A 57,671-nucleotide genomic window follows, 5' to 3' on the forward strand; every position below is an offset into this window, starting at 1 on the left:
AAATCGTCCGGCGATGAAGCCTGTACTGTAGCGAGTAACGCGTGCATATCACGCTCAGCGGCAGCATTAAAACCAATCTTCATCAGCTTCCAGGCAAAATTCTGCGCCACCAGGCCGGAAGCGCCAATGCCGGTCAGAATAATCCGCCGTGCAGAACGAAGCATCGCTACGCATTCATGTAGCTTCTCCTCACTATTGACGTTCAGTGTTGCGTACATGGCAGCAGTATTTTCTTTAATCAGTTTTTCGCCCACCAGCCGTAACGGATCATCACCACGAATTTGGTTATGAATGGGTACGGAGGGAGATTCCGGTTGGCTTGCCAGAGCTTCACTCAATGCCAGCTTTAAGGCCGGAAAACCTTTATAGCCGAGTTTTTGCGCGAACTTCACTACGCTGGACTGACTGACTCCGGCTTCGTTGGCCAGTTGTTGGGAGCTAAGGTGGCGGGCAGTGTCAGGTTGTAGCAGGAGATAGTCCGCCAGCTTTTTATCGCTCTGGGCAAGTCCCTGGTAACGCTGACGAATACGAAGTAAGCCGTTCATATCTTTCCTCGCGATGAATTAATGGCGACAACAGGCAATATGAGACACAAGCGAGCGAATATTATATTCCATCACAGTCAATTACCATGAATTAAAAATTCCAGTCAGCCATTATGCGATAGATTGATGCCGGAAAAGTGATGATCTATCTGTTAGGCTATGTAGTAGCAAAAATTAATCAGGATGTATCAGTCCAGAGGGGTATGGTTTGGCAACTCACGAGCGTCGTGTGGTGTTTTTTGACTTAGATGGAACATTGCATCAACAGGATATGTTTGGCTGTTTTCTGCGCTACTTACTGCGCCGCCAGCCGCAGAATGCGCTACTTGTTCTGCCGCTGTTGCCGATCATTGTCATTGCATTATTAATCAAGGGCCGAGCGGCACGCTGGCCGATGAGCCTGCTGCTATGGGGTTGTACCTTTGGTCATAGCGAAGCGCGTATACAGGCGTTGCAGGCCGATTTTGTGCATTGGTTTCGCGACAATGTTACAGTCTTTCCGCTAGTGCAGGAACGTCTGACCAGCTATCTGTTAAGTTCCGATGCCGACATTTGGTTGATTACCGGTTCCCCTCAGCCGTTGGTCGAAGCGGTTTATTTCGATACGCCCTGGTTACCACGCGTTAATCTTATCGCCAGTCAGATCCAGCGCGGCTATGGCGGCTGGGTGCTGACCATGCGCTGTCTCGGCCATGAAAAGGTCGCGCAACTGGAACGCAAAATCGGCACGCCGCTGCGACTTTACAGTGGCTATAGTGATAGTAACCAGGACAACCCGCTACTCTATTTCTGTCAGCATCGCTGGCGGGTAACGCCTCGCGGCGAACTCCAGCAACTGGAATAGAGTAACGCATAGCGTCCGTGTATAATGCGCCGCGCTTTTATAACCGGAGTTTTCCTTTTGTCTGAAGTCGAATTTAGTCACGAATACTGGATGCGTCATGCGCTGACGCTGGCGAAACGTGCCTGGGACGAGCGGGAAGTGCCGGTCGGCGCGGTATTGGTGCATAACAACCGGGTAATCGGTGAAGGCTGGAACCGACCTATTGGTCGCCATGATCCTACAGCTCATGCAGAAATCATGGCGCTGCGGCAGGGAGGGCTGGTGCTGCAAAACTATCGCCTGATCGACGCGACATTATATGTCACGCTGGAACCGTGCGTGATGTGCGCCGGAGCGATGATCCACAGCCGTATTGGTCGCGTGGTCTTTGGCGCGCGTGATGCGAAAACTGGCGCCGCCGGATCATTAATGGATGTACTTCACCACCCGGGCATGAATCATCGAGTGGAAATTACGGAAGGAATACTGGCGGATGAGTGCGCGGCGCTACTCAGCGATTTTTTCCGAATGCGCCGTCAGGAAATCAAAGCGCAGAAAAAAGCGCAATCCGCGACAGATTAATTTCGTTTCTCTTCACTTCCCTTCCTGGAAAACAGTAGAGAAGGGGAGTGCGTCAGATAATTAGATGACGACTGCGAAAGAAATGAGAGAAAGGGAAATTTTTCTTTACCCAATTCCGCTGGCGATACCGCCGGATAATCCTGAGCCAACTGCATCGCCGCTTCTGTTGCCTGCTTTTCTTTTTCTTGCAAGTAACCCACCAGGCTAATCTGGTACTTACGAATATTTTCTACATAAGCATAGGCTTCATGCCCACGTGCATAGCCGTAAGTCAGCTTGCTGTAATAGGGTTTCTGGCTAAGCAAAGGCAGACGTTGTTTAACATCGGCCCAGCTATCAGGATTACCTTTAGTTTTTGCCGTCAGGGCACGGGCATCCAGCATGTGTGCATAGCCCATATTATAGGCGGCGAGCGCAAACCAGATCCGCTCATTTTCTGGCACGCTTTCTGGCACTTTACTCATCATATTATGCAGGTAACGCGCGCCGCCGCTGATGCTTTGTTCGGCATCAGTACGGTCGGTAATGCCCAGGCTTTGCGCGGTATTTTTGGTTAACATCATCATGCCGCGCACGCCAGTCGGAGAAGTCGCCTGCGCGTCCCAGTGCGATTCCTGATAAGCTATCGCTGCCAGCAAACGCCAGTCAATTTCCTCGGCGTATTTCTCAAATAGCGGTTTTAACTGTGGCAGAACAGCATCAACGGCGCGTAAAAACGTGCGCGTATCGACATAATCAAAATCATTGCCATGCCCGAGATATTTCTCTTCAATACGCGCCAGTGTGCCGTCCTCATTCATTTCATTGAAGAAATCGAGCAGGGCAGCAGAAAGCGTATTATCGTTATCTAATTGACTAAACCAGGTCACGGGTTGTTCATCGGTAATATCCAGCGCCACGGCGAGTTCCGGGTGAACGCGCTGGAACAAGCTGATAGCGACAGAATCGGCAATGGTGTAATCCAGCTTACCTTCGATAACATCTTCCATTAACTCCGCAGACCCTTTTCTGTCGTCCACTTTCCAGCCTAATTCCGGGAACTTAGTCTCTTTCAGTTTTTGCAGATCATTAATGACAACATGCCCAGGTGCGACGGCCAACTTTTCCGCCGTCAGATTACCCAGCGTACGTGGTCGATACTGACCCACTTTATAGACCAGTTGTTGTGAAACGGAATAATAGGTTGGGCCGGGTTGATAATTTTTAACCCTTTCGCTGTTATAGACCAGCCCTGCAGCCAGCAGATCGGCATCACCGTTATCGAGATCGTCAAATAACTGGCTGATGTTCTGCCGCACGGTGACTTTCAGTTTAACGCCAAGATAGTCAGCAAACTGTTTGGCCAGTTCATAATCCAGCCCGAAGGGTTTGCCGTTGATTTCGTTCCAGGTGAGAGGTGTGTGAATAGTACTCACGCGCAACTCTCCCCGCGCTTGTATGGCGGCGATACGGTTGTCGGCTTTACCAAACCAGGGAATGGATGGCCAGAGAGCGACCGCGAGAAGCAGTGCCAGAATACCGATGAACAGATAATTAATCTTTAATTTTTTCAATTAGTTAATTCTCTGCGTCGTGCTTTTCCCTGCCTGAAAAATCGTAATAATGTAGAAAGGTTTCATCATAAATGAGCGGCATTTTGCGTAAACCCGCGCCAGTTGGCAACTTATTACAGATATTGGCGGCACGCGTTGCTAATCCACGGCGGCGATTTTATTTCCACGCAAACGGTTTCGTCAGCACGCCAGATTCTTTATAATGACGCCCGTTTCCCCCCTTTGGGTACACCGAAAGCTTAGAAGACGAGAGACTTATGATGGAAATTCTGCGTGGTTCGCCTGCACTGTCGGCATTCCGAATCAATAAACTGCTGGCACGTTTTCAGGCTGCCAGGCTCCAGGTTCACAACATTTACGCCGAGTATGTCCATTTTGCTGACCTCAATGCACCGTTAAACGATGATGAGCACGCGCAACTTGAACGCCTGCTGAAATATGGCCCGGCACTCGCCAGCCATGCCCCGCAAGGCAAACTACTGCTGGTGACCCCGCGTCCTGGCACCATCTCTCCCTGGTCTTCGAAAGCGACCGATATTGCCCATAACTGCGGGCTGCAACAGGTAAACCGTCTTGAACGTGGCGTTGCTTACTATGTTGAAGCCGGTACGCTGACTCACGAACAATGGCAGCAGATTACCGCTGAACTACACGACCGCATGATGGAAACGGTCTTTTTTGCGTTAGATGATGCAAAGCAGTTGTTTGCTCATCATCAACCGGCTCCGGTTACCAGCGTTGATTTGCTGGGACAGGGTCGTCAGGCCCTGATCGACGCTAACCTGCGTCTTGGCCTGGCATTGGCAGAAGATGAGATTGACTATCTGCAAGACGCTTTCACAAAGCTTGGTCGTAACCCGAACGACATCGAGCTTTATATGTTCGCCCAGGCGAACTCTGAGCACTGCCGTCACAAGATTTTTAACGCCGACTGGATTATCGACGGTGAACAACAGCCAAAATCGCTGTTCAAGATGATTAAAAACACCTTCGAAACCACACCAGATCACGTTCTCTCTGCATATAAAGATAACGCCGCCGTGATGGAAGGTTCCGAAGTAGGCCGCTATTTTGCCGACCATGAAACGGGGCGCTACGATTATCATCAGGAACCGGCTCACATCCTGATGAAAGTGGAAACCCACAACCACCCGACGGCAATTTCTCCGTGGCCGGGTGCGGCGACCGGTTCCGGTGGTGAAATCCGTGATGAAGGCGCAACTGGACGCGGCGCGAAGCCGAAAGCCGGCCTGGTTGGATTCTCCGTTTCCAACCTGCGTATTCCAGGCTTTGAACAGCCGTGGGAAGAAGATTTTGGTAAACCGGAACGTATTGTTACCGCACTGGACATTATGACCGAAGGCCCGCTGGGCGGCGCGGCGTTTAACAACGAATTTGGCCGTCCGGCACTGAACGGTTACTTCCGTACTTATGAAGAAAAAGTGAACAGCCACAATGGCGAAGAGCTGCGTGGTTATCACAAGCCGATCATGCTGGCGGGCGGGATCGGCAACATCCGCGCCGATCATGTGCAGAAAGGCGAAATCAACGTTGGTGCTAAGCTCGTCGTCCTCGGTGGTCCGGCAATGAACATCGGTCTTGGCGGCGGAGCAGCGTCTTCTATGGCTTCCGGTCAGTCTGATGCCGACCTCGATTTCGCTTCTGTACAGCGCGACAACCCCGAAATGGAACGTCGTTGCCAGGAAGTGATCGACCGCTGCTGGCAGTTGGGTGATGCAAACCCAATCCTGTTTATCCATGACGTTGGTGCAGGTGGTCTTTCTAACGCTATGCCGGAACTGGTGAGTGACGGCGGGCGTGGCGGTAAATTCGAATTGCGCGATATTCTTAGCGACGAACCGGGGATGAGTCCGCTGGAAATCTGGTGTAACGAATCCCAGGAACGCTACGTGCTGGCTGTTGCCGCCGATCAGTTGCCGTTGTTTGACGAACTGTGTAAGCGTGAACGCGCGCCATATGCGGTGATTGGTGAAGCAACCGAAGAACTGCACCTTTCTCTGCACGATAGTCATTTTGATAATCAGCCGATCGATCTGCCGCTGGACGTGTTGCTTGGTAAAACGCCGAAGATGACCCGCGATGTACAAACGCTGAAAGCGAAAGGCGACGCGCTGGTTCGTGAAGGGATTACTATTGCTGACGCGGTGAAACGCGTGCTGCATCTGCCGACCGTGGCAGAGAAAACCTTCCTCGTTACCATTGGCGACCGTAGCGTAACCGGCATGGTGGCGCGCGATCAGATGGTCGGTCCGTGGCAAGTACCGGTAGCTAACTGTGCGGTTACTACCGCCAGCCTCGACAGCTACTACGGTGAAGCAATGGCAATTGGTGAACGTGCGCCGGTTGCGCTGCTGGATTTTGCCGCCTCTGCTCGTCTGGCGGTCGGTGAAGCGTTAACCAACATTGCTGCTACGCAGATTGGCGATATTAAACGCATCAAACTTTCCGCCAACTGGATGGCGGCGGCAGGTCACCCTGGTGAAGATGCGGGCCTGTATGAAGCAGTGAAAGCGGTGGGCGAAGAACTTTGTCCGGCGCTCGGCCTGACGATCCCGGTCGGTAAAGACTCTATGTCGATGAAAACCCGCTGGCAGGAAGGTAATGAAGAGCGCGAAATGACCTCCCCGCTGTCGCTGGTAATCTCTGCATTTGCCCGTGTGGAAGATGTGCGTCACACCATTACGCCGCAGCTTTCTACCGAAGATAACGCACTGCTGCTGATTGACCTCGGCAAAGGCAATAACGCGCTGGGCGCAACGGCGCTGGCGCAGGTATATCGTCAGCTTGGCGATATACCGGCAGATGTGCGCGATGTTGCTCAACTGAAAGGTTTCTACGACGCCATTCAGGCGCTGGTCGCCCAACGTAAGCTGCTCGCCTACCACGATCGTTCTGACGGTGGCCTGTTGGTGACGCTGGCGGAAATGGCGTTTGCCGGTCATTGCGGCATTGAAGCAGATATCGCAATTCTGGGTGAAGATCGCCTGGCCGCGTTGTTTAACGAAGAGCTGGGGGCGGTGATTCAGGTACGCGCTGCAGACCGTGAAGCCGTAGAAGGCGTACTGGCACAGCACGGACTTGCTGATTGTGTCCATTATGTCGGTCAGGCTGTTTCTGGTGACCGTTTTGTGATTACGGCCAACGGGCAGGCTGTATTCAGCGAAAGTCGCACCACGTTGCGTGTCTGGTGGGCAGAAACCACCTGGCAGATGCAGCGTCTGCGTGACAATCCGGAGTGTGCCGATCAGGAACACCAGGCGAAATCTAACGATGCCGATCCGGGTCTGAATGTGAAATTGTCGTTCGATATCAACGAAGATGTGGCGGCACCGTTTATTGCCACTGGCGCGCGCCCGAAAGTTGCTGTGCTGCGTGAGCAGGGTGTGAACTCGCATGTTGAAATGGCGGCAGCGTTCCACCGTGCGGGCTTCGATGCTATCGACGTGCATATGAGCGACCTGCTGGCTGGACGCACTGGCCTGGAGGATTTCCACGCCCTGGTCGCGTGCGGTGGTTTCTCCTACGGTGACGTGCTGGGCGCAGGTGAAGGTTGGGCGAAGTCTATCCTGTTCAACGACCGTGTGCGCGATGAGTTTGCAACCTTCTTCCATCGTCCGCAAACGCTGGCGCTGGGGGTATGTAACGGTTGCCAGATGATGTCTAATCTGCGTGAATTGATCCCTGGTAGCGACCTGTGGCCACGTTTTGTGCGTAACACCTCCGATCGCTTTGAAGCGCGTTTCAGTCTGGTTGAAGTGACCCAAAGCCCGTCGCTGCTGTTGCAGGGGATGGTGGGTTCACAGATGCCGATAGCTGTTTCTCACGGTGAAGGGCGCGTGGAAGTGCGTGACGCTGCGCATCTGGCGGCACTGGAAAGCAAAGGGCTGGTGGCGCTGCGCTATGTTGATAACTTTGGTAAAGTCACTGAAACTTATCCGGCTAACCCGAACGGTTCCCCGAACGGCATTACGGCGGTCACGACTGAAAGCGGTCGTGTCACCATCATGATGCCGCACCCGGAACGTGTTTTCCGCACTGTCAGCAACTCCTGGCACCCGGAAAACTGGGGTGAGGATAGCCCGTGGATGCGTATTTTCCGCAATGCGCGTAAGCAGTTGGGGTAAGACTGCGGGTATTTTACGCAACGCATTGGTTTTACAGGCCGGATAAGGCGTTTACGCCGCATCCGGCATTAAACACCAACCACTATCATATGCTCCCAACTCCGGGAGCTTTTTTGTGTCTGTAAATCACGACAATGGGTGGTTTACCGTGTCGCTCATTGGCGACATTTAACCTGTTGATTTTATTTAAGACTAATAATTTTATCTTTGACCGTCTCTTTTAGGCGACACAACGGCTGATTTATAGTCAAATCGTGAAGCACTCATAAACCTATCAAAACAACGTACAATCAGTACGTTATCAAACTATTTTGTTTATTGGCACAGTTAATGCATAATAGTAACCAGTGGCTCATTCACCCACTTATGTCAGCCCCTTCGGGACGTGCTACATAAAAACCGAATGACGCACAACAAGGTGCCTGCCGTCCAACTTCTGATATCAGCGTAGCTATATCAACCATCGGGCGAAACGTCGAGTTAGGCACCGCCTTATTCCACAACAAAGCCGGGTAATTCCCGGCTTTGTTGTATCTGAACAGCCCCTCGGTTAGCATCACGTTATTCGCGTCTGACGAGAGTAATGCCTTGAAACGCTGGCCCGTTTTTCCCCATTCATTACGACAACTGGTAACGCTGGCATTCCTGCTGATCCTGCTGCCCTTGTTAGTGTTGGCATGGCAAGCCTGGCAAAGCCTGAATGTACTTAGCGATCAGGCGGCGCTGGTCAACCGCACGACGCTTATCGATGCCCGGCGCAGTGAAGCGATGACCAACGCGGCGCTGGAGATGGAGCGTAGCTACCGTCAGTATTGCGTGTTGGACGATCCCACCCTGGCGAAGGTCTACCAAAGCCAGCGCAAGCGTTACAGCGAAATGCTCGACGCCCACGCAGGCGTGCTGCCGGACGATAAACTCTACCAGGCATTGCGTCAGGATTTGAACAATCTCGCCCAACTTCAGTGCAACAACAGCGGCCCCGATGCCGCCGCTGCTGCGCGTCTGGAAGCCTTCGCCAACGCGAATACTGAAATGGTACAGGCCACGCGCACCGTGGTGTTCTCTCGTGGGCAGCAACTGCAACGAGAAATTGCCGAACGTGGGCAATATTTCGGCTGGCAATCGCTGGTACTGTTTCTGGTAAGCCTGGTAATGGTGCTGCTTTTCACACGGATGATTATCGGTCCGGTAAAAAATATTGAACGGATGATCAACCGATTGGGGGAAGGGCGTTCTCTGGGTAATAGCGTTTCGTTCAGCGGCCCTCGTGAATTACGTTCGGTCGGGCAACGAATTATCTGGTTAAGCGAGCGCCTGTCATGGCTGGAATCTCAACGCCATCAGTTTTTAAGACATCTATCTCATGAATTAAAAACGCCGCTGGCGAGTATGCGCGAAGGTACTGAATTACTTGCTGATCAGGTTGTTGGGCCGCTCACGGCAGAGCAGAAAGAGGTGGTGAGCATTCTCGATAACAGCAGTCGCAATCTGCAAAAGCTGATCGAACAACTGCTTGATTACAACCGTAAACAGGCGGACGGCGCGGTGGCACTGGAGAACGTCGAGCTTGCACCACTGGTGGAGATGGTAGTTTCCGCTCACAGCTTGCCTGCACGGGCTAAAATGATGCATACCGACGTCGATCTGCAGGCAACAGTTTGCCAGGCAGAGCCAATGTTGTTGATGAGCGTGCTGGATAATCTTTACTCCAATGCGGTGCACTACGGGGCTGAATCCGGTAACATTTGCCTTCACAGCAGCTTACATGGTGCGCGGGTTTACATTGATGTCATCAATACAGGTACGCCCATTCCGCAAGAGGAACGCGCCATGATCTTCGAACCCTTTTTTCAGGGAAGTCACCAGCGAAAAGGGGCGGTGAAGGGCAGCGGTCTGGGATTAAGCATTGCCAGGGATTGTATTCGCCGTATGCAAGGGGAACTGTATCTGGTCGATGAGAGCGGGCAAGACGTTTGTTTCCGTATTGAATTGCCTGCGTCAAAAAACACGAAATAATGCTAAGAGCCTATCCCATTAGGCTATTTTATTTGCCAGTTTGGCCCCGGGCAGTGCTCGAAATCCTCACGTACTACGTGTACGCTCCGGTTTCTCCGCGCTGTCCATGTCCAAACTTCCTGCAACAATTACGCCCACTGGGAAAGGCTCTAAGTCTGGTGAATATGCGACACATTTTTCAACAAATTTTGCCCCGGCGGCTATGGCTGGCGGGGTTGCCTTGTCTGGCATTGCTGGGCTGTGTGCAGAGTTACAATAAACCAGCTCTTAATACGCCAGCAGAAGAAAAAATTCCGGTTTATCAACTGGCTGATTATCTTCCTACTGAATGTAGTGACATCTGGGCGCTGCAAGGGAAATCAACCGAAACTAACCCGCTTTACTGGCTACGGGCGATGGATTGTGCCAACCGCTTAATGCCAGCGCAATCGCGTCAGGAAGCCCGCAAGTATGGCGACGGTAGCTGGCAAAATACCTTTAAACAGGGAATTTTGCTGGCCGACGCTAAAATTACGCCTTTTGAGCGCCGCCAGTTAGTTGCGCGCATTGACGCGTTAAGTACAGAGATCCCGGCGCAGGTTCGCCCGCTGTATCAGCTCTGGCGCGATGGTCAGGCGTTACAATTGCAACTGGCGGAAGAGCGTCAACGCTACAGTAAACTCCAGCAGTCCAGCGATAGCGAGCTGGATGCTTTGCGCCAGCAACATCACGTTCTACAGCAGCAACTGGAGCTTACCACCCGTAAGCTGGAAAATCTGACCGATATTGAACGTCAGCTCTCGACCCGTAAACCTGCCGGAAATTTCGCGCCGGACGCGACGCACGAGAGTGAAAAGCCCGCGCCATCTACCAATGAGGTCACCCCTGATGAGCCATAAACCTGCGCATTTATTATTGGTCGATGATGATCCCGGATTGTTGAAATTACTTGGTCTGCGCCTGACCAGCGAAGGCTACAGCGTGGTCACGGCGGAAAGTGGCGCTGAAGGGTTGCGGGTACTGAATCGCGAAAAAATAGATTTAGTCATCAGCGACCTGCGGATGGATGAAATGGACGGTATGCAACTGTTTGCCGAAATCCAGAAAGTGCAGCCGGGGATGCCGGTTATCATCCTCACCGCGCATGGTTCCATTCCCGATGCCGTTTCCGCGACACAGCAAGGCGTGTTTAGTTTCCTCACCAAACCCGTCGATAAAGACGCGTTGTATCAGGCAATTGACGATGCGCTGGAGCAATCCGCGCCAGCCACCGACGGACGCTGGAGCGAGGCTATTGTCACCCGCAGTCCGCTGATGCTGCGTTTGCTGGAACAGGCGAGGCTGGTAGCGCAGTCTGACGTTAGTGTGCTGATTAACGGCCAGAGCGGCACGGGGAAAGAGATTTTCGCCCAGGCGATCCACAACGCCAGCCCACGCAACAACAAACCGTTTATTGCCATTAACTGTGGCGCATTGCCTGAACAGTTGCTGGAGTCAGAACTGTTTGGTCATGCACGCGGCGCGTTTACTGGTGCCGTCAGCAATCGCGAAGGTTTATTCCAGGCGGCGGAAGGCGGTACGCTGTTTCTCGATGAGATTGGCGATATGCCCGCGCCGTTACAGGTAAAATTGCTGCGCGTGTTGCAGGAGCGCAAAGTCCGTCCGCTGGGCAGCAACCGCGATATTGATATCGACGTGCGGATTATTTCCGCCACTCATCGCGACCTGCCAAAAGCGATGGCGCGAGGTGAGTTCCGCGAAGATCTCTATTACCGCCTCAACGTTGTTAGTCTGAAGATCCCCGCACTGGCGGAGCGCACGGAAGATATTCCGTTGTTAGCAAACCATTTATTGCGTCAGGCGGCAGAGCGACATAAACCGTTTGTCCGTGCGTTCTCCACCGATGCGATGAAGCGCCTGATGACCGCCACCTGGCCGGGCAATGTGCGCCAGTTGGTGAATGTGATTGAACAGTGCGTGGCGCTGACGTCATCTCCGGTGATTAGTGATGCGCTGGTGGAGCAGGCGCTGGAAGGAGAAAACACGGCGCTACCCACCTTTGTTGAGGCGCGTAATCAGTTTGAACTCAACTACTTGCGCAAGCTGCTGCAAATCACCAAAGGCAATGTCACCCACGCGGCGAGAATGGCGGGGCGCAACCGGACAGAATTTTATAAACTGCTTTCCCGACACGAACTGGATGCAAACGATTTCAAGGAATGAATTGGCGTAATGTGTTACGTTTAGCAGATCAAAAGACAGGCGACCTTTTCAAGGAATAGCATGAAAAAGATTGATGCGATTATTAAACCCTTCAAGCTGGACGATGTCCGCGAAGCACTGGCTGAAGTCGGCATTACCGGTATGACGGTAACCGAAGTGAAAGGTTTTGGCCGCCAGAAAGGCCATACCGAGCTGTATCGCGGCGCGGAGTATATGGTGGATTTTCTGCCGAAGGTGAAAATTGAGATCGTCGTACCCGACGACATTGTGGATACCTGTGTAGACACCATTATTCGCACAGCGCAAACCGGTAAAATTGGTGACGGTAAAATCTTCGTCTTTGACGTGGCACGGGTCATTCGTATCCGTACCGGTGAAGAGGACGACGCGGCAATTTAAACCGCGCCGGGGTTGCCGGATGTCTCCATCCGGCAATATCAAATCACAGCACCTTATGTGGGCCAAAGCATTCGTAATGAATGTTTTCCTGCTTCACGCCCAGATCCACTAACTGTTTTGCGGCAAACTGCATGAAGCCAACCGGGCCGCAGAGATAGAACTGCATTGCCGGATTGCTGAACGCACCTTCGAGTTTGCTCAGATCCATCAGACCTTCGCTATCAAACTGACCTTTCGCGCGATCGGCTTCACTCGGCTGACGATACCAGGTATGCGCGGTAAAGCGCGGCAGCGATTGCCCCAGTTCCTTAACTTCATCGGCAAAGGCGTGAACATCGCCATTTTCTGCAGCATGGAACCAGTTCACCTGGGCGCTATGGCCTGTTTTTGCCAACGTGTCGAGCATCGCCAGCATTGGCGTCTGACCGACACCCGCAGAGATTAAGGTCACTGGCGTGTCATTCGCTACATCCATAAAGAAATCACCAGCCGGAGCCACCAGCTTCACGACATCGCCAACGTTAGCGTGATTGTGCAGCCAGTTGGATACCTGTCCGCCATCTTCGCGTTTCACTGCAATACGATAGCCTTTGCCATCCGGTTTACGGGTCAAAGAGTACTGACGAATTTCCTGATGCGGGAAACCTTCCGGCTTCAGCCAAATGCCGAGATATTGTCCCGGACGGTATTCTGCCACTGCGCCACCGTCGACCGGTTCCAGTTCGAAACTGGTGATCAATGCGCTGCGTGGTGTTTTAGCCACAATGCGGAAATCGCGCGTACCTTCCCAGCCACCGGCTTTGCTGGCGTTTTCGTTATAAATTTCTGCTTCGCGATTGATAAACACATTTGCCAGTACGCCATACGCTTTGCCCCATGCGTCCAGCACTTCCTGACCCGGGCTGAACATTTCGTCGAGGGTGGCCAGCAGGTGTTCGCCTACGATGTTGTACTGCTCCGGTTTGATCTGGAAGCTGGTGTGTTTCTGCGCGATTTTCTCCACTGCTGGCAGCAGCGCAGGCAGGTTTTCAATATTACTGGCGTAGGCGGCAATGGCGTTAAACAGGGCTTCACGTTGATCGCCATTACGCTGGTTACTCATATTGAAAATGTCTTTGAGTTCTGGGTTATGAGTAAACATACGGTCGTAGAAATGGGCGGTTAATTTCGGCCCTGTTTCCACCAGCAAAGGGATAGTGGCTTTTACTGTAGCGATGGTTTGAGCGTCAAGCATAGAGTCTTCCTTTTTTTTGCATCTTAATTGATGTATCTCAAATGCATCTTATAAAAAATAACCCTGTCCTGTAAATGGTTCCTTGGTGTTTTTCATTAGGAATGTGATGAAGTGAAAAATTTGCATCACAAACCTGAAAAGAAATCCGTTTCCGGTAGTAAGTCCTTTATTCACCAAAGCCTTGACGTGCTTGAAGGTAATCGTTTGCGTAAATTCCTTTGTCAAGACCTGTTATCGCAGAATGATTCGGTTATACTGTTCGCCGTTGTCCATCAGGACCGCCAAAATTAGGCGAAAAAATTTTATTGTTAGCTGAGTCAGGAGATGCGGATGTTAAAGCGTGAAATGAACATTGCCGATTATGATGCCGAACTGTGGCAGGCTATGGAGCAGGAAAAAGTACGTCAGGAAGAGCACATCGAACTGATCGCCTCCGAAAACTACACCAGCCCGCGCGTAATGCAAGCACAGGGCTCTCAGCTAACCAACAAATATGCTGAAGGTTATCCGGGTAAACGTTACTACGGCGGTTGCGAGTATGTTGATATCGTCGAACAACTGGCGATCGATCGCGCGAAAGAGCTGTTCGGCGCTGACTACGCTAACGTTCAGCCGCACTCCGGTTCCCAGGCTAACTTTGCGGTCTACACCGCGCTGCTGGAACCAGGCGATACCGTTCTGGGTATGAACCTGGCACACGGCGGTCACCTGACTCACGGTTCTCCGGTTAACTTCTCCGGTAAACTGTACAACATCGTTCCTTACGGTATCGATGCAACAGGTCATATCGACTACGCAGATCTGGAAAAACAAGCGAAAGAACACAAACCGAAAATGATCATCGGCGGCTTCTCAGCATATTCCGGCGTGGTTGACTGGGCGAAAATGCGTGAAATCGCTGACAGCATCGGTGCTTACTTGTTCGTTGATATGGCGCACGTTGCGGGCCTGGTTGCTGCTGGCGTCTATCCGAACCCGGTTCCTCATGCTCACGTTGTCACTACTACCACTCACAAAACCCTGGCGGGTCCGCGCGGCGGCCTGATCCTGGCGAAAGGTGGTAGCGAAGAGCTGTACAAAAAACTGAACTCTGCAGTCTTTCCGGGTGGGCAGGGCGGTCCGCTGATGCACGTAATCGCCGGTAAAGCAGTAGCGCTGAAAGAAGCGATGGAGCCGGAGTTCAAAACTTACCAGCAGCAGGTCGCGAAAAACGCCAAAGCGATGGTAGAAGTGTTCCTCGAGCGCGGCTACAAAGTGGTTTCCGGCGGTACTGATAACCACCTGTTCCTGGTTGATCTGGTTGATAAAAACCTGACCGGTAAAGAAGCTGACGCCGCTCTGGGCCGTGCTAACATCACCGTGAACAAAAACAGTGTACCGAACGATCCGAAGAGCCCGTTTGTGACCTCCGGTATTCGTGTGGGTACTCCGGCGATTACCCGTCGCGGCTTTAAAGAAGCAGAAGCGAAAGAACTGGCTGGCTGGATGTGTGACGTGCTGGACAGCATCAATGATGAAGCGGTTATCGAGCGCATCAAAGGTAAAGTTCTCGACATCTGCGCTCGCTACCCGGTTTACGCATAAGCGAAACGGTGGTTTGCTGACAATGTGCTCGTTGTTCATGCCGGATGCGGCATGAACGCCTTATCCGGCCTACAAAACTTTGCAAATTCAATACATTGCAATATCCGTGTAGGCCTGATAAGCGTAGCGCATCAGGCAATCTTACGTTTGTGATCATCGCGAGGTTTCCTTCGGGAAGCCTTGTTACGTTATCGCGGCATTAAATTTGCCGTAACTGCGCTTCAACATACAAATAGCCAATCCCCAGCACCTGTTGCGCGCGGCTTAATTGCCCGAAGCCAATTTGCGTCGCTTTCACGCCAGGCCCTTCATCGCGGTCGAACGGATTAAACCCTGTCTGGCGAATAATGGTATTAAGCCAGTTCTCGCCAAAGGCGCAACTACGACCATACAGCCAAATCTGATTAATATTGAGGATGTTGAGGAAGTTATACAGACTTAAACCAATGGCGTTAGCACTGCAGTCAACCCAACTGGTGACCCACGGTTCTCCACTTTGCCAGGCAGCGATTAATTGCGCGGTAGTCAGTTTTTCGGGATCAAGTTGAGTATTGTCCGGCTGTGATTTTAGCCATACCCGCGCCTGCCTTTTTAATGCGCTTAACGAGGCGACGGTTTCCAGGCAGCCGTAACGTCCACAATCACAGGCGACGCCATCGGGGTTAACGATGGTGTGACCAATCTGTCCGCTGCCATACAAACTGCCGCGATAAATTTGCTCGTTAATCACGAACGACGAGCCAATGCCGTAATCAACGTTGATCACGCAGAAATCACGCCCCTGCGAATTTTTTTGCCATTTCTCCGCCAGCGCCAGCATCACGCAGTCATTATCGACCATTACCCGAATGCCGAGCTTTTCTTCCAGCAGATATTTCACCTCAACCGGCGCTGTCCACGGCGCTTGCGGCATGGTTTGCGATACGCCGGTGACCGGATCAACCTGGCCGTGAATTGCCAGCGCCAGATTGATAGTGCGCTCTGGCCACAGTTTGCGATGGCGATGCCAGCATTTTTCGATCTCCGCCAATAGCGCCTGCGGTGTCGGAGCGTCAATCTGAAAGCGTTCAAATTCACCTTTCGGACTTAAACAGGCATTAGCGACCTGACACTCAATGCTGGTGGGCGTAACGTTCAGACACAGCGTCCAGGCACCCTCCGGTGCAATGAGCCATGTGCCGCTGCTATGCCCGCGCGTCTGGCTTTCATCGTCGATATTCACCACCCGCTTTTCGTTTTCCAGCTCCTGCAAAATATTACTGACTGCCGGAATCGAAATTTGCGCCAGTCGGGCCAGCGTCGATTTATTGGCACGTTTTTGCCGGTACAGCAGCTCCAGAATCACGCATTTGTTATGGTGGCGGATCTGTTGATTGTTAATGCAGGCTCTCATCTTCACTAAACCTTGTTTAGTTAATTGCGTGATTATTCCGCGAAAACATTGCCAGATTGTTCAATACACTGCCACAAATCTTTTAATTCAGTATGTCTTGTTAATATTGAGGGCACCATGACTCCAGTAAAAGTGTGGCAAGAGCGCGTTGAGATCCCGACCTATGAAACCGGGCCGCAGGATATACATCCCATGTTTCTGGAAAATCGCGTTTATCAGGGATCGTCCGGCGCGGTTTATCCCTATGGCGTGACGGATACGCTGAGCGAGCAGAAAACCCTGAAATCGTGGCAGGCGGTATGGCTGGAAAACGACTACATCAAAGTGATGATCCTGCCGGAACTGGGCGGTCGTGTGCATCGCGCGTGGGATAAAGTAAAACAGCGCGATTTTGTCTATCACAATGAGGTGATAAAACCGGCGCTGGTAGGGCTGCTGGGGCCGTGGATCTCGGGCGGGATTGAGTTTAACTGGCCGCAACACCATCGCCCGACCACCTTTATGCCCGTTGATTTCGCCATCGAAGCACATGAAGATGGCGCACAGACTGTATGGGCTGGCGAAACGGAACCGATGCACGGTTTACAGGTGATGACCGGTTTCACGCTGCGCCCTGACCGTGCCGCACTGGAAATCGCCAGCCGCGTCTATAACGGCAATGCTACGCCGCGTCATTTTTTGTGGTGGGCCAATCCGGCGGTGAAAGGTGGTGAAGGGCATCAGAGTGTTTTCCCACCGGATGTGACTGCGGTATTCGATCATGGCAAACGGGCCGTTTCAGCTTTCCCCATTGCCACCGGAACCTATTACAAAGTGGACTACTCCGCCGGGGTGGACATTTCTCGTTATAAAAATGTACCCGTTCCAACATCATATATGGCCGAAAAATCACAGTACGATTTTGTTGGCGCGTGGTGTCACGATGAAGATGGCGGTTTGCTTCACGTTGCCAACCACCATATTGCACCAGGTAAAAAACAGTGGAGCTGGGGACACAGTGAATTTGGTCAGGCGTGGGATAAGAGCCTGACCGACAATAACGGCCCGTATATCGAACTGATGACTGGCATTTTTGCTGACAACCAGCCCGATTTTACCTGGCTTGATGCTTACGAAGAGAAGCGTTTCGAGCAGTATTTCCTGCCTTATCATTCTCTGGGCATGGTGCAAAACGCCTCCCGCGACGCGGTGATTAAATTAGAGCGTAGCGAGCGGGGGATTGAGTGGGGGCTGTATGCCATCTCCCCGTTGAGTGGATATCGTCTGGCGATCCGCGAAATCGGCAAATGCAACGTGTTACTTGACGATGCCGTAGCCCTGACACCAGCGACCGCCATCCAGGGCGTGTTACACGGTATTGATCCGGGCAGATTGACTATCGAACTTTCCGATGCTGACGGCAATATTGTACTGAGTTATCAGGAACATCAGCCGCAAGAACTACCGTTGCCGGACGTTGCTAAAGCGCCACTGGCAGCACAAGACATTACCAGTACAGATGAAGCCTGGTTTGTCGGTCAGCATCTGGAGCAATACCATCACGCCAGCCGTTCGCCGTTCGATTACTACCTGCGTGGCGTGGCGTTGGATCCGCTCGATTATCGCTGCAACCTGGCGCTGGCGATGCTGGAATATAACCGCGCAGATTTCCCGCAAGCGGTGGCATATGCCAGTCAGGCGCTAAAACGCGCACATGCACTGAATAAAAACCCGCAGTGCGGACAGGCAAGTTTGATTCGCGCCAGTGCTTACGAACGTCAGGGGCAATATCAACAAGCTGAAGAGGATTTCTGGCGTGCAGTCTGGAGCGGCAACAGTAAAGCGGGCGGCTATTACGGTCTGGCACGACTGGCGGCGCGTAATGGCAACTTCGAGGCAGGGCTGGATTTTTGCCAACAAAGCCTGCGCGCCTGCCCAACTAATCAGGAAGTGCTTTGCCTGCATAATCTGCTGCTGGTATTAAGCGGCCGTCAGGATAATGCGCGTTTACAGCGCGAGAAACTGCTGCGCGATTATCCGCTGAACGCCACCCTGTGGTGGTTGAACTGGTTCGATGGTCGTTCTGAATCTGCCTTCACGCAGTGGCGAGGTCTGTGTCAGGGGCGCGACGTGAACGCCCTGATGACTGCCGGGCAGTTGATTAACTGGGGAATGCCCGCCCTGGCGGCAGAGATGCTGAACGCACTGGACTGCCAACGCACGTTGCCGCTTTATCTGCAAGCGAGCTTATTGCCGAAAGCTGATCGTGGCGAACTGGTGACAAGAGCCATTGATGTCTTTCCGCAGTTTGTCCGTTTCCCGAATACGCTGGAGGAAGTGGCGGCACTGGAGAGCATTGAAGAGTGTTGGTTCGCCCGTCATTTACTGGCCTGCTTCTACTACAACAAGCGTTGCTACGACAAAGCCATTGCCTTATGGCAGCGTTGCGTAGAGATGTCGCCGGAGTTTGCCGACGGCTGGCGCGGGTTGGCGATCCATGCGTGGAATAAGCAGCACGATGATGAACTGGCCGCGCGTTATCTTGATAATGCTTATCAGCTTGCGCCACAGGATGCACGTCTGCTTTTCGAACGCGATTTGCTGGATAAGTTAACCGGATCTTCGCCGGAGAAACGACTGGCGCGTCTGGAAAATAATCTGGAAATTGCCCTGAAACGCGACGACATGACCGCAGAACTGCTCAATTTGTGGCATCTCACCGGTCAGGCAGACAAAGCGGCGGACATTCTCGCCACGCGCAAATTCCATCCGTGGGAAGGCGGGGAAGGGAAAGTTACCTGCCAGTTTATCCTCAACCAGTTGTTACGCGCATGGCAACACCTTGATGCCAGACAGCCGCAGCAGGCAAGCGAACTGCTTCATGCCGCGTTGCATTATCCGGAGAATTTAAGCGAAGGTCGTTTACCTGGGCAGACTGATAACGACATCTGGTTCTGGCAGGCAGTATGCGCGAAAACGCAGGGCGATGAAGCTGAGGCGACGCGCTGCTTACGAATGGCGGCGACCGGCGATCGCACCATTAACATCCACAGTTATTACAACGATCAGCCGGTCGATTATCTCTTCTGGCAAGGGATGGCACTGCGATTGCTGGGCGAACAACAAACGGCACAGCAACTGTTCAGTGAAATGAAACAGTGGGCGCAACAGATGGCGAAAACCAGTATCGAAGCGGATTTCTTTGCTGTTTCACAACCGGACTTGTTGTCGCTGTATGGCGATTTACAACAGCAGCATAAAGAAAAATGCCTGATGGTGTCGATGCTGGCGGCTGCGGGATTAGGGGAGATTGCGCAATATGAATCTGTGCGCGCTGAACTGACGGCGATTAATCCGGCCTGGCCGAAAGCGGCATTATTCACCACCGTGATGCCTTTTATTTTTAACTACGTTCACTAAACCCTATTAACTGTAATATTTGAGCGGCATGCGCTGCCGCTCATCACTAAATAATTAAAATAAGCCGTTGTAAATAAAAACCCTACAGGAGGCACTATGCCTGAAAAAATGAGAGCAACCCGTAATATAATTTTAATGGCTACGCTTTTGGGTAGCGCACTATTCGCCAGGGCTGCGGAAAAAGAAATGACCATTGGCGCAATATATCTTGATACTCAGGGATATTACGCCGGTGTACGTCAGGGTGTTCAGGATGCGGCAAAAGATTCCTCAGTACAGGTACAGTTAATAGAAACCAACGCACAGGGGGATATTTCAAAAGAAAGTACTTTTGTTGATACCCTCGTGGCGCGTAATGTTGATGCCATTATTTTGTCGGCAGTGTCTGAAAATGGCAGTAGCCGCACCGTTCGACGCGCCAGTGAGGCGGGTATTCCAGTGATTTGCTACAACACCTGTATTAATCAGAAAGGGGTCGATAAATATGTCTCGGCGTATCTGGTGGGCGATCCTCTGGAATTCGGTAAAAAACTGGGTAATGCCGCCGCCGATTATTTTATTGCCAACAAAATTGAACAACCAAAAATTGCCGTCATAAATTGCGAAGCTTTTGAAGTTTGTGTGCAGCGGCGTAAAGGGTTTGAAGAAGTATTAAAAGCCCGTGTTCCCGGAGCGCAAATTGTCGCGAATCAGGAAGGTACTGTTTTAGATAAAGCGATTTCTGTCGGTGAAAAACTGATTATCTCCACGCCGGATCTCAACGCCATTATGGGGGAATCGGGCGGCGCGACACTCGGCGCAGTTAAAGCAGTACGTAATCAAAATCAGGCCGGGAAAATTGCCGTCTTTGGTTCAGATATGACGACTGAAATTGCCCAGGAACTGGAAAACAACCAGGTGCTGAAAGCGGTAGTGGATATTTCCGGTAAGAAAATGGGTAACGCTGTTTTTGCGCAAACATTGAAGGTTATCGATAAAAAAGCCGACGGTGAAAAAGTGATTCAGGTGCCTATCGATCTCTATACCAAAACGGAAGACGGTAAGCAGTGGCTGGCAACGCATATTGATGGTCTGCCCTAATAGCTGATTCGCAGAGGTCCCTATGTTCACGGCAACAGAGGCAGTCCCGGTAGCAAAAGTGGTGGCAGGAAATAAGCGTTATCCCGGCGTCGTTGCGCTGGATAACGTTAATTTCACGCTCAATAAAGGCGAAGTTCGCGCGCTGTTAGGTAAAAACGGCGCGGGCAAATCGACCCTCATTCGAATGCTCACCGGCAGCGAACGCCCGGACAGCGGCGATATCTGGATTGGCGAGACGCGGCTGGAAGGTGACGAAGCTACGCTGACTCGCCGTGCCGCTGAACTGGGGGTACGCGCGGTTTATCAGGAGTTAAGTCTGGTGGAGGGGCTGACGGTGGCGGAAAACCTCTGCCTTGGTCAATGGCCACGCCGCAACAGCATGATTGATTACCCGCAAATGGCGCAGGATGCCCAACGTTGCTTACAGGCGCTGGGTGTCGACGTTAGCCCTGAACAACTTGTATCGACGCTAAGTCCGGCGCAAAAGCAACTGGTGGAAATTGCGCGAGTGATGAAGGGCGAGCCGCGCGTGGTCATTCTTGATGAACCTACCAGTTCGCTTGCCAGTGCGGAAGTTGAACTGGTGATCAGCGCCGTGAAAAAGATGTCGGCACTGGGCGTGGCGGTGATTTATGTCAGCCACCGGATGGAAGAAATCCGCCGTATCGCTTCCTGCGCCACCGTCATGCGCGATGGTCAGGTGGCGGGCGATGTGATGCTCGAAAACACCTCCACCCGTCATATTGTGTCGCTGATGCTTGGACGCGATCACGTTGATATTGCGCCGGTTGCCGCCCAGGAAATTGCTGACCAGATCGTGCTGGATGTTCGTGCGTTACGCCACAGACCAAAACTTGCGGAGATCAATTTTTCACTGCGTCGTGGTGAAGTGCTCGGTATTGCTGGCCTGCTGGGAGCCGGGCGCAGTGAATTGCTGAAAGCGATTGTTGGACTGGAAGCGTTTGAGCAGGGCGAAATTGTTATCAACGGCGAGAAAATCACGCGCCCGGATTACGGCGACATGTTGAAACGCGGCATCGGCTATACCCCGGAAAATCGCAAAGAAGCGGGGATCATTCCCTGGCTGGGCGTTGACGAAAATACAGTGCTGACCAACCGGCAAAAAATCAGCGCTAACGGCGTGCTGCAATGGTCCACCATCCGCCGCCTGACCGAAGAGGTGATGCAACGGATGACAGTCAAGGCTGCCAGTAGCGAAACGCCGATTGGTACGCTTTCCGGCGGTAATCAGCAAAAAGTGGTGATCGGTCGTTGGGTCTATGCCGCCAGCCAGATTCTGTTGCTCGACGAGCCAACGCGCGGCGTCGATATCGAAGCCAAGCAGCAGATTTACCGTATTGTCCGCGAGCTGGCCGCAGAAGGAAAAAGCGTGGTGTTTATCTCCAGTGAAGTGGAGGAGTTGCCGCTGGTGTGCGACCGCATCCTGTTGTTACAGCACGGCACGTTCTCGCAGGAGTTTCACTCGCCGGTCAATGTGGATGAGCTGATGTCCGCCATTCTGTCTGTGCACTGATGAATTTTACCGAGGAACCTGAAGATGTCTGCTTCGTCATTACCATTGCCGCAGGGCAAGAGCGTCTCGCTCAAACAATTTGTCAGTCGCCACATTAATGAGATCGGTTTGCTGGTGGTGATAGCCATTTTGTATCTGGTCTTCTCCCTGAACGCACCAGGCTTTATCTCATTAAATAACCAAATGAACGTGCTACGCGATGCCGCCACCATCGGTATTGCCGCCTGGGCGATGACGCTGATTATTATCTCCGGTGAAATTGATGTCAGCGTTGGGCCAATGGTGGCTTTTGTCTCGGTGTGCCTGGCATTTTTACTGCAATTTGAGGTTCCTCTGGCGGTGGCGTGTTTGTTGGTGTTGCTGTTAGGCGCGCTGATGGGAACGCTCGCCGGGGTGTTACGTGGCGTGTTTAACGTGCCAAGTTTTGTGGCCACGCTGGGGTTGTGGAGCGCCCTGCGCGGTATGGGGCTGTTTATGACTAACGCCCTGCCTGTGCCGATTGACGAAAACGAGGTACTGGACTGGCTGGGTGGGCAATTTCTCGGCGTGCCGGTATCCGCGCTGATCATGATGGTGTTGTTTGCGCTGTTTGTGTTCATCAGCCGTAAAACTGCCTTCGGGCGTTCGGTTTTTGCTGTGGGCGGTAATGCCACGGCGGCGCAGTTGTGCGGGATTAACGTCCGGCGAGTACGCATTCTTATTTTTACCCTTTCAGGATTATTAGCGGCGGTGACCGGCATTTTACTGGCGGCGCGCCTCGGTTCTGGTAACGCAGGCGCGGCAAACGGTCTGGAGTTTGACGTGATCGCAGCCGTGGTAGTTGGTGGTACGGCGCTTTCCGGTGGTCGCGGCTCCCTGTTCGGTACGCTGCTTGGCGTTCTGGTCATTACGCTAATCGGTAACGGCCTGGTGCTGCTCGGAATTAACTCCTTTTTCCAGCAGGTGGTCCGCGGCGTCATCATCGTGGTGGCGGTACTGGCGAATATCTTGCTGACCCAGCGAAGCAGTAAAGCGAAACGCTAAATATTAACGCCCCTGGCGCGGGTGCGGCAGGGATGAAAATTAATCGTATTGTTAATGAGGGACTTATGAAAACGATGCTGGCAGCTTACTTACCAGGAAATTCGACCGTTGATCTACGGGAAGTTGCGGTGCCGACGCCGGGGATTAACCAGGTACTGATCAAAATGAAATCCTCCGGGATTTGCGGAAGCGATGTCCACTATATCTATCATCAACACCGCGCCACGGCGGCGGCGCCCGATAAACCGTTGTATCAGGGATTTATCAACGGTCATGAACCGTGCGGGCAGATTGTGGCGATGGGGCAAGGCTGTCGACATTTTAAAGAGGGCGATCGTGTGCTGGTGTATCACATTTCCGGCTGTGGTTTTTGCCAGAACTGTCGTCGTGGTTTTCCTATCTCCTGTACCGGTAAAGGAAAAGCGGCTTACGGCTGGCAGCGTGATGGCGGTCATGCCGAATATCTGCTGGCGGAAGAAAAAGATCTGATCCTCCTGCCAGACGCACTGAGCTACGAAGATGGAGCGTTTATCAGTTGCGGCGTTGGCACGGCGTATGAAGGGATTTTGCGCGGCGAAGTCTCCGGCAGCGATAACGTGCTGGTGGTCGGTCTGGGGCCGGTCGGGATGATGGCGATGATGCTGGCGAAAGGTCGCGGTGCGAAACGGATCATCGGCGTTGATATGTTGCCGGAACGTCTGGCGATGGCGAAACAGTTAGGTGTGATGGATCACGGTTATTTAGCAACCACTGAAGGTCTGCCGCAGATAATTGCCGAACTCACCCACGGCGGCGCGGATGTTGCGCTCGATTGTTCCGGTAATGCTGCGGGGCGCTTGCTGGCATTGCAATCCACCGCCGACTGGGGACGCGTGGTTTACATCGGGGAAACTGGAAAAGTGGAGTTCGAGGTCAGCGCCGATCTGATGCACCATCAACGGCGGATTATTGGCTCCTGGGTGACCAGCCTGTTCCATATGGAAAAATGCGCTCACGATCTGACGGACTGGAAACTGTGGCCGCGTAACGCCATTACCCACCGCTTCTCACTGGAACAGGCGGGTGAGGCGTATGCGCTGATGGCAAGTGGCAAATGTGGGAAAGTCGTGATTAATTTCCCGGATTAAGGAGTTAGCGGATGACCATCTATACCTTATTTCATGGGGCGCTAAAGCTGGATATCTCTGACCAGGGCGGAGTCATAGAAGGCTTCTGGCACGACACGACGGCGTTGCTACGTCCGGGTAAAAAAAACGGTGTGGCAACCGATGCCTCCTGTTTTCCGCTGGTGCCGTTTGCTAACCGGGTGAGCGGCAACCGCTTTGTCTGGCAAGGGCGTGAGTATCCGCTACATCCTAACGTTGAATGGGACGCGCATTATCTGCACGGCGATGGCTGGCTGGGCCAGTGGCAATGTGTAACGCGCAGCGATGATAGTTTATGTCTGGAGTATGAACATCGCGGTGGCGTTTATCATTATCGGGTAAGTCAGACGTTTCATTTAACGGCAGATGCGCTGACGGTCACGCTCTCTGTCACCAATGAAGGTGCAGAGACGCTGCCGTTTGGTACGGGCTGGCATCCTTATTTTCCGTTGTCGTCGCAAACGCGGATTCAGGCGCAGGCGAGCGGTTACTGGCTGGAGCGGGAACAGTGGCTGGCGGGGGCGTTTTGCGCGCAGTTACCGCTGGAGCTGGATTTCAATCAGCTCGCGCCGTTGCCGCGTCAGTGGGTGAACAATGGTTTTTCCGGATGGAATGGTCAGGCACGCATTGAGCAGCCACAGCAGGGTTACGTCATCACTATGGAAACGACGCCGCCCGCACCGTGTTATTTCATCTTTGTTTCGGACCCGACGTTTGATAAAGGGTATGCGTTTGATTTCTTCTGCCTGGAGCCGATGAGTCATGCGCCGGATGACCATCATCGTCCCGAAGGCGGAGATCTCATTGCGCTTGCACCGGGGGAGTCAACAACCTTAGAGATGTCGTTGCGGGTTGAGTTGCTGTAATTTATAAAATGCCGGATGCACAGGCCTACAATGGGTGCCGGAGCGGTAGGCCGGATAAGGCGTTCACGCCGCATCCGGCATGTTTTTAACGCCGATCGAGAGAAATCGCCCCCGGTCCGGTAATCGCCAGCAGCAAGAATGCGCCTGCAATACTGACATTTTTCCAGAAATTAATCATATTTGGCCCGACCGCATCCCCCGTCATATCCCAGTAATGATGGCCAATCACCGCTGTACCCAACGTGTAGAAAATAAACAGCACCGCCAGCGGACGAGTGAAAAAACCAAGCACGATTAATATCGCGGCAGGCACTTCCATAACTACCGCAATAATTGCCGCCAGCATCGGCATTGGCGCGCCCAGCGAGGCCATATATTGGACCGTACCGTCAAAGCCCATCATTTTGGGAAAACCAAAAATAATGAAAATTAAGATGATGGCAATACGGGCAATTAATAACAAAACGGGGCGGGCTGCGCCAAAATCAAAATAACGTAGTGTGTTCATAACCAATCCCTTTGCAAAAAGATGTGATTTAAACGTAATACACACTCTGGCACCTCGCCACGCCCCAGGCGTTGAGATATTCGCTAATTATCCTGGTTTGCTATAACGGCATAGCGCAGGTCGCTGACAATGCGCTTGCTGCTTCATGCCGGGAAGCTCGCTCGAATATTCTTATTTTCCAACTTGCAACAACATTCGATTAACTCCAGACTAACGCCTCCTGACGGGAGGGACTCATGGTTTTGCAATCCACGCGCTGGCTGGCGCTCGGTTATTTCACGTACTTTTTTAGCTACGGCATTTTTCTACCTTTCTGGAGCGTCTGGCTTGAGGGGATTGGCTTAACGCCAGAAACCATCGGTCTGTTGTTAGGGGCCGGTCTGGTTGCCCGTTTTCTCGGTAGTTTGATAATCGCGCCCCGCGTCAGCGATCCTTCTCGTCTGATTTCCGCGCTGCGGGTGCTGGCGTTGCTGACGCTGCTGTTTGCCGTTGCCTTCTGGGCTGGCGCGCATGTCGCGTGGCTGATGGTGGTAATGGTCGGTTTTAACCTCTTTTTCTCACCGCTGGTGCCGTTGACTGACGCGCTGGCGAATACCTGGCAAAAGCAGTTTCCGCTTGATTACGGCAAAGTGCGGCTGTGGGGCTCGGTGGCATTTGTCATTGGTTCGGCGCTGACGGGCAAACTGGTCACGGTGTTTGATTATCGGGTGATCCTCGCAATGTTGACGCTGGGCGTGGCATCCATGCTACTTGGTTTTCTCATTCGCCCGACCATTCAACCACAAGGGGTAAGCCGCCAGCAGGAGAGCACGGGATGGCCGGCCTGGCTGGCGCTGGTTCGCCAGAACTGGCGCTTTCTGGCTTGTGTTTGTCTATTGCAGGGAGCGCACGCGGCGTATTACGGTTTTAGCGCCATTTACTGGCAGGCAGCGGGTTACTCGGCTTCGGCGGTGGGCTATTTGTGGTCACTTGGGGTGGTGGCGGAAGTGATCATCTTTGCGCTGAGTAACAAACTTTTCCGTCGCTGTAGCGCTCGCGATATGTTGTTGATCTCAGCGATTTGCGGAGTGGCGCGTTGGAGCATTATGGGGGCAACCACTGAGTTACCGTGGTTGATATTGGTGCAGATCCTGCATTGCGGCACTTTTACCGTGTGCCACCTGGCCGCCATGCGCTATATCGCCGCTCGTCAGGGTAGTGAGGTGATCCGTTTGCAGGCGGTTTACTCTGCCGTCGCGATGGGCGGCAGTATCGCTATCATGACCGTCTTCGCCGGATTCTTGTATCAATATCTGGGGCACGGCGTGTTCTGGGTGATGGCATTGGTGGCGCTTCCGGCAATGTTTCTGCGCCCAAAAGTGGTTCCCTCATGCTGATTATTCCAGCATTTTACGGATCTGCTCCTGTTGGTGTGCGGTCAGGGTCTGATTCGTATGAATCAGCGGCGGCGAAAAGAGCGGTAACGGGATGGTATAAGGTGCAATAATCAGCACAGCGTTTCTCGGTGCGCCATTTCGTAAAAAGGCCTTCACCGATATATGTTTAATATTGAGCGGCAGTAGCGTAATTTCGCGCAATTGTTGCTCAATACTTGCTTCTCTTTCACTGTCATTGTCCGTCAGTAAAACAATCTGTTTTTCGTTAACTTCATTTGCTTGCATCAGCCATGCGCCGAAAATCACCGCCACCAGACCACTTTCCTCATCGGAAAAACGGACATTGTATTCACTTTCAAACCCGGCCAGCGCCGCGCGGGTTGTACGAACCAGGCGTGGGTAAAGTCGGCTGAACTCTTCTGGCAAGGTGTTATCAATACCGATGGCAAACAAACTGCGGCGTAATGCCTGAGCGAGATGAGTATAAAGCTGATCGCATAACCCCTGTTCATCATAGAAACGGACATTTCCCAGCTCACGAAAATGTTGTACCAGACGGACAATAGCCTGACGCAATTGCCGATCGCGCTGATGGGTATCCTGCAGCGGATTGGGAACCCGCAACATGGAAAAGAGCAATGCCATAAACAACGGTTCATCTGGTGGTACAGGCTGGCGCGCCCGGCGTTGCCAGTGGCGGCCAATTTCTTGTGCTATCTGAAATTCAAGGCAGGATTCAGCCCATCGACGTTGCTGTGGGTTAAATTGTGGCGTGATCCCGGCATGATGTTGTAGCAGGCAATATTGCAGATACAGGCATAGAAAATGAATATCACGAGCTTCAAAGCATTTTTGCAATCGTCGCGAACACAGATTAACTAAAGCTTGTAGGTTGGTATCGTCGTAAAAGTTGCGAGCAATCCCCCGACGCTTCAATTCTTCCTTTATGGCAGGGGCGAAACGACCGGAGATAAATGACGGGCATAAACGGAAACCGCGTCGTAGCCAGTGAAATAAACATAAACGTTGATTAAGTACTGTACCTTCAATCCGGTAGCTACCGTCATAACCAGTAGTGAGCGTGAGTTGATGATAGCGCAGGATCTCCCGTCCTGTTTCGCTGATATCAAAACTGGCAATATCATCATCCACACCATTAAGCTCGCTAAACGTTGCCGTGGTGGCGGTCAACCCCGGCTGAAATAGCGTTAACAAGATCTGGCAGCGGCGCTGGGGAGCAGAAAGGGCAGATGGTGGAGCAAGTGTAGACATCATCTGTTGATCTCCCATAAGCATAATTGATAAGGATAGCTAAAGTTTGCTTAGGGAAATGGTGAATGGAACGCTATTTATCAGAAATGCGGGCAGGCGTCACAGAATTTTTATCGATATAAACAGCAATGGCCAGTTGAATGCCATGTCTTAAGGTGATTTCATGCTGTTTTATCGGGTTTTAATCTTAAGGTTAATTCTACGGGCTCAACGTATTGAGGATAAAATCTACCGCTTGTTCGCGATAAACATCACCATGACGATCGGAAAAAGCGTCAATGTGTTCGCCATCGGGGATCAGAATCAGCCGTTTTGGCTCTTTCGCCAGAGCATATAACTTTTCACTGTGCTGCCAGGGGATAACGTGATCGGCTTTGCCGTGAATCAGTAAAAGCGGAATGGGGCTGACGCTGGCAATGTAATTTTCACCGCTGTAACTTTCATCAAGTAAGTAACCACTGCCGGGGAGCATCTGGTTGGCGATGGTTGAGTAAGAGGCAAATGTGGAGTCGAGGATCACCGCGCGGATGCCCTCACGATTGCCCTGACCAATAACATCAAGAATATTCGCACCGCCAATACTCTGACCAAACAGTACCAGTCGCTGCGGGTTTACATCACTGCGATGGCGCACCACGTTGATGGCGCTCAGTGTATCGTCCAGTAATCCGGCTTGCGAAGGCGTTCCTTTAGACTTACCAAACCCACGATAATCAAACATAAACACGTTGAAATTGCGTTCGGGTAACCAACTGACCAGTGGCCAATGTGCAGACATATTTCCGGCATTGCCATGAGCATGGATCACCGTAGCGATGGCGTTTTCAGCGGGGCCAGTCGATGACGGAATAAACCAGCCTTGCAGGCGTGTGCCATCTTCAGCGGTAAACTCTACGGATTCTGCTGACCAGGGGTCAGGGCCATAAATTTTGTCATCAGGATAATAGAAAAAATTGATAGCGACGCGCGGCACTAAATAAACGCAGACGGCAACAACAAAGAGAATAAACAGAATCTTGAAAACGCGCTTGTTTACTGGCAGGACCATAACCTTTCCTTGCGACTTTTTTGTAATCCATTAATCGGGGAAAGATGGTGGGAGAGCGGTGAGGGAAAGTAAAGCGGCGAGAAAGTATTTCGGAATAGCGCCTGAAAGGCGAGGGCGGGTGAGAGAAATCACCCGCCAGAGAAATTAACGCTTCAGTGCGTCGCTTAACTCGTCACGCATGTTTGACAGCATGGCTTTTACTACGCGTGGGTTACCCGCAACGATGTTACCGGTCAGTATGTAGTTATGACCACCAGTGAAGTCGCTGACGATACCACCAGCTTCACGAACCAGCAGTTCGCCTGCGGCGAAGTCCCACGGACGCAGACCGATTTCAAAGAAACCGTCAACGCGACCAGCAGCGACATAAGCCAGATCCAGTGCCGCAGAACCAGTACGACGGAAGTCAGCACATTCGTTGAACAGTTTGCCGACGATGTTAATGTAGGTGGTGGCGTACTGTTTTGCTTTGAACGGGAAGCCGGTCGCCAGAATAGTACCGTCGAGATCGCGAGCAGTGCTGCCACGCAGACGGTAGCCGTTCAGTTGTGCGCCCTGACCGCGAGTCGCGGTGAACAGTTCGTTACGCATAGGATCGTAAACCACAGCAACTTCGGTGCGGCCTTTGATGCGAACAGCGATAGATACCGCGAAATGCGGCAGACGTTTGATAAAGTTGGTGGTGCCATCCAGTGGATCGATAACCCATTGAACATCCTGATCAGTACCTTCAAGTTCACCGCTTTCTTCGGTGATGATGGTGTGCTGCGGGTAAGATTTACGAATCGTGTCGATAATCACCGCTTCGGCAGCTTTATCTACGTTGGTCACGAAATCGTTGCTGCCTTTCTGGCTCGCTTCTACAGCGTCCGGGGTTTCATAGTTTTTGGCAATTAAATTACCCGCCTTGCGCGCTGCGCGCACGGCGATGTTCAGCATCGGATGCATCGGTCTCTCTCACTGGATGTTAAAGAACGGGAAAACGGCGCAGAGTATAGCAGCGAGATCGGCATCTGTCTTCGTTTTATGATAAGATGCGCGAATAATCTTTAGACGAAGAAAGACAATGCTGCAAAATATTCGAATTGTGCTGGTGGAGACGTCACACACCGGCAATATGGGTTCTGTTGCCCGAGCCATGAAAACAATGGGATTAACCAATCTGTGGCTGGTTAATCCTCTGGTGAAACCTGACTCCCAGGCGATCGCGTTGGCAGCGGGAGCCAGTGATGTGATTGGTAATGCGCAGATTGTCGATACACTCGACGAAGCGTTGGCTGGTTGTAGCCTGGTCGTTGGCACCAGCGCGCGTTCCCGTACGCTGCCGTGGCCGATGCTCGACCCGCGCGAATGCGGTTTGAAAAGCGTCGCTGAAGCGGCAAACACGCCGGTGGCGCTGGTCTTTGGTCGCGAGCGCGTCGGCTTGACCAATGAAGAGCTGCAGAAATGCCATTATCATGTCGCGATTGCCGCGAACCCGGAATACAGCTCGCTGAACCTGGCGATGGCAGTACAGGTTATCGCCTATGAAGTGCGTATGGCCTGGCTGGCGACCCAGGAAAACGGCGAGCAGGTTGAGCATGCAGAGACGCCGTATCCGCTGGTGGATGATCTGGAACGTTTTTACGGTCATCTGGAGCAAACGTTGCTGGCAACCGGTTTTATTCGTGAAAACCATCCGGGGCAGGTGATGAATAAATTGCGTCGTCTGTTTACGCGTGCGCGTCCGGAAAGTCAGGAGTTAAATATCCTGCGTGGGATTCTGGCTTCTATTGAGCAGCAGAATAAAGGCAACAAGGCCGAATAACAGTCATTGCCTGATGCGACGCTTAACGCGTCTTATCAGGCTTACAAGTGCACGGAACCGTAGGTCGGATAAGGCGTTTACGCCGCATCCGACAGTCATTGCCTGATGCGACTCTTAACGCGTCTTATCAGGCTTACAAGTGCGCGGAACCGTAGGTCGGATAAGGCGTTTACGCCGCATCCGACAACAGGTACAAATGCCACGATAAGAAAATGGCACTGAAGGCTAAATACCTGACTAAATCAGTCAAGTAAATAGTTGACCAATTTACTCGGGAATGTCAGACTTGACCCTGCTATGCAATACCCCCACTTTTACAATAAAAAACCCCGGGCAGGGGCGAGTTTGAGGTGAAGTAAGACATGAGACTGACATCTAAAGGGCGCTATGCCGTGACCGCAATGCTGGACGTTGCGCTCAACTCCGAAGCAGGCCCGGTTCCGTTGGCTGATATTTCTGAACGTCAGGGAATTTCCCTTTCTTATCTGGAACAACTGTTTTCCCGTCTGCGTAAAAATGGTCTGGTTTCCAGCGTACGTGGACCTGGCGGTGGTTATCTGTTGGGCAAAGATGCCAGCAGCATCGCCGTTGGTGAAGTGATTAGCGCCGTTGACGAATCTGTAGATGCCACCCGTTGTCAGGGTAAAGGCGGCTGCCAGGGCGGCGATAAATGCCTGACCCACGCGCTGTGGCGTGATTTGAGCGACCGTCTCACCGGTTTTCTCAACAACATTACTTTAGGCGAACTGGTCAATAACCAGGAAGTGCTGGATGTGTCTGGTCGTCAACATACTCACGACGCGCCACGTACCCGCACACAAGACGCGATCGACGTTAAGTTACGCGCTTAATAAAAAGAATTCAGAGTCAGGCCGGAGTGTTTATCACTTCGTAAACACGGTCGTACATCCAGCCGGTAGCCTGATTCCTTGCATTGAGTGATGTACGGAGTTTATAGAGCAATGAAATTACCGATTTATCTCGATTACTCCGCAACCACGCCGGTGGACCCGCGTGTTGCCGAGAAAATGATGCAGTTTATGACGATGGACGGAACCTTTGGTAACCCGGCCTCCCGTTCTCACCGTTTCGGCTGGCAGGCTGAAGAAGCAGTAGATATCGCCCGTAATCAGATTGCCGATCTGGTCGGTGCTGACCCGCGTGAAATCGTCTTTACCTCTGGCGCCACCGAATCTGACAACCTGGCAATTAAAGGTGCAGCCAACTTTTATCAGAAAAAAGGCAAGCACATCATCACCAGCAAAACCGAACACAAAGCGGTACTGGACACCTGCCGTCAGCTTGAGCGTGAAGGTTTTGAAGTCACCTACCTGGCGCCGCAGCGTAACGGAATTATCGATCTGAAAGAACTCGAAGCGGCGATGCGTGATGACACCATCCTCGTTTCTATCATGCACGTGAATAACGAAATCGGCGTGGTACAGGATATTGCGGCTATCGGTGAAATGTGCCGTGCCCGTGGCATTATCTATCACGTTGATGCAACCCAGAGCGTGGGTAAACTGCCTATCGACCTGAGCCAGTTGAAAGTTGACCTGATGTCTTTCTCCGGTCACAAAATCTACGGTCCGAAAGGTATTGGCGCGCTGTATGTGCGTCGTAAACCACGCGTGCGCATTGAAGCGCAAATGCACGGCGGCGGTCACGAGCGCGGTATGCGTTCCGGTACACTGCCGGTTCACCAGATCGTGGGTATGGGCGAAGCCTATCGCATCGCAAAAGAAGAGATGGCGACCGAGATGGAACGTCTGCGCGGCCTGCGTAACCGTCTGTGGAACGGCATCAAAGATATCGAAGAAGTTTACCTGAACGGTGACCTGGAACACGGTGCGCCGAACATTCTCAACGTCAGCTTTAACTACGTTGAAGGTGAGTCGCTGATTATGGCGCTGAAAGACCTCGCGGTTTCTTCAGGTTCCGCCTGTACGTCGGCAAGTCTCGAACCGTCCTACGTGCTGCGCGCGCTGGGGCTGAACGACGAGCTGGCACATAGCTCTATCCGTTTCTCTTTAGGTCGTTTTACTACTGAAGAAGAGATCGACTACACCATCGAGTTAGTTCGTAAATCCATCGGTCGTCTGCGTGACCTTTCTCCGCTGTGGGAAATGTACAAGCAGGGCGTGGATCTGAACAGCATCGAATGGGCTCATCATTAATCGGTATCGGAATCAGGAGAATTTATAATGGCTTACAGCGAAAAAGTTATCGACCATTACGAGAATCCGCGTAACGTGGGTTCCTTCGACAACAACGACGAAAACGTGGGCAGCGGCATGGTGGGTGCACCAGCCTGTGGCGACGTGATGAAGTTGCAGATTAAAGTCAACGATGAAGGTATCATTGAAGACGCGCGTTTTAAAACTTACGGCTGCGGTTCCGCTATCGCTTCCAGTTCTCTGGTGACCGAATGGGTGAAAGGGAAATCTCTCGACGAAGCACAGGCGATCAAAAACACCGATATTGCTGAAGAACTTGAACTGCCACCGGTGAAAATTCACTGTTCTATTCTGGCAGAAGACGCGATCAAAGCCGCCATTGCGGACTATAAAAGCAAACGTGAAGCAAAATAAGAGTTGAGGTTTGGTTATGTCGATTACACTGAGCGACAGTGCAGCAGCGCGAGTAAATACCTTTCTGGCTAACCGCGGTAAAGGGTTTGGCCTGCGTCTGGGTGTGAGAACCTCTGGGTGTTCAGGTATGGCGTATGTACTGGAATTTGTTGACGAACCGACGCCGGAAGACATCGTGTTTGAAGACAAAGGCGTGAAAGTCGTGGTCGATGGCAAAAGCCTGCAATTTCTGGACGGTACGCAACTGGACTTCGTAAAAGAAGGCCTGAACGAAGGGTTTAAATTCACCAACCCGAACGTAAAAGATGAATGTGGTTGCGGCGAAAGCTTCCACGTCTGATGCGCATACCGATAACCCCACCGTGGTCGCCTGCGCGTGGGGTTTGTTTTACCTGATTCGCCGTCATTGCGGCGGATCGCAGCCCTGAGAATGTTATGGATTACTTCACCCTCTTTGGCTTGCCTGCCCGTTATCAACTCGATACCCAGGCATTGAGCCTGCGTTTTCAGGATCTACAACGTCAGTATCATCCTGATAAATTCGCCAGCGGAAGCCAGGCGGAACAACTCGCCGCCGTCCAGCAATCCGCAACCATTAACCAGGCATGGCAAACGCTGCGTCATCCATTGATGCGGGCAGAATACCTGCTTTCGCTGCACGGTTTTGATCTTGCCAGCGAGCAGCATACAGTGCGCGACACCGCGTTCCTGATGGAACAACTGGAGCTGCGCGAGGAGCTGGACGAGATCGAACAGGCGAAAGACGAAGCGCGGCTGGAAAGCTTTATCAAACGCGTCAAAAAGATGTTTGATACCCGCCATCAGTTGATGGTTGAACAGTTAGACAACGAGGCGTGGGACGCGGCGGCGGATACCGTGCGTAAGCTGCGTTTTCTCGATAAACTGCGAAGCAGTGCCGAACAACTCGAAGAAAAACTGCTCGATTTTTAATTTCTGGAAGCTAAACATGGCCTTATTACAAATTAGTGAACCTGGTTTGAGTGCTGCGCCGCATCAGCGTCGTCTGGCGGCCGGTATTGACCTGGGCACAACCAACTCGCTGGTGGCGACAGTACGCAGCGGTCAGGCCGAAACGTTAGCCGACCATGAAGGCCGTCACCTGCTGCCGTCTGTTGTTCACTATCAACAGCAAGGGCATTCGGTGGGGTATGACGCGCGTACTAATGCAGCGCTTGACACAGCCAACACCATTAGTTCTGTTAAACGCCTGATGGGGCGCTCGCTGGCTGATATCCAGCAACGCTATCCGCATCTGCCTTATCAATTCCAGGCCAGCGAGAATGGTCTGCCGATGATTGAAACGGCGGCGGGACTGCTGAACCCGGTGCGCGTTTCTGCGGACATCCTCAAAGCACTGGCAGCACGGGCAACTGAAGCCCTGGCAGGCGAGCTGGATGGTGTGGTTATCACCGTTCCGGCGTACTTTGACGATGCCCAGCGTCAGGGCACCAAAGACGCAGCGCGTCTGGCTGGCCTGCATGTCCTGCGCTTGCTCAACGAACCGACCGCTGCGGCTATCGCCTACGGGCTGGATTCCGGTCAGGAAGGTGTGATTGCCGTTTATGACCTCGGCGGCGGGACTTTTGATATTTCCATTCTACGTTTAAGTCGCGGCGTGTTTGAAGTGCTGGCGACCGGCGGTGATTCTGCGCTCGGTGGTGATGACTTCGACCATCTGCTGGCGGATTACATTCGCGAGCAGGCGGGCATTCCTGACCGTAGCGATAACCGCGTTCAGCGTGAACTGCTGGATGCCGCCATTGCGGCCAAAATCGCTCTGAGCGATGCCGATTCCGTGACTGTTAATGTTGCGGGCTGGCAGGGCGAAATCAGCCGTCAACAATTCAACGAACTGATCGCACCACTGGTTAAACGAAACCTTACTGGCCTGTCGTCGCGCGCTGAAAGACGCGGGCGTTGAGGCTGATGAAATTCTGGAAGTGGTGATGGTTGGCGGTTCTACCCGTGTGCCGTTGGTGCGTGAACGGGTGGGCGAATTTTTCGGTCGTCCGCCACTGACCTCCATCGACCCGGATAAAGTTGTCGCCATTGGCGCGGCGATTCAGGCTGATATTCTGGTGGGTAACAAGCCGGACAGTGAAATGCTGCTGCTCGACGTGATCCCCCTGTCGCTGGGCCTTGAGACTATGGGCGGCCTGGTGGAGAAAGTGATCCCACGTAATACCACCATTCCGGTGGCCCGCGCCCAGGATTTCACCACCTTTAAAGATGGTCAGACGGCAATGTCTATCCATGTTATGCAGGGTGAGCGTGAACTGGTGCAGGATTGCCGCTCGTTGGCACGTTTTGCGCTGCGTGGGATCCCGGCGTTACCGGCTGGCGGTGCGCATATTCGCGTAACGTTCCAGGTCGATGCCGACGGTCTTTTAAGTGTGACGGCGATGGAGAAATCCACCGGCGTTGAGGCGTCTATTCAGGTCAAACCTTCTTATGGTCTGACCGACAGCGAAATCGCCTCAATGATTAAAGACTCAATGAGCTATGCCGAGCAGGACGTAAAAGCCCGTATGCTGGCTGAACAAAAAGTCGAAGCGGCGCGCGTACTGGAAAGTCTGAACGGCGCGCTGGCTGCGGATGCCGCGCTGTTAAGCACCGCAGAACGTCAGGTCATCGACGATGCCGCTGCTCACCTGAGTGAAGTAGCGCAGGGCGATGATGTTGACGCCATCGAACAAGCGATTAAAAACGTAGACAAACAAACCCAGGATTTCGCCGCTCGCCGCATGGACCAGTCGGTTCGTCGTGCGCTGAAAGGCCATTCCGTGGACGAGGTTTAATATGCCAAAGATTGTTATTTTGCCTCATCAGGATCTCTGCCCTGATGGTGCTGTTCTGGAAGCTAAGAGCGGTGAAACCATTCTCGACGCTGCGCTGCGTAACGGCATCGAGATTGAACACGCCTGTGAAAAATCCTGCGCTTGCACCACCTGCCACTGTATCGTTCGTGAAGGTTTTGACTCGTTGCCGGAAAGCTCTGAGCAGGAAGACGACATGCTGGACAAAGCCTGGGGGCTGGAGCCGGAAAGCCGTTTAAGCTGCCAGGCGCGCGTCACCGATGAAGATTTAGTGGTCGAAATTCCGCGTTACACTATCAACCATGCGCGTGAGCATTAACAGAGGTTAGTATGGGACTTAAGTGGACCGATAGCCGCGAAATTGGCGAAGCACTGTACGATGCGTATCCCGATCTCGACCCGAAAACGGTTCGATTCACCGATATGCATCAGTGGATTTGCGATCTGGAAGATTTCGACGACGACCCGCAGGCATCTAACGAGAAAATCCTCGAAGCGATTTTGTTAGTCTGGCTGGACGAAGCTGAGTGAATAAACGGGCTGCCTGGGGGTAGCCCGTTTTGCTGTTAAACAAATAAGGATAACTAAAATGACAGAAGCGATGAAAATTACCCTTTCTTCCCAACCTGCTGATGCGCGTTGGGGAGAAAAAGCGACTTACAGCATTAATAATGATGGCATTACCCTGCACCTGACCGGGGCTGACGATTTGGGGCTGATCCAGCGTGCGGCGCGCAAGATTGACGGTCTGGGCATTAAGCATGTTCAGTTAAGCGGTGAAGGCTGGGATGTGGATCGTTGCTGGGCGTTCTGGCAGGGTTACAAAGCGCCTAAAGGTACGCGTAAAGTCGAGTGGCCGGAGTTGGACGATGCACAACGCCAGGAACTGGATAACCGCCTGATGATCATCGACTGGGTGCGTGACACCATCAACGCACCGGCTGAAGAACTGGGGCCATCACAACTGGCGCAGCGTGCTGTTGATCTGATCAGCAACGTTGCGGGCGATCGTGTGACTTACCGGATCACTAAAGGCGAAGATCTGCGCGAGCAGGGTTATATGGGGCTGCACACCGTTGGACGCGGATCAGAACGTTCCCCGGTATTGCTGGCGCTGGACTATAACCCAACGGGCGATAAAGAAGCGCCGGTATACGCTTGCCTGGTAGGCAAAGGCATCACCTTTGATTCCGGCGGTTACAGTATCAAACAGACCGCGTTTATGGACTCGATGAAGTCCGATATGGGCGGTGCTGCAACGGTTACCGGAGCGCTGGCATTTGCTATTACGCGCGGTCTGAATAAACGCGTGAAACTGTTCCTCTGCTGTGCGGATAACCTGATCAGCGGCAACGCGTTCAAACTGGGCGATATCATCACCTATCGCAACGGTAAAAAAGTCGAAGTGATGAACACCGATGCGGAAGGGCGACTGGTGCTGGCAGATGGCCTGATTGATGCCAGCGCGCAGAAACCGGAACTGATTATTGATGCTGCGACCCTGACCGGAGCGGCGAAAACCGCGCTGGGTAATGATTATCACGCACTGTTCAGTTTTGACGATGCGCTGGCAGGGCGTTTGCTGACGAGTGCCGCGCAGGAGAATGAACCATTCTGGCGTCTGCCACTGGCGGAGTTCCATCGTAACCAGTTACCGTCAAACTTTGCCGAACTTAACAATACCGGAAGCGCGGCTTATCCGGCAGGGGCGAGTACGGCTGCGGGCTTCCTGTCGCACTTTGTTGAGAACTATCAGCAAGGTTGGCTGCACATTGACTGCTCAGCGACTTACCGTAAAGCGCCGGTTGAGCAGTGGTCTGCGGGCGCGACCGGGCTGGGTGTGCGCACGATTGCCAATCTGTTAACTGCGTAATCTTTTATGCCGGATGCGGTTCAAGCCACATCCGGTTTTTTTATCAGACCGTTGGCAAAGTGCATTTGTTCATGCTGGATGCGGCGTAAACGCCTTATCCAGCCTACAAAGTATTGCAAATTCAACAAATTGCGATTCACTTGTAGGCCTGATAAGCGTAGCGCATCAGGCACTTACGCCCAGAACGTTGAATGAATTGTGGTTCTTATGTCCGAAACAAAAAATGAACTTGAAGACCTGCTGGAAAAAGCAGCAACCGAACCGGCACACCGTCCGGCCTTTTTCCGTACTCTACTGGAATCCACTGTCTGGGTGCCGGGTACAGCGGCGCAGGGCGAGGCAGTAGCTGAAGATAGTGCACTTGATTTACAGCACTGGGAAAAAGAAGATGGCACCAGCGTCATTCCTTTTTTCACCTCGTTAGAAGCACTTCAACAGGCGGTTGAAGACGAACAAGCATTTGTCGTGATGCCCGTTCGCACGCTGTTTGAGATGACCCTTGGTGAAACGCTCTTCCTTAATGCAAAACTGCCCACCGGCAAAGAGTTTATGCCGCGTGAAATCAGTTTGCTGATCGGTGAAGAGGGAAACCCACTGAGCAGTCAGGAAGTGCTGGAAGGTGGCGAGTCGCTGATATTATCGGAAGTCGCAGAGCCGCCAGCACAAATGATTGATTCGCTCACCACCTTATTTAAAACCATTAAGCCGGTGAAGCGCGCTTTTATTTGTTCAATTAAAGAAAGCGAAGAGGCACAACCTAATTTGCTTATTGGTATTGAAGCAGATGGCGATATCGAAGAAATTATTCAGGCGGCGGGAAGCGTGGCGACCGATACGTTACCGGGCGATGAACCTATCGATATTTGTCAGGTGAAAAAAGGGGAAAAAGGAATTAGCCACTTTATTACCGAACATATTGCGCCATTCTATGAACGTCGCTGGGGTGGATTCCTGCGTGATTTTAAACAGAATCGGATAATATAAAATATGCCGCCCCAAAGGGCGGCATTCGGGCTTACTTGCTGCACTGAAGGTTGTTAGCCACCAGTAAATTATTACCAGAGAAACTCCGGTTATTATTTACCTGGGAAAACAGCGCACCAGAAACAATAAGTACGATACAAAAGCACCGTATCTTCATTGTGCGATCCATGCGAAGACCGCATCACGACAGCACCACTGGCGATATTGCCGCGATAGCAAGCGCTGTGAAGCACCTGCGTTGCTTATGCAACACAAGTCAATCTGCTGGAAAGGCCGCGAACCAGACCAGCAATAAAAAGCTTATATCACTGGCTCGACCGGCAAATCTGCCCGTGCCCCCCATTCACTCCATGCACCGTCGTACAGTTTTATGTTTGGTACATCCAGCGTAGCGAGTGCCAGCAACACGACGGCTGCCGTTACGCCAGAACCGCAACTGACAATAATTGGTTTGTCATAGCTGACGCCGCGTCCAAAAAATATTGTATCCAGTTCATCGGTCGTCTTCAGTTCGCCTTCGCGCACCAACTCCGTCCACGGAACATTCAGCGCGCCGGGAATATGCCCACGACGTAAACCTGGGCGAGGTTCATCAACTTCAGCATTAAAACGCGCTGCCGGTCGGGCATCAATAATTTGCGCCGTTTTTTCATGGCTTGCCAATAACACATCGGTCACTTTCACCACGGCTTCCAGGTTAAACGCGGTGTTAAACTCCCCTTCCGGCAATACCACCGCGCCCTCTTCTAACAGAAGACCATCGCGCTGCCAGCCCGCCAGTCCACCGCCCAGAATCGACACTTTCTCCACGCCAAAAGTGCGCAGCATCCACCATGCGCGCGGTGCAGAGAAAAGGTTACCTTCATCATAGACAATCAGATGTTTGTCCTGATTAACGCCCAGTTCACGCATTGCCACTGCGAATGTTTCCGGGCGTGGCAGCATGTGCGGAAGCGGGGAAGTGTGATCGGAAAGTGCTTCGATATCGAAAAATACTGCGCCGGGGATATGTCCATTGAGATATTCCTGGGCAATGTCACGATCTTCCTGTCCGGGCGGTGCCATACGGGCATCAATAATCTGAATTTCCGGATCATCTATATGTTCAGCGAGCCAGTCGGCTCCTACAAACCATGTCGTGGACATAGGCATCTCCATTTTTGCCGGGGTTAAGCTAAATTGTCGGATGTTTGCCGAAAAGCGACAAGCAAAAGAGACTGATTTGGCTGTCTGAGCCACATTTCTCACTAAAATTCGGATTCTGTAGGCGTGATAGTGAATTACATAACGTCATTTCTCACGCATAATAATTATTCGATGTTGCTAACGGGCCATTGTGGCAGGGATGAGAGATGAAAAAGTTACGCATAGCCGCCTGCATGTTAATGCTGGCGCTGGCAGGGTGCGACAACAACGATAACGCGCCAATAGAGGTGAAAAAAGACGCGTCCTCAGAAGTTGCTAAAGACACATCGTCGGGAAATACGAATTCTGCAAAAACCTCCGCGGTGGAGCGACAAAAACTGGCACAACAGAGTGCCGGTAAAGCACTGACATTGCTGGATCTCTCTGAAGTACAACTCGATGGCGCAGCCACGCTGGTGCTGACTTTCTCCATCCCCCTCGACCCGGATCAGGATTTCTCGCGTGTTATCCATGTCGTCGATAAAAAGAGCGGCAAAGTGGATGGTGCCTGGGAGCTATCAGATAATCTCAAAGAGCTACGCTTGCGCCACCTTGAACCTAAACGTGATTTGATCGTCACTATTGGCAAGGAGGTCAAAGCTCTCAATAACGCAACCTTCAATAAAGATTACGAAAAAACGATTTCTACCCGCGATATCCAACCCAGCGTCGGTTTTGCCAGCCGTGGTTCGCTGCTGCCCGGGAAAGTCGTTGAAGGGCTGCCGGTAATGGCGCTCAACGTTAATAATGTCGATGTTAACTTCTTCCGTGTGAAGCCTGAATCTCTGCCTGCTTTCATTAGCCAGTGGGAATACCGCAATTCGCTGGCGAACTGGCAATCGGACAAACTATTGCAGATGGCTGATTTGGTCTACACCGGGCGTTTTGATCTCAATCCTGCGCGTAACACCCGTGAAAAATTATTGCTGCCGCTGGGCGATATCAAGCCGCTTCAGCAGGCGGGCGTGTATCTGGCGGTGATGAATCAGGCCGGACGTTACGATTACAGTAATCCGGCTACGTTGTTTACGTTAAGTGATATTGGCGTATCGGCCCACCGTTATCACAATCGTCTGGATATCTTTACCCAAAGCCTGGAAAACGGCGCGGCTCAGCAAGGAATTGAAGTCTCGTTATTAAATGAGGAAGGGCAGACGCTGACTCAGGCGACCAGTGATGCACAGGGCCATGTGCAACTGGAAAATGACAAAAACGCGGCACTGCTGCTGGCGCGTAAAGACGGTCAGACAACGTTGCTTGATTTAAAACTTCCGGCGCTGGACTTAGCGGAATTTAACATTGCAGGCGCGCCAGGCTACAGCAAGCAGTTCTTTATGTTTGGCCCGCGCGATCTTTATCGCCCTGGCGAAACGGTAATTCTCAATGGGTTATTGCGGGATGCGGACGGTAAAATGTTACCGGATCAACCTGTCAAACTGGACGTGATTAAACCCGACGGGCAGGTTCTTAGGAGCGTCGTTAGTCAGCCGCAAAATGGCCTCTATCACTTTACCTGGCCACTCGATAGCAGTGCGCCAACAGGCATGTGGCATATCCGCGCTAACACGGGCGATAACCAGTATCGAATGTGGGATTTCCACGTCGAAGATTTCATGCCTGAGCGTATGGCGCTGAATCTGAGTGGCGAGAAAACGCCGTTAACGCCGAAAGATGAGGTGAAATTCTCTGTGGTGGGTTACTACCTGTACGGAGCGCCTGCTAACGGTAATACCTTGCAGGGGCAGCTTTTCCTGCGGCCACTGCGTGAAGCGGTTGCTGCATTACCCGGTTTCGAATTTGGTGATATTGCTGCCGAAAACCTTTCCCGATCATTGGATGAAGTCCAGTTGACGCTGGATGATAAAGGGCGCGGCGAAGTTTCTACAGAAAGTCAGTGGAAAGAAACACATTCTCCATTGCAGGTTATTTTCCAGGGGAGTTTACTGGAATCCGGCGGCCGCCCGGTGACGCGCCGTGTTGAACAGGCTATCTGGCCTGCGGATGCGTTGCCAGGGATCCGCCCGCAGTTCTCGTCAAAATCGGTTTACGATTACCGCACTGACAGCACGGTAAAACAGCCCATTGTTGATGAAGACAGTAACGCTGCTTTTGATATCGTTTATAGCGATGCACAGGGCGTGAAAAAAGCCGTGTCGGGCTTGCAGGTGAGACTGATTCGTGAACGTCGTGATTACTACTGGAACTGGTCGGAAGATGAAGGCTGGCGGTCGCAGTTTGATCAAAAAGATCTGATCGAAAATGAGCAAACACTGGATCTGCAAGCGGGTGAAACCGGCAAAGTGAGTTTCCCGGTAGAGTGGGGCGCTTATCGTCTGGAAGTCAAAGCGCCGAATGAAGCGGTCAGTAGCGTGCGTTTTTGGGCCGGATATAGCTGGCAGGATAATAGCGACGGTAGCGGTGCGGTACGACCAGACCGTGTCACGATGAAACTGGATAAAGCCAGTTATCGACCTGGCGATACGATCAAGTTGCATATTGCTGCGCCAACGGCGGGTAAAGGCTACGCGATGGTCGAGTCCAGTGAAGGGCCGCTGTGGTGGCAAGAGATTGATGTCCCGGCACAAGGGCTGGATTTGATGATTCCGGTCGATAAAACCTGGAATCGACATGACCTCTATTTAAGTACGCTGGTGGTTCGTCCGGGAGATAAATCTCGTTCCGCGACGCCAAAACGTGCGGTTGGCGTGTTGCATTTGCCGCTTGGCGATGAAAACCGTCGCCTCGATCTGGCGTTGGAAACACCAACAAAAATGCGCCCCAATCAGCCATTAACCGTGAAAATCAAAGCCAGCAATAAAAATGGTGAGATGCCAAAACAGGTGAATGTGCTGGTGTCGGCCGTTGATAGTGGTGTGCTGAATATCACTGATTACGTTACACCAGATCCGTGGCAGGCATTCTTTGGTCAGAAACGTTATGGTGCTGATATTTACGATATTTACGGTCAGGTTATTGAAGGTCAGGGACGTCTGGCAGCGCTGCGCTTTGGTGGCGATGGCGATGAGCTGAAACGCGGGGGTAAACCGCCCGTGAACCACGTCAATATTGTTGCGCAACAGGCACAGCCGGTAACGCTCAACGAACAGGGGGAAGGCACGGTTACGCTACCCATTGGCGATTTTAATGGTGAGCTACGAGTCATGGCGCAGGCCTGGACAGCGGATGACTTCGGCAGCAGCGAAAGTAAAGTGGTTGTTGCCGCACCGGTGATAGCGGAACTGAATATGCCACGCTTTATGGCCAGCGGTGATACCTCGCGTCTGACGCTGGATATCACTAATCTTACCGATAAACCGCAAAAACTGAACGTTGCTCTGACCGCCAGCGGTTTACTTGAACTGGTGAGTAACTCGCCCGCAGGCGTTGAATTAGCGCCAGGCGTGCGAACTACGCTGTTTATCCCGGTACGCGCACTGACGGGCTATGGCGATGGCGAAATTCGGGCCACCATTAGCGGGTTAGTGTTACCGGGTGAAACCGTTGCTGATCAGCATAAGCAGTGGAAAATTGGCGTCCGTCCGGCATTCCCGGCACAAACGGTCAATTATGGTACGGCGTTGCAGCCTGGTGAAACATGGGCGATGCCAACTGATGGATTGCAAAACTTCTCGCCTGTTACGCTGGAAGGACAGTTGTTGTTGAGCGGCAAACCACCGCTGAACATTGCTCGTTATATTAAAGAGTTAAAAGCGTATCCTTACGGATGTCTGGAGCAAACCACCAGCGGCCTGTTCCCGTCACTTTATACCAATGCCGCCCAGCTACAGGCATTGGGTATCAAAGGCGACAGTGATGATAAACGCCGTGCGGCAGTCGATATTGGCATTTCGCGTTTGCTGCAAATGCAACGTGATAACGGCGGCTTTGCGCTGTGGGATAAAAACGGTGACGAAGAGTACTGGCTGACTGCCTACGTGATGGATTTTCTGGTTCGCGCAGGTGAGCAGGGTTACAGCGTGCCGACAGAAGTCATTAACCGGGGAAATGAGCGTCTGCTGCGCTATTTACAAGATCCGGGCATGATGTCGATTCCGTATGCGGATAACCTCAAAGCCAGCAAGTTTGCCATACAGTCTTATGCTGCGCTGGTACTGGCACGGCAGCAAAAAGCACCGCTGGGTGCACTGCGTGAAATCTGGGAGCGTCGTGCAGATGCTGCTTCGGGTTTGCCACTGTTGCAACTTGGCGTTGCGCTGAAAACGATGGGCGATGCGACGCGTGGTGAAGAAGCGATTGCACTGGCGCTGAAAACGCCGCGCAATGATGAGCGGAAATGGCTGGGCGATTACGGTAGCCCACTGCGCGACAACGCGTTGATGCTCTCCTTGCTGGAAGAGAACAAACTGTTGCCAGATGATCAGAACACCTTATTGAACACGCTTTCGCAGCAGGCGTTTGGTGAACGTTGGCTATCAACTCAGGAAAGTAACGCGTTGTTCCTGGCTGCCCGTGCGATTCAGGATTTACCGGGCAAATGGCAGGCGCAAACGTCTTTCTCTGCCGCACCGCTGACAGGCGAGAAAGCGCAAAACAGCAATCTGAATAGCGATCAACTTGCAACTTTGCAGGTAACCAACAGTGGCGACCAACCGCTATGGCTGCGTGTGGATGCCAGCGGTTATCCGCAGTCTGCACCGCTTCCAGCGAATAATGTTCTGCAAATTGAGCGCCATATATTAGGTACTGATGGTAAGAGCAAGTCTCTGGACTCGTTGCGTAGTGGCGATCTGGTGCTGGTCTGGTTGCAGGTAAAAGCCAGTAACAGCGTGCCGGATGCGCTGGTGGTTGATTTGTTGCCAGCGGGTCTGGAACTGGAAAACCAGAACCTGGCGAACGGCAGCGCCAGTCTGGAACAAAGTGGTGGCGAAGTGCAAAACTTGCTCAATCAAATGCAGCAAGCGAGCATTAAGCACATTGAGTTCCGTGACGATCGCTTTGTAGCCGCGGTTGCCGTTGATGAATATCAACCGGTAACGCTGGTATATCTGGCGCGGGCGGTAACGCCGGGAACGTATCAGATGCCGCAGCCGATGGTGGAATCGATGTATGTTCCCCAATGGCGGGCGACGGGTGCGACTGAAGATTTGCTGATTGTCAGACCGTAAATGCCTCGTCTGTTAACAAAACGCGGCTGCTGGATAACGCTGGCAGCCGCGCCTTTTATCATCATTCTGGCGGCGTGGGGAGCAGATAAACTCTGGCCTCTGCCGCTACATGAAGTCAATCCCGCACGCGTGGTTGTGGCGCAGGACGGTACGCCACTGTGGCGCTTTGCTGATGCAGATGGTATCTGGCGTTATCCGGTAGCAATCGAAGATGTTTCTCCACGTTATATTGAAGCACTGATTAATTACGAAGATCGCTGGTTCTGGAAGCATCCGGGCGTAAACCCGTTCTCGGTGGCGCGCGCAGCCTGGCAGGATCTGACTTCTGGTCGGGTTATCTCTGGCGGTAGCACGCTCACCATGCAAGTGGCGCGTCTGCTTGATCCTCACCCCAAAACGTTTGGCGGCAAAATTCGTCAGCTCTGGCGCGCGTTTCAACTGGAGTGGCATCTGTCTAAACGTGAAATTCTGACTTTGTATCTTAATCGCGCCCCGTTTGGCGGTACGTTGCAGGGAGTTGGGGCAGCAAGCTGGGCTTATCTTGGGAAATCGCCTGCAAATTTAAGCTATTCCGAGGCAGCAATGCTGGCGGTATTACCGCAAGCACCCAGTCGGCTGCGCCCGGATCGCTGGCCGGAGCGTGCCGAGGCTGCGCGTAATAAAGTGCTCAAACGGATGGCAGTGCAAGGTGTATGGTCCCGTGAGCAGGTAAAAGAGTCAATCGAAGAACCTGTCTGGCTGGCACCCAGACAGATGCCAAAACTGGCACCGCTGTTTTCGCGGATGATGCTCGGTAAAAGTAAAAGCGACAAAATCGTTACTACACTGGATGCAGGCCTTCAGCGGCGTCTGGAAGAACTGGCGCTAAACTGGAAAGGACGATTGCCGCCGCGCAGTTCACTGGCGATGATCGTGGTTGATCATACTGATATGCGTGTTCGCGGCTGGGTAGGATCGGTTGATCTCAATGATGATTCACGCTTTGGTCATGTCGATATGGTTAATGCGATCCGATCGCCGGGATCGGTGCTTAAACCGTTTGTCTATGGTCTGGCGCTGGATGAGGGATTGATCCATCCGGCATCGTTGTTGCAGGACGTCCCCCGACGCACCGGCGATTATCGACCAGGTAACTTTGATAGCGGATTTCATGGCCCGATCAGCATGAGCGAGGCGCTGGTGCGCTCGCTGAACTTACCCGCCGTGCAGGTGCTGGAAGCCTATGGTCCGAAACGGTTTGCGGCAAAGCTGCGTAACATCGGGTTACCGCTGTTTCTGCCCAACGGTGCTGCGCCGAATCTGTCGCTCATTCTCGGTGGCGCAGGTGCAAAACTGGAAGATATGGCAGCAGCGTATACCGCTTTTGCTCGCCGCGGTAAGGCAGGTAAATTGCGCTTACAGCCTGACGACCCCCTGCTTGAACGCCCCTTAATGTCGCCGGGGGCTGCGTGGATCATCCGCCGGATCATGGCTGATGAAGCGCAACCCTTGCCGGATGGCGCTTTGCCGCGCGTCGTACCACTGGCATGGAAAACTGGCACCAGTTATGGCTATCGAGATGCATGGGCGATAGGTATAAATGCTCGCTATATCATCGGTATCTGGACCGGCAGGCCGGACGGTACGCCTGTTGTTGGTCAGTTTGGCTTTGCCAGCGCCGTACCGCTGTTGAATCAGGTCAATAATATCTTACTGTCGCGCAGTGCAAATCTGCCAGAAGACCCACGTCCGAACTCTGTAAGCCGTGGTGTTATCTGCTGGCCGGGCGGGCAGTCTTTGCCGGAAGGTGACAGTAACTGTCGGCGTCGCCTGGCAACCTGGTTACTGGATGGAAGCCAGCCGCCAACTCTGTTACTGCCGGAGCAGGAAGGGATTAATGGCATACGTTTCCCTATCTGGCTGGATGAAAATGGCAAACGAGTCGCCGCCGATTGTCCACAGGCGCGACAAGAAATGATAAATGTCTGGCCGCTACCGCTGGAACCCTGGCTGCCTGCTCCGGAACGCCGGGCTGTGCGTTTGCCTCCGGCATCGACAATGTGCCCGCCATACGGTCGCGATGCCCAACTCCCGTTGCAACTAACAGGAGTACGTGATGGCACCATTATTAAGCGATTACCTGGCGCTGCTGATGCTTCTTTGCCTGTGCAAACCAGTGGTGGCGCAGGTGAACGCTGGTGGTTTCTTAATGGTGAGCCGTTAACTGAACGTGGGCGTAACGTTACGCTGCGTTTGAGTGAAAAAGGCGATTATCAATTACTGGTGATGGATGAAATGGGGCAAGTAGCGACGGTGAGATTTTCCATGCAGTAGTCTGTTTCACGACGGTTTGTTGCTTAAGCTCGGTTTATTTTAAAAAAATGTTACCTTCATCAATAGTCAACGGCCTTGTTGCTCATTATAATCCGCGCCATCTCGTACGCTGGTACAGACAACAACAGAACAATTTACAGAGGTAAAAATGGCTATTGAACGTACTTTTTCCATCATCAAACCGAACGCGGTAGCAAAAAACGTCATTGGTAGTATCTTTGCGCGCTTCGAAGCTGCAGGGTTCAAAATTGTCGGCACTAAAATGCTGCACCTGACCGTTGAACAGGCTCGTGGTTTTTATGCTGAACACGATGGAAAACCGTTCTTTGATGGTCTGGTTGAGTTCATGACCTCTGGCCCGATCGTGGTTTCTGTGCTGGAAGGCGAAAATGCGGTTCAGCGTCACCGCGATCTGCTCGGCGCAACCAACCCGGCAAATGCGCTGGCGGGTACTCTGCGTGCTGATTACGCTGACAGCCTGACTGAAAACGGCACCCACGGTTCTGATTCCGTAGAATCTGCCGCTCGCGAAATCGCTTATTTCTTCGGTGAAGGCGAAGTGTGTCCGCGCACGCGTTAATAATTTCGTAAATGCCGCGTGCAAACGTGGCATCCGTGCGCCAGAATTTGTACAATGCAGCGCCCCCGGACGAGCAGCCGCTCACCGGGGCGTTTCTTTTTTCAACCCTCCAGGGGCCATAACGTGTAATAACGAGGCCGGAATAGCATATGTCTGAACAATTAGTCACACCTGAAAACGTCACCACGAAAGATGGGAAAATCAATCTGCTGGATCTCAACCGTCAGCAGATGCGGGAGTTTTTTAAAGAGTTAGGTGAAAAACCCTTCCGCGCCGATCAGGTGATGAAGTGGATGTATCATTATTGCTGCGACAACTTTGATGAGATGACCGACATCAACAAAGTGTTGCGCGGCAAGCTGAAAGAGGTGGCGGAAATCCGCGCACCGGAAGTGGTTGAAGAACAGCGCTCATCTGACGGCACCATTAAATGGGCGATTGCCGTGGGCGATCAGCGCGTCGAAACGGTGTATATCCCGGAAGATGACCGAGCCACACTTTGTGTCTCTTCGCAGGTAGGGTGTGCGCTGGAGTGTAAATTCTGTTCCACCGCCCAGCAGGGCTTTAACCGTAACCTGCGGGTGTCGGAAATTATCGGCCAGGTGTGGCGGGCGGCGAAAATCGTCGGCGCAGCAAAAATCACCGGTCAGCGCCCAATCACTAACGTTGTTATGATGGGCATGGGCGAGCCGCTGCTTAACCTGAACAATGTGGTTCCGGCGATGGAAATCATGCTCGATGACTTTGGCTTTGGCCTGTCTAAACGCCGCGTGACGCTCTCTACTTCGGGCGTGGTTCCGGCGCTGGATAAACTGGGCGATATGATTGACGTTGCACTGGCAATCTCTCTGCATGCACCAAATGATGAAATTCGTGACGAAATTGTACCGATCAATAAAAAGTACAATATCGAAACTTTCCTTGCTGCGGTGCGCCGTTATCTGGAGAAATCCAACGCTAACCAGGGCCGTGTTACTATCGAGTACGTGATGCTCGACCACGTTAATGACGGTACTGAACACGCGCACCAACTGGCGGAGCTGCTGAAAGATACGCCGTGTAAGATCAACCTGATTCCGTGGAACCCGTTCCCGGGTGCGCCGTATGGTCGTAGCTCGAACAGCCGTATCGATCGCTTCTCAAAAGTACTGATGAGCTACGGTTTCACCACCATTGTGCGTAAAACCCGTGGTGATGATATCGACGCCGCTTGTGGCCAGTTAGCGGGAGATGTCATCGACCGTACTAAACGTACTCTGCGTAAACGGATGCAGGGTGAAACCATCGACATTAAAACGGTCTGATAGCCATTACGCCACGGTTACTTTATGTACCGTGGCGTAATGTTTTATGAATGTCGCATTAAGTTGCAATTGTCTGATCAATATTAACGGTGCGTTTTTGCTGACTTTAAGGCAGTATGTAACGATGCAACAGTAAGTTAGCTTTGATTCACGTGGGCTTTGTCACGAGCACACAGACAGTCTTATACTGTATGATAAAGGTTAACCTTACAGATGTTTCGCGGTGTGGGTGGGCGTGATGGTTCACCGGCATCCCAATTCTCATTTAAACGTACCTGCAGCGAATGAATACTGAAGCCACGCACGACCAAAATGAAGCACTTACCACCGGCGCTCGCTTGCGTAATGCCCGTGAACAAATTGGACTTAGCCAGCAAGCCGTTGCCGAACGACTTTGTTTGAAGGTTTCCACGGTACGCGACATTGAAGAAGATAAGGCACCAGCCGATCTTGCTTCAACATTCTTGCGCGGGTATATCCGCTCTTATGCGCGTCTGGTCCATATTCCAGAAGAAGAACTGCTGCCAGGGCTGGAAAAGCAGGCACCTCTGCGGGCCGCAAAAGTTGCGCCGATGCAGAGTTTCTCCCTCGGGAAGCGACGTAAAAAACGCGATGGCTGGTTGATGACCTTTACCTGGCTGGTTCTGTTTGTAGTGATTGGCCTGAGTGGTGCCTGGTGGTGGCAGGATCACAAAGCCCAGCAGGAAGAGATCACCACGATGGCTGATCAATCTACCGCGGAATTGAATAATAACCAGAGCCAGAGTGTACCGTTAGATACGGCTACTGATCAGAACAGTACCACTACGTCGCCATCGGCGGCGGAGACCACCGTTACGAACACGCAAGCGCCAGCCGTGACGACGCCAGTTCCTGCTGTAGATCCACAGCAGAACGCGGTTGTTCCTCCTTCGCAGGCGAATGTTGATACTGCGGCCACTACTACACCGGCGGCTCCGGTTGCAACAACGACGCCAGATGCCGCAGCACCATTGCCAACCGATCAGGCTGCTGTAACAACGCCAGCGGCTGATCCTAATGCACTGGTCATGAACTTTACCGCCGATTGCTGGCTGGAAGTTACCGATGCTACCGGTAAAAAACTGTTCAGCGGGATGCAACGTAAAGGAGGTAATTTGAATTTAGCCGGTCAGGCACCGTATAAACTGAAAATTGGTGCGCCAGCCGCAGTGCAGATCCAGTATCAAGGGAAACCTGTCGATCTGAGTCGTTTTATCAGAACTAACCAGGTTGCGCGTCTGACCCTAAATGCCGAACAATCACCGGCGCAGTAACAGACGGGTAACGCGGGAGATTTTTCATGCATAACCAGGCTCCAATTCAACGTAGAAAATCAACACGTATTTACGTTGGGAATGTGCCGATTGGCGATGGTGCTCCCATCGCCGTACAGTCCATGACTAATACGCGCACGACGGATGTCGAAGCGACGGTCAATCAAATCAAGGCGCTGGAACGTGTCGGTGCCGATATCGTTCGCGTCTCTGTACCGACGATGGACGCTGCAGAAGCGTTCAAACTTATCAAGCAGCAGGTTAATGTGCCGCTGGTGGCCGACATCCACTTCGACTATCGCATTGCGCTGAAAGTGGCGGAATATGGCGTTGATTGCTTGCGCATTAACCCTGGTAATATCGGCAATGAAGAGCGTATTCGCATGGTGGTTGACTGCGCGCGCGATAAAAACATTCCGATTCGTATTGGCGTTAACGCCGGATCGTTGGAAAAAGATCTGCAAGAAAAATATGGCGAACCGACGCCGCAGGCGCTGCTGGAATCCGCTATGCGTCATGTTGATCATCTCGATCGCCTGAACTTTGATCAGTTCAAAGTCAGCGTGAAAGCGTCTGACGTCTTCCTGGCCGTGGAGTCTTACCGTCTGTTGGCAAAACAGATCGATCAGCCGTTGCATCTGGGTATTACCGAAGCCGGTGGCGCACGTAGCGGGGCAGTGAAATCCGCTATTGGTTTAGGTCTGCTGTTGTCGGAAGGCATTGGCGATACGCTGCGCGTATCACTGGCGGCAGATCCGGTTGAAGAGATCAAAGTCGGTTTTGATATTTTGAAATCGCTGCGGATCCGTTCGCGCGGGATCAACTTCATTGCCTGTCCGACCTGTTCTCGTCAGGAATTCGACGTTATTGGTACGGTCAACGCGCTGGAGCAGCGTCTGGAAGATATCATCACCCCGATGGACGTTTCTATCATCGGCTGTGTGGTGAACGGTCCTGGCGAGGCGTTGGTTTCCACGCTTGGCGTCACGGGCGGCAACAAGAAAAGCGGCCTCTATGAAGATGGCGTGCGCAAAGACCGTCTGGACAACAACGACATGATCGACCAGTTGGAAGCACGCATTCGTGCAAAAGCCAGCCAACTGGACGAAGCGCGTCGAATTGACGTTCAGCAGGTTGAAAAATAATAACGTGATGGGAAGCGTCTCGCTTCCCGTGTATGATTGAACCCGCATGGCTCCCGAAATATTGAGGGAAGCGTTGAGGGTTCATTTTTATATTCAGAAAGAGAATAAACGTGGCAAAAAACATTCAAGCCATTCGCGGCATGAACGATTACCTGCCTGGCGAAACGGCCATCTGGCAGCGCATTGAAGGCACACTGAAAAACGTGCTCGGCAGCTACGGTTACAGTGAAATCCGCTTGCCGATTGTAGAGCAGACCCCGCTATTCAAACGTGCGATTGGTGAAGTCACCGACGTGGTTGAAAAAGAGATGTACACCTTTGAGGATCGCAATGGCGACAGCCTGACTTTGCGCCCTGAAGGGACGGCGGGCTGTGTACGCGCCGGCATCGAGCATGGTCTTCTGTACAATCAGGAACAGCGTCTGTGGTATATCGGGCCAATGTTCCGTCACGAGCGTCCGCAAAAAGGGCGTTATCGTCAGTTCCATCAGTTGGGCTGCGAAGTCTTCGGTCTGCAAGGCCCGGATATCGACGCCGAACTGATTATGCTCACCGCCCGCTGGTGGCGCGCGCTGGGTATCTCTGAACACGTTACCCTCGAGCTGAACTCAATTGGTTCGCTGGAAGCGCGTGCCAATTACCGCGATGCGCTGGTTGCTTTCCTCGAACAGCATAAAGAAAAGCTGGACGAAGACTGCAAACGCCGCATGTATACCAACCCGCTGCGCGTGCTGGACTCCAAGAATCCGGAAGTGCAGGCGCTACTTAACGATGCTCCGGCGTTGGGCGATTATCTGGACGAAGAGTCTCGCGAGCACTTTGCTGGTCTTTGCAAACTGCTGGAGAGCGCAGGTATCGCCTACACCGTAAATCAGCGTCTGGTTCGTGGTCTGGATTACTACAACCGTACCGTTTTCGAGTGGGTGACTAACAGTCTTGGTTCTCAGGGCACAGTGTGCGCAGGCGGTCGTTATGACGGTCTGGTGGAACAACTGGGCGGACGCGCAACACCGGCAGTGGGTTTTGCAATGGGCCTCGAACGTCTTGTGTTGTTAGTTCAGGCAGTTAATCCGGAATTTAAAGCCGATCCTGTTGTCGATATATACCTGGTGGCCTCAGGTGCTGATACTCAATCTGCGGCTATGGCATTAGCTGAGCGTCTGCGTGATGAATTACCTGGCGTGAAATTGATGACCAACCACGGCGGCGGCAACTTTAAGAAACAGTTTGCCCGTGCTGATAAATGGGGCGCATGTGTTGCTGTGGTGCTGGGTGAGTCCGAAGTGGCCAACGGCACGGCAGTAGTGAAGGATTTGCGCTCTGGTGAGCAAACGGCAGTTGCGCAGGATAGCGTGGCCGCGCATTTGCGCACGTTACTGGGTTAAGGAAGGAGAAGGACAGCGTGGAAATTTACGAGAACGAAAACGACCAGGTTGAAGCAGTTAAACGCTTTTTTGCTGAAAATGGCAAAGCACTGGCTGTTGGGGTGATTTTAGGTGTTGGCGCACTGATTGGCTGGCGCTACTGGAACAGCCATCAGGTTGAGTCCTCACGATCCACTTCTCTTGCTTATCAAAATGCGGTTACCGCAGTGAGCGAAGGCAAACCGGACAGCATCCCGGCGGCGGAAAAATTCGCTGCTGAAAATAAAAATACTTATGGCGCGCTGGCTTCTTTGGAACTTGCGCAGCAATTTGTTGACAAAAATGAACTAGAGAAAGCTGCCACCCAATTACAACAAGGGTTGGCGGACACGAGCGATGAAAATCTCAAAGCCGTGATAAATCTGCGTCTTGCCCGAGTTCAGGTGCAGCTCAAGCAGGCTGATGCCGCGCTGAAAACCCTCGATACCATTAAAGGTGAAGGTTGGGCTGCTATTGTTGCTGACCTGCGTGGTGAAGCATTGCTGAGCAAAGGTGATAAGCAAGGTGCGCGTAGTGCGTGGGAAACAGGCGTGAAAAGCGATGTTACCCCGGCACTGAGTGAAATGATGCAGATGAAAATTAATAATTTGTCCATCTGAGAGGGACCCGATGCAATTGCGTAAATTACTGCTGCCAGGAATGCTTTCCGTTACCCTTTTAAGCGGCTGTTCGCTGTTTAACAGTGAAGAAGATGTGGTGAAGATGTCCCCATTACCGACCGTTGAAAACCAGTTTACGCCGACCACGGCGTGGAGCACTTCCGTTGGTAGCGGCATTGGTAACTTCTACTCTAATCTTCATCCGGCATTGGCGGATAACGTTGTCTATGCTGCCGATCGCGCTGGTTTGGTTAAAGCGATGAATGCGGATGACGGCAAAGAAATCTGGTCTGTCAGTCTGGCCGAGAAAGATGGCTGGTTATCTAAAGAGCCTGCGTTACTTTCCGGCGGCGTGACCGTCGCGGGTGGTCATGTCTATATTGGCAGCGAAAAAGCGCAGGTTTACGCGCTGAACACCAGCGATGGTACTGTTGCATGGCAAACCAAAGTAGCGGGTGAAGCACTTTCTCGTCCGGTAGTCAGTGACGGTCTGGTTTTGATTCACACCAGCAACGGTCAGTTGCAGGCGTTGAACGAAGCTGACGGCGCTGTTAAATGGACAGTTAACCTCGATATGCCTTCGCTCTCTCTGCGTGGCGAGTCTGCGCCAGCAACTGCATTTGGTGCGGCAGTGGTCGGTGGTGATAATGGTCGCGTCAGTGCTGTGTTGATGCAGCAGGGACAGATGATTTGGCAGCAGCGTATCTCCCAGGCGACCGGTTCTACCGAAATCGACCGTTTGAGCGATGTTGATACTACGCCGGTTGTGGTGAACGGTGTTGTTTTCGCGCTGGCCTATAATGGTAACCTGACGGCGCTTGATTTGCGCAGTGGTCAGATTATGTGGAAACGCGAGTTGGGTTCGGTGAATGATTTCATCGTCGACGGCAACCGCATCTATCTGGTCGATCAAAATGACCGGGTGATGGCGCTGACCATCGACGGTGGCGTTACACTGTGGACTCAAAGCGATCTGCTGCATCGCCTGCTGACGTCCCCGGTGCTGTATAATGGCAATCTGGTGGTGGGTGACAGCGAAGGTTATCTGCACTGGATTAACGTTGAAGATGGCCGTTTCGTTGCCCAGCAAAAAGTTGATAGCTCCGGTTTCCAGACTGACCCGGTTGCCGCTGATGGCAAACTGCTGATCCAGGCAAAAGACGGGACCGTGTATTCCATTACACGTTAATCGTCTCTGTCGTTCACTTTGAAAACGGCTCCTGGACAGGGGCCGTTTTCCTGTTTTTAACAACGACGCGAAAATTGCGGGCGTTGTCTGATGATTTATAAAAATGAGGCTTTAAACATGGTACCTGTGGTCGCGCTTGTCGGGCGCCCTAACGTAGGAAAATCCACGTTATTTAACCGTCTAACTCGCACCCGAGATGCGCTGGTTGCGGATTTCCCGGGTCTGACTCGTGACCGTAAGTACGGTCGTGCGGAAATTGAAGGCCGCGAGTTTATCTGTATTGATACCGGCGGGATTGACGGCACAGAAGACGGTGTAGAAACCCGCATGGCGGAACAATCGCTGCTGGCGATTGAAGAGGCGGATGTGGTGCTGTTTATGGTGGATGCACGCGCGGGTCTGATGCCAGCGGATGAAGCCATTGCCAAACATCTGCGTTCCCGCGAAAAGCCAACCTTCCTGGTGGCGAATAAAACTGACGGACTGGATCCGGATCAAGCAATCGTTGATTTTTATTCACTTGGTTTAGGTGAAATCTACCCGATTGCCGCTTCGCATGGTCGTGGTGTTTTGAGTCTGCTTGAGCATGTTCTGCTACCGTGGATGGAAGATATCGCGCCGCAAGAAGAAGTGGATGAAGACGCGGAATATTGGGCGCAATTTGAAGCGCAAGAGAATGGCGAGGAAGAAGAAGAGGAAGACGACTTCGATCCGCAAAGTCTGCCGATCAAACTGGCGATAGTGGGTCGTCCGAACGTGGGTAAGTCTACACTCACTAACCGTATTCTCGGTGAAGAGCGCGTGGTGGTTTACGACATGCCCGGGACTACGCGTGACAGCATCTACATTCCAATGGAACGTGATGGACGTGAGTATGTACTCATTGACACAGCAGGCGTACGTAAACGTGGCAAAATTACCGATGCGGTAGAGAAGTTCTCGGTAATCAAAACGTTGCAGGCAATTGAAGATGCCAACGTTGTGATGCTGGTGATTGATGCACGCGAAGGTATTTCCGATCAGGATCTCTCCCTGCTGGGCTTTATTCTCAATAGTGGGCGCTCACTTGTGATTGTGGTGAACAAGTGGGATGGCCTGAGCCAGGAAGTGAAGGAGCAGGTGAAAGAGACGCTGGACTTCCGTCTGGGCTTTATCGATTTTGCTCGCGTGCACTTTATCTCTGCGTTGCACGGTAGCGGGGTTGGCAATCTGTTTGAATCAGTGCGTGAAGCGTATGACAGCTCTACCCGTCGCGTAGGCACGTCTATGCTGACGCGTATCATGACTATGGCTGTTGAAGACCACCAGCCGCCGCTGGTTCGCGGTCGTCGCGTGAAGCTGAAATATGCCCACGCCGGTGGTTACAACCCGCCGATTGTGGTAATCCACGGCAACCAGGTAAAAGACCTGCCGGATTCCTATAAGCGTTATCTGATGAATTACTTCCGCAAATCTCTGGATGTGATGGGTACGCCGATTCGTATTCAGTTTAAAGAAGGGGAAAACCCGTATGCGAACAAGCGTAACACCCTGACGCCGACCCAGATGCGTAAGCGCAAGCGTCTGATGAAGCACATCAAAAAAAATAAGTAATAGTAGGTAAGTACTTATCTATAGTTTCCCTCTCGTAAGTAGGGGGAAACTTATCGAAGGAGTTTATATGGAACTCAACTGCCCAATCTGTCAGAAACC

46 protein-coding genes and 1 pseudogene (2 of these 47 running past the window's edge) are annotated in these 57,671 nt (G+C 52.4%); 37 read left to right on the plus strand and 10 right to left on the minus strand.

The genetic code is table 11. The features are described 5' to 3' along the window. Positions 1 to 545, minus strand: partial view of a MurR/RpiR family transcriptional regulator gene (locus ESM_RS0114215; protein ID WP_001013776.1) — the 5' portion only. 304 nt of this gene lie to the left of the window's left edge; only the first 545 of its 849 coding nucleotides appear in the window; it begins with the start codon at positions 543 to 545; the stop codon falls past the left edge of the window. Positions 546 to 753: 208 nt separating this feature from the next. Between ESM_RS0114215 and yfhb the strand changes: the two genes are divergently transcribed. Beyond that, positions 754 to 1,389 (plus strand): phosphatidylglycerophosphatase C, encoded by a 636-nt coding sequence (gene yfhb / locus ESM_RS0114220; RefSeq protein ID WP_000190640.1) that lies wholly within the window; start codon positions 754 to 756, stop codon positions 1,387 to 1,389. 57 nt (positions 1,390 to 1,446) lie between these two features. Further along, complete coding sequence (tadA, locus tag ESM_RS0114225) at positions 1,447 to 1,950, plus strand: tRNA adenosine(34) deaminase TadA (RefSeq protein WP_001516895.1); 504 nt, start codon at positions 1,447 to 1,449, stop codon at positions 1,948 to 1,950. Here the strand turns inward: tadA and mltF are convergent. Next, the gene (gene mltF / locus ESM_RS0114230) at positions 1,947 to 3,503 is read right to left on the minus strand and encodes a membrane-bound lytic murein transglycosylase MltF (protein ID WP_000734181.1); all 1,557 of its coding nucleotides are present in this window, start codon (positions 3,501 to 3,503) and stop codon (positions 1,947 to 1,949) included. The two genes, tadA and mltF, sit on opposite strands and share 4 nt — an antisense overlap. A 257-nt stretch (positions 3,504 to 3,760) precedes the next feature. Between mltF and purL the strand changes: the two genes are divergently transcribed. The 5 genes from purL to glnB all read left to right on the plus strand — a co-directional run bounded on the left by purL (position 3,761) and on the right by glnB (position 12,265). Further along, on the plus strand, positions 3,761 to 7,648 hold the full coding sequence (gene purL / locus ESM_RS0114235; protein ID WP_000970177.1) for a phosphoribosylformylglycinamidine synthase: 3,888 nt from the start codon (positions 3,761 to 3,763) through the stop codon (positions 7,646 to 7,648). Between the two features lie 588 nt (positions 7,649 to 8,236). Beyond that, entirely contained in the window at positions 8,237 to 9,664 is a 1,428-nt protein-coding gene (gene qseE / locus ESM_RS0114240) for a two component system sensor histidine kinase QseE/GlrK (protein ID WP_001516892.1), read from the plus strand. A 164-nt stretch (positions 9,665 to 9,828) separates the two neighbouring features. Further along, positions 9,829 to 10,542 (plus strand): two-component system QseEF-associated lipoprotein QseG, encoded by a 714-nt coding sequence (gene qseG, locus ESM_RS0114245; RefSeq protein WP_001215851.1) that lies wholly within the window; start codon positions 9,829 to 9,831, stop codon positions 10,540 to 10,542. Next, a complete protein-coding gene (glrR, locus tag ESM_RS0114250) occupies positions 10,532 to 11,866 on the plus strand; it encodes a two-component system response regulator GlrR (protein ID WP_001516890.1) in 1,335 nt (444 codons plus the stop codon). The genes qseG and glrR overlap by 11 nt, the downstream gene beginning before the upstream one ends. Before the next feature lie 60 nt (positions 11,867 to 11,926). Further along, positions 11,927 to 12,265 (plus strand): nitrogen regulatory protein P-II, encoded by a 339-nt coding sequence (glnB, locus tag ESM_RS0114255; RefSeq protein ID WP_000717694.1) that lies wholly within the window; start codon positions 11,927 to 11,929, stop codon positions 12,263 to 12,265. 43 nt (positions 12,266 to 12,308) lie between these two features. Here the strand turns inward: glnB and hmpA are convergent, their stop codons facing one another. Further along, entirely contained in the window at positions 12,309 to 13,499 is a 1,191-nt protein-coding gene (gene hmpA, locus ESM_RS0114260; protein ID WP_000883084.1) for an NO-inducible flavohemoprotein, read from the minus strand. Between the two features lie 330 nt (positions 13,500 to 13,829). On the opposite strand from hmpA, the gene glyA reads away from it, so the two are divergent. Next, positions 13,830 to 15,083 carry a serine hydroxymethyltransferase gene (gene glyA, locus ESM_RS0114265; RefSeq protein WP_000919159.1) on the plus strand — a complete coding sequence of 418 codons (1,254 nt, stop codon included), beginning with the start codon at positions 13,830 to 13,832 and terminating at the stop codon, positions 15,081 to 15,083. Between the two features lie 199 nt (positions 15,084 to 15,282). On the opposite strand, the gene ESM_RS0114270 is transcribed toward glyA, so the two are convergent. Then, on the minus strand, positions 15,283 to 16,476 hold the full coding sequence (locus tag ESM_RS0114270; protein WP_010378922.1) for an ROK family protein: 1,194 nt from the start codon (positions 16,474 to 16,476) through the stop codon (positions 15,283 to 15,285). A 117-nt stretch (positions 16,477 to 16,593) separates the two neighbouring features. Here ESM_RS0114270 and ESM_RS0114275 point away from each other — a divergent pair, with 117 nt between their 5' ends. The 6 genes from ESM_RS0114275 (at position 16,594) to ESM_RS0114300 (ending at position 25,523) form a co-directional block, all read left to right on the plus strand. Then, the gene (locus ESM_RS0114275; protein ID WP_010378926.1) at positions 16,594 to 19,875 is read left to right on the plus strand and encodes a DUF5107 domain-containing protein; all 3,282 of its coding nucleotides are present in this window, start codon (positions 16,594 to 16,596) and stop codon (positions 19,873 to 19,875) included. A 96-nt stretch (positions 19,876 to 19,971) separates the two neighbouring features. Continuing rightward, the gene (locus tag ESM_RS0114280) at positions 19,972 to 20,955 is read left to right on the plus strand and encodes a substrate-binding domain-containing protein (protein ID WP_001114285.1); all 984 of its coding nucleotides are present in this window, start codon (positions 19,972 to 19,974) and stop codon (positions 20,953 to 20,955) included. Positions 20,956 to 20,977: 22 nt separating this feature from the next. Next, positions 20,978 to 22,489 (plus strand): sugar ABC transporter ATP-binding protein, encoded by a 1,512-nt coding sequence (locus ESM_RS0114285; RefSeq protein WP_000493501.1) that lies wholly within the window; start codon positions 20,978 to 20,980, stop codon positions 22,487 to 22,489. Between the two features lie 24 nt (positions 22,490 to 22,513). After that, positions 22,514 to 23,512: an ABC transporter permease gene (locus tag ESM_RS0114290; RefSeq protein ID WP_001276671.1), complete on the plus strand. Its 999-nt coding sequence runs from the start codon at positions 22,514 to 22,516 to the stop codon at positions 23,510 to 23,512. A 32-nt stretch (positions 23,513 to 23,544) separates the two neighbouring features. After that, on the plus strand, positions 23,545 to 24,639 hold the full coding sequence (locus ESM_RS0114295; protein WP_000700840.1) for a zinc-dependent alcohol dehydrogenase family protein: 1,095 nt from the start codon (positions 23,545 to 23,547) through the stop codon (positions 24,637 to 24,639). Between the two features lie 11 nt (positions 24,640 to 24,650). Further along, positions 24,651 to 25,523, plus strand: a complete 873-nt coding sequence (locus ESM_RS0114300) for an aldose 1-epimerase (protein WP_000158492.1) — start codon at positions 24,651 to 24,653, stop codon at positions 25,521 to 25,523. A gap of 85 nt (positions 25,524 to 25,608) precedes the next feature. Here the strand turns inward: ESM_RS0114300 and ESM_RS0114305 are convergent, their stop codons facing one another. Continuing rightward, positions 25,609 to 26,031 (minus strand): DoxX family protein, encoded by a 423-nt coding sequence (locus tag ESM_RS0114305; protein WP_001094718.1) that lies wholly within the window; start codon positions 26,029 to 26,031, stop codon positions 25,609 to 25,611. Between the two features lie 236 nt (positions 26,032 to 26,267). On the opposite strand from ESM_RS0114305, the gene ESM_RS0114310 reads away from it, so the two are divergent. Beyond that, positions 26,268 to 27,407, plus strand: a complete 1,140-nt coding sequence (locus tag ESM_RS0114310; protein WP_000244163.1) for a 3-phenylpropionate MFS transporter — start codon at positions 26,268 to 26,270, stop codon at positions 27,405 to 27,407. Here the strand turns inward: ESM_RS0114310 and csiE are convergent, their stop codons facing one another. The 3 genes from csiE to suhB all read right to left on the minus strand — a co-directional run bounded on the left by csiE (position 27,408) and on the right by suhB (position 30,675). Next, positions 27,408 to 28,682, minus strand: a complete 1,275-nt coding sequence (gene csiE / locus ESM_RS0114315; RefSeq protein WP_000987934.1) for a stationary phase inducible protein CsiE — start codon at positions 28,680 to 28,682, stop codon at positions 27,408 to 27,410. 196 nt (positions 28,683 to 28,878) lie between these two features. Beyond that, on the minus strand, positions 28,879 to 29,727 hold the full coding sequence (locus ESM_RS0114320; RefSeq protein WP_000244029.1) for an alpha/beta hydrolase: 849 nt from the start codon (positions 29,725 to 29,727) through the stop codon (positions 28,879 to 28,881). A 144-nt stretch (positions 29,728 to 29,871) separates the two neighbouring features. Further along, a complete protein-coding gene (gene suhB / locus ESM_RS0114325; RefSeq protein WP_000553448.1) occupies positions 29,872 to 30,675 on the minus strand; it encodes an inositol-1-monophosphatase in 804 nt (267 codons plus the stop codon). Positions 30,676 to 30,793: 118 nt separating this feature from the next. Here suhB and trmJ point away from each other — a divergent pair, with 118 nt between their 5' ends. From trmJ to sseB, 11 genes and pseudogenes are all read left to right on the plus strand, one after another. Next, positions 30,794 to 31,534 carry a tRNA (cytosine(32)/uridine(32)-2'-O)-methyltransferase TrmJ gene (trmJ, locus tag ESM_RS0114330; protein WP_000940037.1) on the plus strand — a complete coding sequence of 247 codons (741 nt, stop codon included), beginning with the start codon at positions 30,794 to 30,796 and terminating at the stop codon, positions 31,532 to 31,534. Positions 31,535 to 31,896: 362 nt separating this feature from the next. Next, positions 31,897 to 32,385 (plus strand): Fe-S cluster assembly transcriptional regulator IscR, encoded by a 489-nt coding sequence (gene iscR, locus ESM_RS0114335; RefSeq protein WP_001241357.1) that lies wholly within the window; start codon positions 31,897 to 31,899, stop codon positions 32,383 to 32,385. Positions 32,386 to 32,496: 111 nt separating this feature from the next. Then, a complete protein-coding gene (iscS, locus tag ESM_RS0114340) occupies positions 32,497 to 33,711 on the plus strand; it encodes a cysteine desulfurase (protein WP_001295373.1) in 1,215 nt (404 codons plus the stop codon). 27 nt (positions 33,712 to 33,738) lie between these two features. After that, a complete protein-coding gene (gene iscU, locus ESM_RS0114345; protein WP_000331707.1) occupies positions 33,739 to 34,125 on the plus strand; it encodes a Fe-S cluster assembly scaffold IscU in 387 nt (128 codons plus the stop codon). Between the two features lie 16 nt (positions 34,126 to 34,141). Continuing rightward, positions 34,142 to 34,465: an iron-sulfur cluster assembly protein IscA gene (iscA, locus tag ESM_RS0114350; protein ID WP_000028953.1), complete on the plus strand. Its 324-nt coding sequence runs from the start codon at positions 34,142 to 34,144 to the stop codon at positions 34,463 to 34,465. Between the two features lie 95 nt (positions 34,466 to 34,560). Then, a complete protein-coding gene (gene hscB, locus ESM_RS0114355) occupies positions 34,561 to 35,076 on the plus strand; it encodes a co-chaperone HscB (RefSeq protein ID WP_000384411.1) in 516 nt (171 codons plus the stop codon). 16 nt (positions 35,077 to 35,092) lie between these two features. Next, a pseudogene (gene hscA, locus ESM_RS01000000124975) lies at positions 35,093 to 36,944 on the plus strand (Fe-S protein assembly chaperone HscA). Position 36,945: 1 nt separating this feature from the next. Continuing rightward, positions 36,946 to 37,281: an ISC system 2Fe-2S type ferredoxin gene (gene fdx, locus ESM_RS0114365; RefSeq protein ID WP_001124467.1), complete on the plus strand. Its 336-nt coding sequence runs from the start codon at positions 36,946 to 36,948 to the stop codon at positions 37,279 to 37,281. Positions 37,282 to 37,292: 11 nt separating this feature from the next. Then, positions 37,293 to 37,493, plus strand: a complete 201-nt coding sequence (iscX, locus tag ESM_RS0114370; protein ID WP_000523616.1) for a Fe-S cluster assembly protein IscX — start codon at positions 37,293 to 37,295, stop codon at positions 37,491 to 37,493. A 58-nt stretch (positions 37,494 to 37,551) separates the two neighbouring features. Further along, positions 37,552 to 38,835: an aminopeptidase PepB gene (gene pepB / locus ESM_RS0114375; protein ID WP_000133530.1), complete on the plus strand. Its 1,284-nt coding sequence runs from the start codon at positions 37,552 to 37,554 to the stop codon at positions 38,833 to 38,835. Positions 38,836 to 39,042: 207 nt separating this feature from the next. Beyond that, positions 39,043 to 39,819 carry an enhanced serine sensitivity protein SseB gene (sseB, locus tag ESM_RS0114380; RefSeq protein ID WP_010378943.1) on the plus strand — a complete coding sequence of 259 codons (777 nt, stop codon included), beginning with the start codon at positions 39,043 to 39,045 and terminating at the stop codon, positions 39,817 to 39,819. A 31-nt stretch (positions 39,820 to 39,850) separates the two neighbouring features. Here the strand turns inward: sseB and timP are convergent, their stop codons facing one another. Both timP and sseA read right to left on the minus strand, forming a co-directional pair. Beyond that, positions 39,851 to 39,976 carry a small toxic inner membrane protein TimP gene (gene timP / locus ESM_RS1000000129410; RefSeq protein ID WP_242664687.1) on the minus strand — a complete coding sequence of 42 codons (126 nt, stop codon included), beginning with the start codon at positions 39,974 to 39,976 and terminating at the stop codon, positions 39,851 to 39,853. 143 nt (positions 39,977 to 40,119) lie between these two features. Then, positions 40,120 to 40,965, minus strand: coding sequence for a 3-mercaptopyruvate sulfurtransferase (sseA, locus tag ESM_RS0114385; RefSeq protein WP_000108593.1), 846 nt, complete (start codon positions 40,963 to 40,965; stop codon positions 40,120 to 40,122). Positions 40,966 to 41,171: 206 nt separating this feature from the next. Between sseA and yfhM the strand changes: the two genes are divergently transcribed. From yfhM to ESM_RS0114440, 11 genes are all read left to right on the plus strand, one after another. Further along, on the plus strand, positions 41,172 to 46,130 hold the full coding sequence (gene yfhM / locus ESM_RS0114390) for an alpha2-macroglobulin (protein ID WP_000736107.1): 4,959 nt from the start codon (positions 41,172 to 41,174) through the stop codon (positions 46,128 to 46,130). After that, positions 46,131 to 48,443 (plus strand): peptidoglycan glycosyltransferase PbpC, encoded by a 2,313-nt coding sequence (gene pbpC / locus ESM_RS0114395; protein WP_001137651.1) that lies wholly within the window; start codon positions 46,131 to 46,133, stop codon positions 48,441 to 48,443. A 148-nt stretch (positions 48,444 to 48,591) separates the two neighbouring features. Then, positions 48,592 to 49,023, plus strand: a complete 432-nt coding sequence (ndk, locus tag ESM_RS0114400; protein WP_000963841.1) for a nucleoside-diphosphate kinase — start codon at positions 48,592 to 48,594, stop codon at positions 49,021 to 49,023. Between the two features lie 149 nt (positions 49,024 to 49,172). Then, positions 49,173 to 50,327: a bifunctional tRNA (adenosine(37)-C2)-methyltransferase TrmG/ribosomal RNA large subunit methyltransferase RlmN gene (locus tag ESM_RS0114405; RefSeq protein ID WP_000003330.1), complete on the plus strand. Its 1,155-nt coding sequence runs from the start codon at positions 49,173 to 49,175 to the stop codon at positions 50,325 to 50,327. A 284-nt stretch (positions 50,328 to 50,611) separates the two neighbouring features. Next, positions 50,612 to 51,622, plus strand: a complete 1,011-nt coding sequence (gene rodZ, locus ESM_RS0114410; RefSeq protein ID WP_001090818.1) for a cytoskeleton protein RodZ — start codon at positions 50,612 to 50,614, stop codon at positions 51,620 to 51,622. A gap of 26 nt (positions 51,623 to 51,648) precedes the next feature. Further along, entirely contained in the window at positions 51,649 to 52,767 is a 1,119-nt protein-coding gene (gene ispG / locus ESM_RS0114415; protein ID WP_000551807.1) for a flavodoxin-dependent (E)-4-hydroxy-3-methylbut-2-enyl-diphosphate synthase, read from the plus strand. Between the two features lie 110 nt (positions 52,768 to 52,877). Then, entirely contained in the window at positions 52,878 to 54,152 is a 1,275-nt protein-coding gene (gene hisS, locus ESM_RS0114420) for a histidine--tRNA ligase (RefSeq protein ID WP_001107164.1), read from the plus strand. Between the two features lie 17 nt (positions 54,153 to 54,169). Next, positions 54,170 to 54,790, plus strand: a complete 621-nt coding sequence (gene yfgM, locus ESM_RS0114425; protein WP_000409215.1) for an ancillary SecYEG translocon subunit YfgM — start codon at positions 54,170 to 54,172, stop codon at positions 54,788 to 54,790. Between the two features lie 10 nt (positions 54,791 to 54,800). Continuing rightward, on the plus strand, positions 54,801 to 55,979 hold the full coding sequence (gene bamB, locus ESM_RS0114430; protein ID WP_001177078.1) for an outer membrane protein assembly factor BamB: 1,179 nt from the start codon (positions 54,801 to 54,803) through the stop codon (positions 55,977 to 55,979). A gap of 117 nt (positions 55,980 to 56,096) precedes the next feature. Continuing rightward, entirely contained in the window at positions 56,097 to 57,572 is a 1,476-nt protein-coding gene (gene der, locus ESM_RS0114435; protein WP_001516872.1) for a ribosome biogenesis GTPase Der, read from the plus strand. Between the two features lie 67 nt (positions 57,573 to 57,639). After that, positions 57,640 to 57,671: the start of a zinc ribbon domain-containing protein gene (locus ESM_RS0114440; protein WP_000422354.1), read on the plus strand. It continues 190 nt past the right edge of the window; 32 of the gene's 222 nt are visible here — the first part of the coding sequence; the start codon lies at positions 57,640 to 57,642; the stop codon falls past the right edge of the window.

It is taken from the genome of Escherichia sp. TW09308 (genome assembly GCF_000208565.1).
In the GTDB taxonomy this organism is placed as follows: Bacteria; Pseudomonadota; Gammaproteobacteria; order Enterobacterales; family Enterobacteriaceae; genus Escherichia; species Escherichia marmotae.

What these genes read in the sequence shown, in the direction of transcription:
- qseG (WP_001215851.1), top strand. Translation starts at nt 9,829, where the DNA reads ATGCGACACATTTTTCAACAAATTTTGCCCCGGCGGCTATGGCTGGCG.
- purL (WP_000970177.1), top strand. Translation starts at nt 3,761, where the DNA reads ATGATGGAAATTCTGCGTGGTTCGCCTGCACTGTCGGCATTCCGAATC.
- ESM_RS0114295 (WP_000700840.1), top strand. Translation starts at nt 23,545, where the DNA reads ATGAAAATTAATCGTATTGTTAATGAGGGACTTATGAAAACGATGCTG.
- csiE (WP_000987934.1), bottom strand. Translation starts at nt 28,682, where the DNA reads ATGATGTCTACACTTGCTCCACCATCTGCCCTTTCTGCTCCCCAGCGC.
- pbpC (WP_001137651.1), top strand. Translation starts at nt 46,131, where the DNA reads ATGCCTCGTCTGTTAACAAAACGCGGCTGCTGGATAACGCTGGCAGCC.
- ESM_RS0114285 (WP_000493501.1), top strand. Translation starts at nt 20,978, where the DNA reads ATGTTCACGGCAACAGAGGCAGTCCCGGTAGCAAAAGTGGTGGCAGGA.
- ESM_RS0114275 (WP_010378926.1), top strand. Translation starts at nt 16,594, where the DNA reads ATGACTCCAGTAAAAGTGTGGCAAGAGCGCGTTGAGATCCCGACCTAT.
- ESM_RS0114290 (WP_001276671.1), top strand. Translation starts at nt 22,514, where the DNA reads ATGTCTGCTTCGTCATTACCATTGCCGCAGGGCAAGAGCGTCTCGCTC.
- bamB (WP_001177078.1), top strand. Translation starts at nt 54,801, where the DNA reads ATGCAATTGCGTAAATTACTGCTGCCAGGAATGCTTTCCGTTACCCTT.
- iscS (WP_001295373.1), top strand. Translation starts at nt 32,497, where the DNA reads ATGAAATTACCGATTTATCTCGATTACTCCGCAACCACGCCGGTGGAC.
- ndk (WP_000963841.1), top strand. Translation starts at nt 48,592, where the DNA reads ATGGCTATTGAACGTACTTTTTCCATCATCAAACCGAACGCGGTAGCA.
- der (WP_001516872.1), top strand. Translation starts at nt 56,097, where the DNA reads ATGGTACCTGTGGTCGCGCTTGTCGGGCGCCCTAACGTAGGAAAATCC.
- iscR (WP_001241357.1), top strand. Translation starts at nt 31,897, where the DNA reads ATGAGACTGACATCTAAAGGGCGCTATGCCGTGACCGCAATGCTGGAC.
- trmJ (WP_000940037.1), top strand. Translation starts at nt 30,794, where the DNA reads ATGCTGCAAAATATTCGAATTGTGCTGGTGGAGACGTCACACACCGGC.
- rodZ (WP_001090818.1), top strand. Translation starts at nt 50,612, where the DNA reads ATGAATACTGAAGCCACGCACGACCAAAATGAAGCACTTACCACCGGC.
- fdx (WP_001124467.1), top strand. Translation starts at nt 36,946, where the DNA reads ATGCCAAAGATTGTTATTTTGCCTCATCAGGATCTCTGCCCTGATGGT.
- yfhM (WP_000736107.1), top strand. Translation starts at nt 41,172, where the DNA reads ATGAAAAAGTTACGCATAGCCGCCTGCATGTTAATGCTGGCGCTGGCA.
- sseA (WP_000108593.1), bottom strand. Translation starts at nt 40,965, where the DNA reads ATGTCCACGACATGGTTTGTAGGAGCCGACTGGCTCGCTGAACATATA.
- suhB (WP_000553448.1), bottom strand. Translation starts at nt 30,675, where the DNA reads ATGCATCCGATGCTGAACATCGCCGTGCGCGCAGCGCGCAAGGCGGGT.
- ESM_RS0114310 (WP_000244163.1), top strand. Translation starts at nt 26,268, where the DNA reads ATGGTTTTGCAATCCACGCGCTGGCTGGCGCTCGGTTATTTCACGTAC.
- glnB (WP_000717694.1), top strand. Translation starts at nt 11,927, where the DNA reads ATGAAAAAGATTGATGCGATTATTAAACCCTTCAAGCTGGACGATGTC.
- timP (WP_242664687.1), bottom strand. Translation starts at nt 39,976, where the DNA reads ATGAAGATACGGTGCTTTTGTATCGTACTTATTGTTTCTGGTGCGCTG.
- ispG (WP_000551807.1), top strand. Translation starts at nt 51,649, where the DNA reads ATGCATAACCAGGCTCCAATTCAACGTAGAAAATCAACACGTATTTAC.
- hscB (WP_000384411.1), top strand. Translation starts at nt 34,561, where the DNA reads ATGGATTACTTCACCCTCTTTGGCTTGCCTGCCCGTTATCAACTCGAT.
- ESM_RS0114280 (WP_001114285.1), top strand. Translation starts at nt 19,972, where the DNA reads ATGCCTGAAAAAATGAGAGCAACCCGTAATATAATTTTAATGGCTACG.
- ESM_RS0114405 (WP_000003330.1), top strand. Translation starts at nt 49,173, where the DNA reads ATGTCTGAACAATTAGTCACACCTGAAAACGTCACCACGAAAGATGGG.
- iscA (WP_000028953.1), top strand. Translation starts at nt 34,142, where the DNA reads ATGTCGATTACACTGAGCGACAGTGCAGCAGCGCGAGTAAATACCTTT.
- iscX (WP_000523616.1), top strand. Translation starts at nt 37,293, where the DNA reads ATGGGACTTAAGTGGACCGATAGCCGCGAAATTGGCGAAGCACTGTAC.
- iscU (WP_000331707.1), top strand. Translation starts at nt 33,739, where the DNA reads ATGGCTTACAGCGAAAAAGTTATCGACCATTACGAGAATCCGCGTAAC.
- sseB (WP_010378943.1), top strand. Translation starts at nt 39,043, where the DNA reads ATGTCCGAAACAAAAAATGAACTTGAAGACCTGCTGGAAAAAGCAGCA.
- ESM_RS0114300 (WP_000158492.1), top strand. Translation starts at nt 24,651, where the DNA reads ATGACCATCTATACCTTATTTCATGGGGCGCTAAAGCTGGATATCTCT.
- ESM_RS0114320 (WP_000244029.1), bottom strand. Translation starts at nt 29,727, where the DNA reads ATGGTCCTGCCAGTAAACAAGCGCGTTTTCAAGATTCTGTTTATTCTC.
- ESM_RS0114305 (WP_001094718.1), bottom strand. Translation starts at nt 26,031, where the DNA reads ATGAACACACTACGTTATTTTGATTTTGGCGCAGCCCGCCCCGTTTTG.
- hmpA (WP_000883084.1), bottom strand. Translation starts at nt 13,499, where the DNA reads ATGCTTGACGCTCAAACCATCGCTACAGTAAAAGCCACTATCCCTTTG.
- glyA (WP_000919159.1), top strand. Translation starts at nt 13,830, where the DNA reads ATGTTAAAGCGTGAAATGAACATTGCCGATTATGATGCCGAACTGTGG.
- pepB (WP_000133530.1), top strand. Translation starts at nt 37,552, where the DNA reads ATGACAGAAGCGATGAAAATTACCCTTTCTTCCCAACCTGCTGATGCG.
- glrR (WP_001516890.1), top strand. Translation starts at nt 10,532, where the DNA reads ATGAGCCATAAACCTGCGCATTTATTATTGGTCGATGATGATCCCGGA.
- ESM_RS0114270 (WP_010378922.1), bottom strand. Translation starts at nt 16,476, where the DNA reads ATGAGAGCCTGCATTAACAATCAACAGATCCGCCACCATAACAAATGC.